Raw genomic sequence first — 42,666 nt, 5'->3', positions numbered from 1 at the left:
CGCCTACTTCACGCAGCCCCGCCGCTGGACCTCAAACCCCACCACCACAGGGGACTCTCCTCTTCATGCAACTGAGCGGCGCATCCCGCCGGGGCGTCGCCGTCGTTCTAGTCGCGCTGGGCCTGACGTTGCTGAGCCTTGTTGTACTCGGCCTCCCCCGGCACGGAACCCACCGCACTGTGCGCGACGACCTCGTCTCGAAGGCGGCTCTCGCCTCGCGGACGGTGGTCGCGGTCGTCAACCACAGCGCCCCAGCCGGGAACTACATCGGGTCGTATCGGTGCGCAGGCGTCCTCGCGGGCCCGAGAACGGTCCTCACTGCGGCCCACTGCGTGACCGGAACGGTTCCCTCAGCGGTGGACGTGGTTGTCAACGCTCGCAATCTCTGCCGAGGCGAGCATGGTGGGGAGCACCGGCTGAGAGCCCGATCCTGGATGCCACTTGGTGGAGCGCACAGCGATCTACTGCGCGTCACGCTGACCTCCACCATCCGCGGAATCCCTCCGGCACACCTGGGCCCTTCAACCGCCCCGATCTGGGCAGCGGTCGGCTGGGGACATGCAGATGGCCCGACACCGTGCGAACGGGTCGTGTCCGCGCTCGGAGCTGTACCGGCGTCGCTGTGCGCTGCGGCTCGCAGTCACGTGAACCCCGCTGCTGCACGCATCGACATCTGCGCGGTGCCGCGATTCGGCCGCAACACCTGCCTCGGAGACTCAGGCGGGCCGCTGTTCGGCATCGGCGCCGATGGGCGAACGTTGACGGTCGTCGGTGTGACCAGCAGCGGTGTCGGCGGCTGCGACCCATCCGACATCGGGCTGTACGCCTCACCGCTACGGGCACGGAACGCGATGCGTCGCATCGCCGAGCACACGCCGAGGGCGGCGCAGCACTGATACGTCTCCCCGGCGGGTGCCGTCAGGTGCCGTTAGTCGGCCGCGTCACCGAGGTCCCTTGCGGCGCACGCGGCGCTTCTTGCCGACGCGGGGCAGCACCGCGAACGGTTCGCGGGCGGAGCGGCCCGCGTCGCGGTGCTGGTAATGGTGCTGGCGCTGGCGCGACTTACGGTGCGGGCAGCCTGTGTGGCGCCGGTGGGGTGAATGAGCCATCGTGGCTCCGTTCCGTGACTACCTCCCGCCACGGAGGGCGGGGTAGCTGGCCGGATCTCATGAGCGTCACCGTACTGCCAAGCGACGAAAGAACAGCCGGGCCATACCCAGACTCACTCCGGCACCAGTCAGGCGCTGCCGCCCTGCTGCCGGGCTTCGCGCGCGGCCCTGACGAGCTCGACGTGATCGAGCCGAAGCCACACACGCCCGTCTTTGCGAATCGCCGGCAGCTGGTCGGCCTCGACAAGCTGCCGGATCCGGCTCGGGTGAACACCGAGGACACGAGCCGCCGATGCCGACCGGATCCACTGGTGACCATCGGCGGGCGGCTCCCGCAGCTGCCGCTCCTGCTCGCGCCGTCGGATCGCCTGCGCCCGCTGCTTCCGCACCTCCTGTGCCCACGCCAGCACCGAAGTACGGGACAGGCTCGGTTGCCAGTTCGCCGCGTCGGGACGCTGCTCGATGAGGCCGAGGCTCGCGGCACGCGCGATCATGGAGATGGTCAGGCCGGTGAGCGCGCTCGCGTCGACCCACGAGATCCAGGCGTCCCGTTCGACGACCAGAGTCACGAGCTCCTCGCGCCGCAACCACAACCGGCCCTGGGACCGCCTCATGGTCAGGCCGGCTTGTCGTGCGATCCGGCTAACTGACTCCGGCTTCCGGTCCAGGATCTCGGCGGCCTCACCGACCCCGATCCACTCCGGACCGGGCGCCACCGCCGGGCGTCGCGGAGCGCGCGGCCGCCGCGGAGGTGGCGGCTCGTTCCGTCGGGCTTCCCGCTCCTCGATGTAGGTGACGAGGGATTCGCGGTCGATGGTGGGGCCGAGGTCACGAGCGCGCGTCCGGATCTTCTTCGACGCCGCCCACCACTCGATCATCGTGACCGGCTGGCCGGTGAGTGCAGCAGCTTGGCCGGCGGTCAGCCAGTTCTCGCCGTCGTCGGGCGCGGCCACCTTCGAGGTGTGCCGCGTCATGAGGACCTCCCGAGACATGAGGACTTACCAGGGTGATTCTGACCCATCTCTACGCGAACGGCGACCCGCCGACGCGGGCACACTGCGGTCAAGCCGGGCCACGCGGCGGCTGCAGCTACAGCCCGCGCCTCTTCGCCTCGCGAGCCAGCTGCGCGACCCGACCTTTCGACAAGCGAGTCGACTCCGCGATGCGCTCGTAGGACCATCCCTCTGCGCGCAACCGAGCGATCGCGCGGAGCCGGGGCACCGAGAGCTCATCCAACACGTCATCGAGCCCGTTGAAGACCTCGCCGACCGCCGCGACTGCGTCCAAGGGCGCCTCGATGGCTCCCAATCGCGCCGCCTCCGCCTCGATCGCCGCCCTCAACTCGGGAGACAGCTCCCCCGGTCGAAAGCCGGCGCGATTGCGACGTGACGGCACGCACCTCACAACATACCGTGTAGAGGTCTACACGATGGGAGGCGCGCCGCCCCACGTAGGAATCCGCGGCGGCCCCCTGACTTCGCCGCCGATCTACCGCGACATTGCCCTGGACTTCCAATCGGCGTCCGCAGCGGCCCGTGAACGGCGGCGTTCAACCGAGCATGCCTATGGTTCCTTTCATGCACCACGCTGGCGACCTGATCTGGCACTACACGACCTCGGTCGGGCTGAAAGGGATCCTCGTCGACCACACCCTGCGCGCGACGAGCGTGTCGTTCGTCAACGATCCGACCGAGCAGCGTTTCGGGATGGATGCCGTCACGACTGCTCTCGAGCGGTTGAAGAAGAGCGAGGAGTCGGGCGTTGCTGCCGCAGCGCGCGCGATGTCGTCCTATCGGGATGTCGGACTGATCAGCCTGTCCGATCGGTTCGGGTTCTCAGAGCGGATGGTTGCGTGCGCATCGCGCGCAAGCGACTCCCTGGACATGTGGCGCGCATACGGCGCGCAGGACGTATCGGGAACCTTTGCGGTGGGCCTGGACCCGTCCGCCCCGCTCGGGCCGCTCTTCACTGACCCACTGGTCCTCGAGCAGTGGACGGCGCACTGGGGCGCCGGCGCCACGGCGCCGGACATGCGTGGAGGCTGGCGGTCCATGAACTACGTGTCGCCGGCCGAACTCGCTGCACATGCATTTGACGTGCTGAGTGAGGGAGTGCAGCAGTTGCCGACGAACGATGCGCCGAGCGATCGCGAGCTGGATTGTTGGCACCTGGTGGATCGGGTGGTCGCCGAGATCGAGGCCAACTACAAGCACCACGCCTACGCGGCAGAGCAAGAGGTTCGGCTCCAAGCGTCGCTCACCTCGCCTCGACAGTTCCAGGTCATGCCGCGGCCGCACGGAATCTCGGCGTACATCGAGTTGACTGCATCCGATTCGTGGGGCCTGCCTGTGTCCGCGGCATCGCGCCTTCCGGTGCGCGAGGTGGTGCTCTGGCCCGGTGCGCCACGGCAAGCGCTAAGCGGCGTCGCTGCAGCGCTCGTTCGAGGCGGACACAACTACTCCTCGCGCCCCCTCGTCGTCGACCAAGAAGAGCCCGGCGTCCGCATCACTCAGTCACAGGTCCCCTTTGTTTAGCTCCCGCGCGCCGCTGCGCAGGCGATGCATCTGGCCGCACCTCCGCCGACCGATCACCCGCAATCGAGGGCCGGCTAGCCTGTCGGGTTTCCCTGCGCATCTCGATCGAACCCAACGGGTCCGCCGCGGCTGAAGTCAACCTCTAGCCTCGGCATTTCACGAGTAGGCCTGCGACACCGGGGCTGAAAGCACGGAAGTGCCTGTCCTGCTGGGGAAACTTGGGATTGCTGAAGTCTCAAGGTCCCTAGCGGAAGGCACTCCGTAGGTGAAGCGTAACCGTGTCCCGAGTCTGGTTCTCGATCCTGTCCGCGAGTCGCTGATCTCGTCCTCGGGCGCGCTGTTGCTGAGCGAAGCGATCCGGGTTGGTGGCCTGGATCGCGGCCTGTCCCGAGCACTCGCGGCGTGGCGACCGACGCGGGCTGCACACGATCCGGGCAAAGTGCTGCTCGATGTGGCGACCGCGGTCGCGCTCGGTGGCGACTGCCTCGCGGACGTCGCCGCCCTGCGTTCCCAACCGCAGGTGTTCGGCACGGTCGCCTCCGACCCGACCATCTCAAGGATCTTCACAACGCTCGCTGCCGACGTCGATGCGGCGGTGAGCGCGATCCGGCAGGCACGAGCCGACGCCCGCGCTGCAGTGTGGTCCCGTCGCCGGCCACTGGCCGGCATCGCAGGTCGCCGTGATGGTGGGCAGGTGATCGTCGACATCGACGCCACGCTGGTGACCGCCCACTCGGACAAGGAAGGCGCTGAGCCGACCTTCAAACGCGGGTTCGGGTTCGCCCCGATGTGCAGCTTCGTCGACCACGGCCAGCACGGCACCGGCGAACCGCTGGCGCTCGACCTGCGGCCGGGGAAAGCCTCACCGTGGAACAAGGACGACCACATCACCACCCTCGAGGCTGCTCTGGCCCAGCTTCCCGAACACGAGCGTGGTCAAGTCCTGGTCCGCGCCGACACCGGCGCCTGCTCGAAGATGTTCCTGGGCCACATCACCGATCTGGGATTGGAGTACTCGATCGGTTTCCAGGCCCACGAGACGGTCAAGACAGCCATCGAAGCGATCCCCGAGCAGGCCTGGCGAGCCGCGGTCGACGGCGACGGCGAACCCCGCGACGGTGCGCAGGTCGCCGAGCTCACCGCATGGATGCCAGCCCCGGTCAAGGTTCAGAACCGGACCGCCCGCCCGGGCCCCAAGGACTGGCCAGCAGGGATGCGAGTGATCGCTCGCCGTGAACGCCCCCACCCCGGCGCCCAACTACGACTGACCGACCACAACGGCTGGCGGATCACCTGCTTTGCTACCAACACCCGCGGGCCGGGCTGGACCCTGCCCGCGCTCGAGGTCCGACACCGCCAACGCGCCCGCTGCGAGGACCGCATCCGATGCCTGAAAGACACCGGTCTGCGGAACCTGCCTTTCGCGTCCTACGCCAAGAACCGGATCTGGCTCGAGGTCGTCGCACTCGCCGCTGACCTGCTCGCCTGGACCCAGACCCTCGCCTTCGACCACACCGAGCCAGCCCGCCGCTGGGAACCCAAACGGCTCCGATTCCGGATCCTCGCCGTCGCCGGACGCATCGTCCGCACCGGCCGGCGAAGACGCCTCCGACTCCCACGCGACTGGCCCTGGAACGAGCTCATCGACATCGGCTGGCACACGCTCCGTACCGCCTGACCCGGCACCACCGCAGACACCGACAACCAAGGACCGGAGAACCGGCGACACCAACGCCGGCAATCAGCCACGCCATACCAGCACCGCAGCGACCGCCATGCAGCCAAACCTTCAATCCCCCAGCCAGACGAAACATCGAGGCTAGAGCTGGTCCCACTGCGTCCGAAATGCTCTCGCCGGCAATGTCGCGCAGGCAGCGTCGCGCCACGTTGAGCAGGTAGCGGTGCTCCGCAGTGAACAGGTGGTCAAACGCAGGCGCCAAGTATGCGGTGCCTCCGAGGAGCGCGTCGAAGAGAGCGAGTTCCGCCGTTTGCAGCAACTGCCGCGCTACCCCGGGGTTCGCGCGCAACCGTTCGACAAGGTCGACATAGCGTGGGACCCAGGTCGGCGCAGTTGTCACGGCGTCGCGCAGTGACGGGAAGGGAACGTCGATTCGCCTGGCGCCGCTACCTTGGTATGCGTCGTGGACGCGCTCAAGCGAATGCGCGATTAGTTGATCGGCGCGGGCCAGGATCGACAGGACCTGGTCGTCATCCGGGTTTCCCGTGACGAGGGCTCGCTCGGTGCGGGCCAGCAGCTCAGACGACACCATCTCGTCAAGCTTGGCCGCATCGGCCAGGGCCGCAGCGATGACGGCAATCAGCGCATGCCCGGCCAGCACGTGACGCGTCGGCTCGGGCAGGACCCCGCCGTAGCCGGCCACCCGCCCCAGCGACCCGACTGCACGAAGAACATGGTGCGGCTCCGAACGAAGGGCCTCGTAGCGCAGGAATGAGACGAGCTCAGCCGGGACATGCCCGAGGCCCTTCAGCTGGGTATCGGTGCGCCGTTCAGCCGCTTCACATTCAGGACCGTCGACATGCGCGAACCGGTCGGGCAGCCAGGCGTGCGTCACCTCTCGTCCGGCCAGAGTCGACCCGTCGATGACCCGCAAGCCGAGCTCACGCGCCAGCCCTCGACCTCGCCTCGAGACCGTCTGGCGCACGAGCACGGCGCGTTCGAACCGCAGGTAGCGCTGGAGTCCGGCAAGCCACAACAACCTGTCAGGCTCCTTCGCCTGCCCCTTGCCGCTCTTGCACTCCAGGATCGAGCGCGACACGCGCAAGCGCCCATCGACGTCAATGGCCATGACATCGATGTCGGTCAGGACGTCGCGTCCCGCATCGGCGTCAATGCGTATCGGAACACGCAGACGGACCAGGGCGCCGTCGTTGAACTCGGTGCGCCCGACCCGCCGCTCGAAGTCAGCACCCGGTGTCGTCGGCATGTTGCTTGCAGCTCGGGACCCTTGGGACGCTCGCAATTCGTCGACCACCGCTCCAGCCCACCCCGGCTGTCGGCCGGTTGGAGTTCCGGTAGGGGCAAGCGGGGAGCCGGCGTCACTGAGCTCGTCGAGCCCGAGGCTCACTGCAGGGTTCGTCTCCGAGTCTGGTGATGAGACGACCTCGTCGGACGCGGCAGACGACGGCTCCGGCCGGACCCCCGGGAGAGGATCCGCCACATCCGCATCCTGAGGACTGGCGACTTCGGCCGCACCAGCGTCGTCGAGCCCGCCAGCGTCCTCGGGCAGATCAGGATCGTCGAACGGAAGCTGCTCATCCGACACCGAAAGTCCCCCCGGACGTGACGTCACGCAAGGCGGCGATCAGCCTGGCCGCCTCCACATCGTCGACTGCGCCCACCGAGGCGACCTTCGCCCTCTCACGCTCGACATGGGAGTACGCCCGCTGGTCGCCAAGATTGTGGAGGATTGTGGAGGCTTCCAACTTCTCCCCGCGCCAGCGCACTGCGGGAATCGATGATCGAGAGTGCTTCCTCGGCCACATCTGACTGGAGGAGGACCATGCGGTAGTTGCCGTTGCCGCGACCCGTGACCACCTGGATCGTTCCCGCGGTCTCGAGCATCGGATAGTCGCTGCCAATGTTCGGCGCATTGCCGGCCTCCCCGTCCTCGATGAGGCGGTAGAGGAAGGCACCTGGATTCTTCAATGGCCAACTGGCGAAGACAGACGCATAGATCATGCTGCCGACGAGCTGTCGGACGTGCCCCGATGGGTCCGTCGGGTTCGTTCCGAACGGGTCCCGCCTGAGGTGTGGGCTGAACAGGAACCCTTCTTCGGCTCCGCCGGCGGTCTGCACAACCGACCGCTCGACCAGACCCTGGGAGACCGCGAAGTCGATCCACCGGGGGCTGGTCGACTTCACGTGCTTGACCGGGATACCAGGGCTCTGTGCCACCTCCTCCAACAGGGCACCGACCTCGGAACTGGCACGGGCGTCTTGAGCGCGCAACGCTGCGCCGGCCGCCTGCGCGTCGTTCGTCCACACCTGCGGGTTGAAGACAACGGGGCGGTCGACTTCGTGTTCGACTCGGCGCACCAGGTTCACCTTCTCCAAGTGGCCCAGCGCCCGCTCAGCCGGCTCCTCGCCCCAGGCAAGCCCAGCCGCGGCGATCGCGTCATCGACCGGTAGTGGCTGCCTGCTGGTCGCCCGAATCAGGTCGAGGGCCGCGCGCTGAACGCCGTCGACCAACAAGACGTCCAGCAGACGCGTCGCATCACCGATAAGGATGTCGTTCGGCGGGATGAGCGCCTCCATACTGCTCAACCCACCCTGCGGGTCGCGGTGGCATTCCACCCAGCCGAGCGACTCCATCGTCGGCAGAACCTCACCGTGCAACTGCCGCACGCCAATGTGAGCCTCGATCGCGATCGCCTTGACACGCTCCGCGCTCGACACCTGGGACTGACGCAATCGCCACGCGAGTTCGTACACCTGACCGGCGAAGTACAGGCCATCGAGCGCAGCATGCGACGTCGACACCTGGTAGGCCGACAGGTGCCGGCTCAGGCCGAGGATCAGTTCAGCGTCGGAAAGCACACGTCCTCCATGCGGCCACGGCGCACGGCGTGCCCGGGGGCGGACGGGTTGCAGTCGCCCCACTCGACTGCAACGCCGCCGTCCCGGACACGAGATTCGTGCACGTCCCCTCCCCCGGTCGCAGCCCCCACGGCTCCCTCGCTTCTGGTCGCCGCCCGCCAGACACAGTCTGACACATTCAGTAAAACGGGCGCTCTATCACCCGACCGCTGAGGGACAGCAAATACACCGAGGCACACGAACCGCTCGCGCGAGCGCGCCTCATTTGCCTCATTCACCCCTCCGGTCACGGATCTGACAGATCGGGTTCCCTCACATCGGACATGGCTTTACAAAACGTGTCAGCACTGACATGTCTGTCTGTGCCTGACACGAAGGGAATCGTCATGCGCACCATCACCCGTTTCATTGCAGCCACGGCCATCGCACTCACCGCCTCGCTCGGGGTGAGCGTCGCAACAGCGCCGGAGATGGGCATCGCTCACGCCAACGTCGGGCCGCGCTGCTGCTGAGACAGCCGTCGACGCACCGAAGCGGCCCATCCCGAACCGGGATGGGCCGCTTCGCGGGACTCGCCGAGCGCTAGACCCGGGTTGCGACGGTGGAGGAGCCCAACCGGAAGCCCGAGGAGGCGCCTGCGCTGCGGAACGCGTCGACCGCCGCCTGAACGTCGCCGGCCTCGGTGAGGAGATTGGCCAGCTCGAACCACAGTTCGGCCGCCTCCCGATCCGCACCCACAGCGGTCAGTTCCAGCGCCGCCTTCCGGAACAGGTCACGAGCCTGTTCGATCCGCCCGTCAGCCATGGCGACCCGTCCCTCAAGGGAGAACGTGACGGCATGCAACATTGGCGCCCGCAACGGCGCTACCTCGCGAGCACGCGCGACGTCGTCGGACACGGCTGCAAAGTCGCCGAGCGCTGCGTGTGCTCGTCCGCGGACGATGTGCAACACGCTGCGGTCCCACGCCGACGCATCCGACCAGTCGAGTTCACGCTCGGCGCCTTCGAGCATCTCGAGGGCGGCCGAGACGTCGGCCGGGTCGGCCTGCAGGTGGAGGTTCGCAACCTGCACCTTCAGCTTGGCGAGGTTCCGATTGTCCTGACCCAGCTCGAACAGAGCGAGCGCCTTCTTGGCCAGATCGATGGTGGCCGGGGTCGCGCCTTCCATCGCGGCCCGAATAGAGCTCGCATTCCAATAGGCCGACGCCTTCGCGATCGGGGAATTGAACTTCTCAGCTTGGCCGAGAGCGCGCATGCAGGTCCGCATCGCCTCATCCATGTTGCCCAGACCCTCGTGAGCGGACGCGATTGTGACGGTGAGCTGAATCGCCTCGGTCAGCCCGCCGATCTCCAGCTCGGCGATCGTCACCTCTGTTCGTTTGCCGACGTCGATCGCCTTCGCGAACTCTCCACTGTCGCGGTAACAGCGCGCGAGAGCGATCAGCGACTTCAGCCATTCGGAGTCCGGGGTCGGGTCGCCAGCCAGCCCTTCGAGCACGAGGATCGCGCCGTTGAGATCGCCGGTGGCTTCCAGAGCACCAGCGCGGACCCGGAGCGCTCGGCGCTGAAGTTCTGGGTCGGGTCGCACCGCGATGCGGGTCAGAAGGGCATCGCTTTGCTCCAATGCCGTGGCGCTGTCTCCCGAGACCAACGCGAGCTCGGCGTAATCGAGGGACAGTTCGATTTCTGCATCGCGGGGGGTTCCGCTGGGCGGAGGGTTGGAGTCGTCCCCCAGCAATTTCTCGAGAGTGGTGCCCATCCGCGCGGCCATCCGCTCGAGGAGGGTCGCCTCGGGGCGACGTTGGCCGTCCTCGATGCGGGACAGATAGGCGGGCGTGACCTCTCCGCCAACGACCTCTGCCTGCGTCATGCCGGCCGCGATCCGTGCATTGCGGATGCGGCGACCAAGTTCCTTGACATCGATCGTGCGGCTCAGTTCAGCGAGGTAAGGCTCCACATTCCCCATTGTTCCTTGCATCTGTTGACGCGGCGAGCATTTCGACAGTTGCCCACCGCGGTAGTCCGGTCAACCAGGACGACGCGAGACACCAAAAAGTCGCCTCGCCGGACCCGCGACGCGAGATGAGACGCAGTGGACGCCGGTCAGCCACCTGTCCTATCCATCTGGCTACATCAGGAAACAGTTACAGAGACGCGGACCTGTTTACCCCAAGTGTCAACCGCCGTTGACACATCGAGTTACACTGCTGTCGTTCGGTCAGACAGAGCCCCGCGGGGTGGTGGGCTTTGAGGTGATCCTCGGTGCCTACTCGCCGCTGTCGATCGCGGCGATGGGTCCAGTATCGCTGTCGGGGTAGAGCAGCGCCATCGATCCTTCGGACAGGTAGCGGCGGTCGCCTGCTTGCCATTCGTCGTGCATGTCGGCCAGGACCGCTCCAACGAGACGGATCACCGCGGCGGGGTTGGGGAAGATCCCGACCACGCGGGCACGGCGCTTGATCTCCTTGTTGACCCGCTCGAGTGGGTTGGTCGACCAGATCTTCTGCCAGTGCGCCCGCGGGAAGACCGCGAAGGCGAGGACTTCCGGCTTGGCCTCATCCATCAACGGACCGATCTTGGGGAACGACTTCGCGAGCTGGTCACGGACCTCGTCCCACGCGGTGGCGACCGCGTCAGCATCGGGCTGGGCGAACGCGGTTCGGAACACCGCGGCGACCATGTCGACGTGCGACTTGGGCACGTGAGCCAGCAGGTTACGGGCGAAGTGCACCCGGCAGCGCTGGTGCCCGGCGCCCTGGAAGGACCGCTTGAGTGCCTTGACCAGCCCGGCGTGCTGATCGCTGATCACGAGCTTCACCCCGTGCAAGCCGCGCTGCTTCAAGGTGGCCAGGAATCCACGCCAGAACGTCTCGTCCTCGCTGTCCCCAACGTCGAGTCCAAGCACTTCGCGTGACCCATCAGCGGCGATCCCGGTCGCGACCACGACCGCCATGGACACCACCTGCGAGGTCTGGTTGCGGACGTTGAGGTAGGTCGCGTCCAGATAGACGTAGGGGAACTCGACGTGGTCCAACGGTCGGGTCCGGAACGCACCGACCTGCTCGTCCAGGCCGGCGCAGATCCGGGAGACCTCGGACTTGGAGATCCCCGAATCGGAGCCCATCGCTTCGACCAGGTCGTCGACGCTGCGGGTGGACACGCCGTGGACGTAGGCCTCCATCACGACCGCGTACAGGGCCTGGTCGATACGCCGGCGGGGTTCGAGGATGACCGGAAGGAACGAGCCCTTGCGCAGCTTGGGGATGCGCAGCTCGACATCGCCGGCCTTGGTGGTCAGCATCCGCGGCCGGTGGCCGTTGCGATCAGTGACCCGATCAGGAGTGCGTTCGTAGGGTGCGGCTCCGATGCGTTCGGTCGCTTCGATCTCGATCAATTCCTGCAGCGCGACGCGGACCGATTCACGGATCAGGTCCACGCCGTCGCCAGTGCGGAAAGCGTCGAGGAGTTCGGACAGGGCAGACTGGGGCAAGGCCATCGGTGGTTCTCCTTCAGTGCGTGCTTAGCCGTTACACACCGAAGATCCCGCCGATGGCCGCCTACGTCAGACAGCCCCGCCGTGGTCCCTCAAACCCCACCACTCCCGGGGACTCTTACTTCGGTTCACGCCGTTCGGCGCAACGGGGCGTGCTCAGGAGGGGATGCGATGTTGGGCGGCATGGAATACGTACCGGTGCTGAAGGCACGAGACGCGGAGATCAAGGCCCTGCTGCGGGCACCTTCGTCTCTGGACGTGATCCCGCTGTTCGAGCTTCAACCCGCGGACCGTGCCCGGCCGAATCCGAAGACCGGGCAGGTGCCACGCAAGAAGGGCACGCTGACAGACGCCGCCTACTTCTTGGACGACATCGCCCGGCTCTGGCTCGATCCCTTCTTCGTCGACATCAGCCGGGTCGCCGACCACGGTGATCGGCCGACGTGGTGGCACCTGTTGGCGTCCCTCAACGCCCTGGCCCCGAGCCCGGCGTCGATGATCCCCGTGCTCACCGACGACAGTTCGCCCGCCGAGGTGAGGGCAGCAGCGCAAGTGGCAGTCCTCAGCCGACGTGCGGCAGTCCGGATCAACATGTCCGTTGCCCGAGCTCACCCCGGTCGCGTAGGCAGGGCCGTCGGATCGCTGACGGCTGGCCTCGGTATGCCACCGGCAGCAATCGACGTCATCCTCGACTGGGCCGACACGCTCGAGCAGCACAACCTCGATACCCTCGTCACCGATACCTTGGCCGTTGCGAACGCATTGCCAGCGCACGGTCGCCTGATCACCTGCGGCACGCCCAACAGTGCAAGCTTCACCCAGGTCGGGGACTGGCACCCTGTCCGCCGCGAATGGTGGCTGTGGCTCCGACTCGCGCATCGCGGCCTCGACGTCGTCTACGGCGACTACGCCCTATACCCGCCCGCAAATCCGGTACCCGTCTCACCGAAGTACGGGCACCTTCGCTATTCGCGAGATGACCGGATGCACGTCCACCGCCGCGCGATGCCTCCAACCGGCGGAGGCCTGGCAGCAGCCTTCGAGGCGTGCTGTTCTCACCTGGTGAGTCAGCCGCACTGCTTACCGCCAAACTTCAGCAAGGCCGATCAACGGCTCCACGCGATCGCGGCAGGCGCCGACAAGGAGAGCAACGCAGGGAAGTGGCGTCAGATCGCCGCGGAACATCATTTCGCCGTCGTGAAGACGCAACTTGCGGCGCCACCGGCCGCGCCGCCGGGCCGGTACGGCCTGAGCGCCTGCAATGTCCCAGGGCAGCGCAGAGGGCACCCGCCGGTCGTGGTTCGCCAGCAGCGCTTCCCGAACACGTTGAACGGTCTGCTTGGAACCAAACTCGCTGGCGAACCTCAGCCGAAGGTCGTCGACAGGGACACCCGACAATCGCCGGTGGCCGCGTTCACGCAACGCGCTGAGGAGGTCCTCGCGCAGGAGGAACGATGTCACTGCCAGCGGGCTGATGGCGGGGTTGAGGCGGCCTCCCCGAACCTGCTGCACCCGCACCTTGTCGCCCGCCCAGCGCGCCGACCAGATGTTCCACCATGGCGGAACGATCTCAGTAGCAGCTGCACGCAGTCGGTCCCCGACGATCAGCGTCGCGCGTTCGACCACCATCCCGTAAGAGGCGACCTGGCGCGGCAGTCGAGACAGGGAGTCCACGTCGCTCTTGATCTCGAACCCGTGGATCCTGCTGGAAAGCAGCAACGCATCGAGACGAGCCGGGATCGACCATCGAACGTCGACCTCGTGCAGCAACACATGTCGCCGGTCGCCCATCTGCCGAGCAATCGCAACTGCCATGGCATCACGCACGTCAGCATCGCGCACGTGTCGCACGCTACCCCGGTTACCTCTGGTTGCTGCGGTGCCGGCCCCTGCTGTAGATCGACTCACGCCTGGGACCGTGCCGGCATCGGACGGCGCAACAATCTCCGACCCAAGGCAGTCCAGGCGACACGACCGGGCGATCAGCGCAACGGCGTTGTTGCCGGTCACGCAGGTGGCGCCTGGGGTTTGTCCGGCGTCGTCGGCGTCGCGACGGGAGCCGGCAACGGCGCTTCGTCCTCCAGGGCATCGGTGCCGATGTCTTCGGGCAATGTCTCGGCGCCTTCCATGCTGTTGTCTCGGAGAGCGTTGAGGCTGTCTTCGGGGACGATGGTGAACTCGCGGTGGTGGGAGTCGGGGAGATAGAGGCGAGAAGGCCAGGCCGGCTCATCGGCGCAGGCCCGGCACAGGTTGACCACGTCAAGCGGCTTCACGGCGCGATCTCGCAGTCGTGACAGCGCGACGTTGACCAGGTCCGCGTGCTGCCGGTCGAGCGCGAACAGGGGATACTCGCGGCCGTTCCACACACCTTTGAACTCACGGGTCTCCAGCAGGAGAAGATCTGTCAGCGGAAACACGGTTTCGTCGGCTCCCGCATCAACAGCGCAGTGAGCGAGCGCCCACGCGACCTCGACCGATAGGGTGAAGTAGCGGTGGCTGCACGCGGAGAACACTCGGAAGCCGGTGTCGATGCTCGGCCCGAAGTAGTCGTAGAGATACTGCTCAGTCCGATTGGCCAGGGCGGAGTCGTTGAGTTCGACCACGCCGGCGTCGGACGTCTCGATGGTCGGGTTGCGAGGGATTGAGCTCTCGCTGTCAGGGCCGGGGAACGTCGCGACGAATGCCCCTCCCTTGGTTGCGAGCGAGACGTCTGCCAGAGCGTCGCGTTCGTACATATCCATGGCCCGGAGCCATATCCTCACGGCCGTGTAGATGTCGGCTTCGCTGCGTACGCGGGTGGTGAAGATGAGTTCGTCGCCGACCGGCTTCCACAGCGTGAATCCGGGCTCGTACTTGTGCTCTCGCGTGAGGTCGCCAAGCATCTGGGGGAAGGCACGATAGAAGGACAGGAACGTTGCCTGCCAGATCTTCTGCTGCTGCTTGTACTTGGTCGAGCCGACGATGTCGCAGGACAGGAAGAGCAGCGATCGGGGATCGGATGCGCTCACAGCAGACGGAGCACCTTGGCACGCACCTCGACAGCTGCCGGGGACACTTCGAATTGTCGTGCGAGCGCGTACACGTCTCCGCTGGACCTTTGCCAACTCTTCCGGAACTCGGCCTCCGGCATCAATAGTGAGGAGGCGAAGACGTTGGCTTGAGTTTCGACCATATTGCGTTGTCCTCGGCCGAAACTCGCAGAATCGTCGAGTTGGGGATGCAGGTAGTGGAGGAAGTAGTGACCGAGTTCATGCGCCATCGTGAACCGGTCGCGGCGAGAGGAGGTAACACGTGGAAGGTAGATCACGAAGTCGCCGACCGCGTTTACATGCAACGACTCGCTGGTGTCACCGTAGGCAAGCCGGCCGCCAAGCTGTGTGACAAGGTCGTGGACGTCGGCTGTGCCGGCCCGGTCGTAGATGCCGTAGTGGTGACCAACGCGTTCGGCGTACTCGCGAATCGCGCTGTTCGACAAGCGCGAAGGCTCGGTGACGACGGTCGACACGCCTCACTTACCCCTTCTGGTCTGCACGCTGTGCCCGTTCCGGATCTGTATGGCCGTCGGCGGCGCCGACTGGCTCCCTTCCTATCGCCGTCAGCCTAACGCGGCAGATGCCGACGCGACTTGACAACCGGCCGTTGTGAAGCGCGCGTCACGGCATGGCAGCGCCCTCACACCGGCGGACAACTCCGCTACTTCACACCGGCGGAACAACGGCGGCGTACACCGACAGGCCAGCTTCGAAGGGTTAGGTGCCTGGTTGTCGGTGTGGGAGCGTGCCGTGCTGGGATCACCCCTGCGGCATCCGAAGCCGGCGGCCTGACGACTCCGCGATTGCTGGTTCCTCGAATGCATTCGAGGAGGTCACATCGGCCAAGCAGCGGTCCCAGTCTGACCAGTCGACCGCCGCTACCCAGCGCTGAGCGAAGTCGAGTACCGACACGAGAGCCTGGGGCCCATTGCCGTTGGTCACACCCGTGAGAGCCGAGAGGTAGTTGTTGCGGAAGGCGGTTGGGATGATGACGCGTTGCTGTCCTGCGCTCACTAGCTCAGCGTTGGTCAGGATCCGCGCAAGGCGGCCGTTACCGTCGTCGAATGGGTGGCATTCGGTGACGACGAACATCGTCATCACTGCCCGCTGAAACGGATCTCGGAGACGCGCGATCTGCTCCCAGCCGACACGCAGGGTCCCTTCCAACTGGGTGGGGGCGACGAAGGCGGTCATGCCTGCGAAGTTCGCCAGCTGCTTGAACTGGCCAGGTCGCTTGTCGAGACGCGCAGCCATAAGGACGCTGTGGCGTTCCTTGAGCAGCCGCACGAAGTCGTCAGCGTCGCGCGGAACTTCGCGCATGAGCTCTGGGTCCTTGGCAATTCGGTAGGTCGCCGTGATGTCGTGTGCGTCCTGAGGCCGGTCGGAGTCCTTGCCGTCGATGGCGATCGCATACGCGTCTTCGACGGAGAATCTGGTCCCCTCGATGTAGTTCGAGAAGTAGGAATCGAAGAATGGGAGCCACTCAAGTTCGCCATCCTTCCGCAGATTCGAACGCACGATAGGGGACTCGTCCTGCAGGAGGGCGGCCGTCTTCTCGAACAGGTCCGCGCGGGCGGCGTCCAGGGGGTTGCCCGCCACCCGCGCGGCGAGGCGTTCGGATTCGATCTTCCCGCCTTGGTAGGTGCCGAGCGCGGCAGCAAGCAGTGCGCGCACTCTCTCGGCCACGCCGGGATCGAAGTACCCGCGAACTGTGTCGAACTGGGCGAACACGGTCGAGAGACGGTGTGCATCGACGTCAGATGCGAGCTGGTCGATGCGGTCTCCCACGGCAGCCATGCCCGCGGCGCGAGGCGGCCGCCCCGTCGGTGGGCGACCGGCCGTGTCAGCGTTTTCCAGCAGCCCGCGCGCTATGCCTGAGAGGGAGAGCCCTTCGGGCATCGGCATGTCTCCCGGGAGCCGTCCAGGGCCAATCCTGCAGGAGATCGTGATGCCGGGAAGCTTCAGGTCCGACCCTCGGGGGGGCTCCGGGTGGCAGACAAACACCCACCCGGAGGCACCAGGAGTCTCGAACGCGGTTCTGTCGCAAAGTACGGCGCCCGGCCAAACGTGAGCGACAATCGCGTACAGGTGGCGCTTGGCCAGGTCGGTCGGAGGGAGGCTGGACCCCACGACGTAGATGCCTGGAGCTAGACGGACCGCCCGGCCAGCCTTCTGTTGCCGTGCCAGCCTGCTCTTGGTCTCCTGGGTGCTGAAACGAAGGTCGCCCGCGGGGTTCGGAGGAGTGCCAGTCACCACCCACACCACCGTTCCGCCGCCGAGCTCCTATGCCACCAATTCAAGGAAACCCTAGCTCCACGACGCCACTTTTTTAGCGAAACCCCGGGCGTGGAGGCTGCTTGAGGGCGATTGCTGGTCACTTTTTTCCCAAAACCCCCGGCCTCTACACGGTTGGTTCCCGCATGGGTAAAGGGCCTGTTCTTCTTCCCGCTGCTGTGATGGCGGCCGGGCCGAAGTCGATCGCTCGCCTGTGCGGCGCTTTGCAAGGTCATCCTCGGAATGGGCAGTGGCGGGGCCTCAGCCAGATGCCGACAGAGCAGGGCTGCCGTACATCCGCAGCGTCCCCGCTCGCGCTGACAGTCGTTCAGGAACGCCCCCCTGCTAATGCACTAGTGCACTGGGTAAACCGACGGCACGGTCGGTCCCGTGCCCACGCGGCGTCGACGCAGAAGTCGGGTCGGACGACCCCTAGGGACCGCCGCCGCCGACGCTGGCCCGGTGCAAGCCCCCGCCTATACCGGCAGCACGAACAGGCCGGCCTCCGCGCGTGTAGCGTCCGGGAATCTCACGCCGCGGGCGGCATGGTGCAGCGGCCGCCAGCAGAGAAGTCCACCCGGATCCGCTCCGCTACCGAGACGTCGGTGTTCTCGGCGTGCGCCAGCAGGCTCGTGAGCGTCACATACTGGCGCGACGACCTTTGCACGACGTCGAGGACACCGGCGCGGGCCAAACGAGGCACCGTGCGCTGATCGCATCTCAGCAGCAGGGCGGCCTGACGCACCGTGACCCGGTCGTCGTGGCCCCGCCTGCCAGCACGCCGTGTGTCGCGGTCGTGCCCGAAGGCCTCGACCGACGACGCGGTGACCCGACGAAACCTATGCTCAGGGGCCGCTTCAACGACGTTGACGTAGCCGTGGTCGATCAGAGTGGTGACGTCGTCGACGCCGATGCCGAGGCGCTCGGATGCCTCGCTGACCGTCATGGATCTCGCCTCGATGCTCTCGCGCGCGTCGACAGCGGCGAGCAGAGTCGCCACGTCCTCGTCGTTGAGGCGCCAGCGCTGGCCGGGAAGGCGGTCGGGCTTCCCGAGGCCAAGCTTGACGGCGAGCGTCCAGATCTCGTGGTAGCTCCAGCCGACGTCGGCCGCGATGTCGCGCAGCTCGGTTCCCTGGCTGTCGAGCCATCTCTGCACGTCCGACTCCCACGCGGCCCACACCAGGCGGGTGTGCCACGGGCGTTGGAACGCGGGAATCTCGCCGGCAGCCATCATGCGGCGCGTGGTCGTGGCCGCGCGGCCCATACGGGCTGCGACCTCCTCGACGGACAGCGCGGACCCCTTGATCGGGTCGTGGTCGCGGACCCGCCAACTGGCCGCGATGAGGCGCTGCTCGATCACGTCGCGGTTCGTGTGATTCCGGGTGCCTCTCCCCCACTGCTCGCGGACTCCGGTCGCGGCGCGCAAGGACGCGGACTCGCCCAATTCGGCGTTGCTAAGTTTAGCAAGGACGTCGGCCGCCTCGATCAGCTTCGCCTTCGAGACGCCGAGGTCGTAGTGCCGTGACTGGATGTCCGTGCCGGACCCGTGTCCGGCGTAGGCGAACCTGATCCTCTCTTCGATCTGGGCTTCCTTGAGGTCGGTGATCAGCGAGCCTCGCAGGGTATGGGGCGTGAACTGGACGTCGGCTCGGGCGCACGCCTCCTTCAGGTAGTTGCGGTAGGTCGATTGGCCGCTGGCGTCGTCCTTGCCGATGCCGGGTATCAGCCGGGCGTCGGTCCGCACCCGTCCGGTGTCGGGGTCGGTGTGGAAGACGGCGATGAGCTGCTCGATCAGGTCGGCCAGCTGGAGCGGCAGTGGGATCACGCGTTCGCCAGCGTCGGTCTTCGTGCCATCGACGTGCTCGACCTTCTCGAGGAGGCCGTCGGGCGCGCGTTGCAGCATGCTGAGGCCGCCCTGCTTGTCGATTGCTAGCCATCCGCGACCGTTCGCGTCGCGGACGTAGTCGGAGACCAACGGGCCGAATCCTTCGCTGATGCGCACGCCGAGGAGTCGCTCGATCCATAGCGTCACCTGCGCGGTGACGGGAAGGTAGGGCATGAGCCGGGCGATGGTGGCGATGGAGACGTAGGTACGCCTGACGCTCCGCGGGCGTTGCCGGTTCGCGGGCAGCGGCTCCAGGGGCTGCATCAGGAAGCAGCCGATCAGGCCCGCGCCGTGCATCCTGGCGCGTTCGAGGCCGGCGTTGAGCTCGCGCAGGACGTTCCGGGCCGTGCCGGCGCTGACACCGTGCGGGTCGGCCGGCTCGACGAGGAGACCTGCGGCACGCAGGTCGTAGGGACGGATCAGACTCGCTCCCGTGCGCAGGTCGGCGTGGGTCCGGATCCGCTCGTCGGCGATGGCCCGTTCGAGGGCATCGGTGCCGCCGGCCGTCGCGGCGGCGGCGTCCTCGAGGCTCAGGTGCAGGCAGCTGACGGCGCGGCGGTCGAGGATGTCGCCGGCGACCGTGGCCGCGGGTAGCGACTGAGTGCCGGCCAGGATCCGCGGCAGCCGTTCGGTGTCGGTGATTCGCAGCGCCGCGGTCCCCCGCGCCTCAGCGGGCTTGGACCAGGCGAGCTCGACCAGGAACGGCACCAGGTAGCGACGCCAGACGTACTCGACTCCGGTAATCCGTTTCCCGCCGGCGTGCATGTTGAGGCCGTAGTGGTTGAGCAGGTGCTCGGTGACGTAGACGGCCGGGGCCGTCTCGTCGCGTTCGGCGACAGGGTCGAGCAGGTAGTCGTAGTCGTTGACGGTGTTGATCAGGGCGACCAGGTCGGTCTCCGCCTCGCTGAGCAGGACCGGGAATCCCTCGCAGGCGGCGAAGACCGCGGGACGGCGCTGCCCGAGACCGCGCAGCGAGAGCAGGTCGCGCCGCATCCGGATCGCGGCCGCGTGCCGGGCGCTCATGCCCGTCCTCCCAGCCGTGCGATGACATCGGCGAGCTTGCCGAGCTGGATCGTCAACTCCGCGAGCTGGCGGTCCTTGGCCTGCAGCTGCTGGCGGGCCGAGCCGAGCTGCCGCTCTGCCGATGCCAGCTGCTCGCGCAGGGTGGCGATGACGGCGTCGCTGCTGACCAGGCGGCCCTGCGTCTCGGCGATCTCAGCCCGGAGGTCGGTGATGGTGCCGCGTGACTTGATGACCTCGGCGGACTCCGCGGCGGTTCCGGCGATGCCGAGGTCGGTGATCTTGATGAGGTCGTGGGCGAGCAGGTCGGCAACACGGTAGGTCGCCTCGCCGGTGAGCGGATCGGGCCTGACCTCGATCTGGTGCCTCTTCTCCGCGCGGCGGATCGTGTCCGGGCTTTTGCGGGCCAGGGCGGCGGCGTCCTTGCGGCTGATCCGGTCCTCGGGGGTGTAGCTCATGACGGTTCTCCGGTGTGGGGCGACCCTTCTGGTCGCGTGCCGGATGACCGGTCCGGGCCCCCCGGAAGCTGCGCAATCGGCGCAACACCGTCGACTCGAACTGCCACCCCCTTGCCACCCTTTGGCGCGCAAAGTCCCAGGTCAGGGGGGGGTAGCACGGGGGTGGCAGGGTCGCATCTGCCATGGCAAATGCCCTGGCAGCAGGCTGTCCGAAGGCGGTTCGCGGACCGTTCGGCGAGGGCTGAAATCACGGAAGGCCTCCCAGTTCAAGCCTGGAAGGCCTTCCGACAATCCTGCAGTCGCAGGTTTGTTTGGTAGCGGGGGCAGGATTTGAACCTGCGACCTCTGGGTTATGAGCCCAGCGAGCTACCGAGCTGCTCCACCCCGCGTCGGTGAACCCAACGTTACGACATGGCGCCAAAGGCGACCAAATCCCCGCGACAATGGGGCATCGGGCCATCCGGACCTCCGAGGAGAACGAACCACCACCGTGCCGCACAACCTCCCCCCACCCCAACCGGGCCTGCGCCCCGGCTTCACCGACGTCTTCGGGCCCGAGCGACCGCGGGCGACCGTGCTCGTGCTGCACGGCGGCGCCGAGCGCAACACTCTGCCTCTCACCGACCGCAGCCTCTCCTGGCGCCGCGCACGACGCCTGGCTCGCGACATCGCCTCGCCACTCGCCCGCGACGAGGTGGCCGTCGCAGTGCTCCGCTACCGGATGATCGGGTGGAACGCCGGCCGCGCGGACGAGCCGAGCCCGGTGACCGACGCCCGCTGGGCGCTGGAGCACCTGGAGCAGGCGATGGGCGTGCCGGTGGTGGTCCTCGGGCACTCCATGGGCGCCCGCACCGCGGCCGCCGTCGCCGACCACCCGAGCGTCCGGGGCGTCGTCGGGCTCGCGCCCTGGCTACCCGCCGACGACCCGGTCGAGCGGCTGCGCGACAAGACACTCCTGGCCGCCCACGGCGCCCGCGACAAGATCACCTCGCCCAAGGCCACCCGGCGGTACGTCGCCCGCGCGGCCGAGGTCGGCACCGCGCGCTTCACCGACATGGGGCCGGTCGGGCACTACCTGCTGCGCGACGTACGGTCGTGGAACCGGTTCGCGCTGCAGGCCTGCCGCGAGATCGCCGCGGTCTGACCTACTTGGCCGGGCGCTCGGCCGCCAGCGAGGCGGCCAGCGCCACCTGCTGCTTGGCGATCGCGAGCTGCTTGGCCCACTCGACGGTCTTGCCCTGGCGCTGCAGGAGGTCGGCCCTGGCGAAGGCCGCGTCGGCCTTCGCGATCGCCGCGTCGATCCGCTCGGTCAGGGTCTGACCCGGCGACCCGCCGGGACCGGGACCGCCGCTCCCCTTCCCGCCGGTGCCGCCGTTCCCTCCATTGCCGCCGGGCACGTTGAGGGCGTCGCGGAGCGCGCTGGCCAGGTCGTTGCCGACCCCGACCTTGCCGTTGTAGGACACGATCACGAACTGCAGGATGCGGAAGCTCGACGTACCTCCGCGGACGCCGTAGACCGGCTGGACGTAGAGGTAGGTGCCGTCCAACGGCACGGTCAGCAGGTTGCCCATGGCGGCCGAGCCCGCAGGGAACAGTCGCAGTCGGGCCTTGACCGCCGCGTTGCCGCTCATCGCGTTGGCGATCGTCCCCGGTCCGTCGACCCCGGCGTTCGACATCTCGGTCAGCTGGATCTTCCCGAAGTCGTTCGACGTCGCGTCCGAGTTCACCGACATGTACGCCGCCAGCGTGTTCTTGCCGCGCGGCACGAAGTCCGACGTGAGCGACCACTGCTGTGTGCCGTCCTGGTCGATGAACATCCGGTACGGCGGCTGCATCTGCGTGTCGACGACCGAGTTCGGGTCCGCCGGCACCGACCACTGGTCGCTCGCAGCGAGGAACTGCGTCGCGTCGGTCACGTGGTACTTCGCGAGCTGGTAGCGCTGCACCTTGAACAGGTCCTCGGGGTAGCGCAGGTGCGCCTTGAGGTCCGGCGGGATCGCATCCTCCGGCTGCACCGTGCCCGGGAAGGCCTTCATCCAGGTCTGCAGGATCGGGTCCTCCTGATCCCACTGGTAGAGGGTGACGGTGCCGTCGTACGCGTCGACGGTGGCCTTGACCGCCGAGCGCATGTAGTTGATCTTGTCGGTCGGCAGGGTGCTGGCGCCGCCGCTCTCCTGCAGGGAGTCGTCGATCATCGAGCGGAACGACTCGCTCTGCGAGTCCGGGTAGCGATCAGTCGTCGTGTAGCCGTCGACGATCCACTCGACGTGCCCGTCGACCACCGCGGGGTAGGGGTCGGAGTCGACCGTCAACCACGGCGCGACCTTCTCCACCCGCTGGGCGGGGTCGCGGTTGTAGAGCACCTTCGACGCCGAGTTGACCCGGCCGGACAGCAGGAAGTTCGGCTCCCCGAACTTGATCGCGTACATCAGCTGGTTGAACGTGCCACCGATCGGCACGCCCCCGCTGCCGGTGTACGTCGTCGTGCGGCCGCCCGCCGATCCCGGGGACAGGCTCAGCTCCACCTCCGGCGCCGAGCTCGACGCCCTGCCGACGATCGAGTAGGCAGGGCTGTCCTCGCCGTAGTAGATCTGGCTCCGGTAGTCGCCGAGGTCGTGGTCGGTCTTGACGCCCTTCGTCGAGTCGTTGAGGCCCTCGGCCCACACGAGCCGGCCGCTGTTGGTGCTGTTGGCGGTGTCGAGCGGGGTCACGTTGTTGGCGTACGCCGCGATGACACCGTCGCCGTGGGTGTAGACGGTGTGCAGGTTCGCCCAGCTCTGGTCCGCCGGCGGGATGCCCGTCTGGTCCAGCTCGCGTACGCCGAGCACGAGCGGCTCCTGCTGGCCCTTGATCTTGTAGTGGTCGACGTCCAGGACGTTGGGGACCTGGTAGTAGTTCGCCGGCAGCTGCAGCTGCTGGAACGTGTCGCTGACCTGCTTCGGGTCGACGACCGGTACGTCGGCGACGTCCTTCTCGAGCGTGGCGGCCGACGCCTTGCCGGTCGCGGTGCCGGTGGAGCGCACGTCGTTCACGCTGTCCAACCGGTACGCCTGCTGGGTGGCGTCGATGTTGGCCTGCATGAAGGGGTTCTCCTTGTCGGCCTCCGACGGCTTGACCTGGAACCCCTGCACGATCGCGGGCCAGATCATCCCGATCAGGATCGCCGACAGCGCGAGCAGCGCCAGCCCGACGGTGGGCAGCTGCCAGGTGCGCCGCCAGATGTTGAGGAAGAACAGCACCGCGCAGATCAGCGCGACCCCGAGCAGGATGTTGCGGGCAGGCAGGACCGCGTTCTGCCCGGTGTAGTTCATGCCGGTGAAGAGCGAGTGGTCGTCGGTGACCAGGTCGTAGCGGCCCAGGAAGTAGTCGGCGGCCTTGGCCAGCACGAACAGCCCGGCCAGCGCCGAGATCTGGACCTGGGCGGCCCCGGAGAGCCGGTCGCTGGGCAGGTGCAGCCGGATCCCGCCGTACACGTAGTGCACGACGGCGGTCGCCAGCACGGCCACGATCGCCACGGCCATGACGTAGTCGGCGAGGCAGTGCCACCAGGGCAGCCGGAAGACGTAGAAGCCGATGTCCTTGTGGAAGTAGGCGTCCTTCTGGTGGAAGGGCGTGGCGTTGCGCCACAGCAGGTAGTTGCGCCACTGCCCGATGCCCGACGTACCGGCGAACGCGCCGACCACGACGCACACCCCGGCCAGCAGCCAGCCGCGGATCGGCGTGACGGCGTCGCGGTAGCGCTCGACGCTCGCGTCGCCGCCCATCCGGAACAGCGGGCGCATCCGGTAGGCCAGCACGATGTTGCCGCCGACCACCGCGGCCATCAGGCCGCCGAAGACGAGGAACAACCCCACCTTGGTCCAGAGCAGGGTGGAGAAGACCTCGCCGTAGTGGACCTCGTGGTACCAGAGCCCGTCGGTGTACAGCGACGCGAACGCGCTGAGCAGGAAGATGAAGACGACCACACCGACGGCGAGCGCGATCAGCCACCGGCCGCGCCGGCGCGGCGGCGCCGGGACGTCCTCGGGCTCGTCGTCGAACAGCTCACTCATCCGAGGCGTCCTCGTCCAGCAGGGTGTCGCGCAGCGCCGCCACGAGGTTCGGTACGACGTCCGCGCCACCCATCACGGCCGCGTCGTCGTCCTCGCTGCGCAGCCGTACGGCGCAGTACGTCGACCCGTCCCGCGTCACGCCGGCGACGATCCGCACCTCCTCGCGGTCGGGGTGCTCGCGGGCGTACTCCTCCGCGGCCGCGGGGTCCTCGGGGACCTGGCCGTCGGCGGCCGGAGGGAGCACGAGCCGCTCGACCACCACCGCGCAGCCGGCCACGCTGGGCGGCCAGCCGATGCTGCCGAGGACGTCCTCGAGCCGGTCGCCGGAAGGCAGCTCGTCCTGCTCGATCGAGGTCAGGGAGCCCCGCTCCCGGCTGTCGTCCAGGCCGAGCGACATCGCAAGTGCGGGCTCGGCCGCGACGAACTGCGCGGTGTCGACGAGCGCGTAGAGCTTGGCTGGCTGGTCCCATCCCATGCCGGCGTGGTGCTTCTCCAGCTCCAGGACCACCGAGGCCAGCGCCGGGTCGACATCCAACTCGTAATCCACCACTGTCTCCTCGCTCGGGTCAGCCGCAGCTGGGCAGGTCGGCGTTGTGGTCGGCGGCCCAGGTCTTGACGGCGGTCAGGGCCTGCTCCGCGGTGGTGACCTTGACCAGCCGCATCCCGGAGGGGTGCAGCCTGGTCACGTCCACGCAGTTGCCGCTGGGCACCAGGAACAGCTGGGCGTGCGCGGCCTGGGAGGCGGCGATCTTCTGCGCGATGCCGCCGATCGGGTCCACCTTGCCGCTCGGCTCCAGCTCGCCGGTGCCGGCGACGATCGCCCCACCGGTCAGGGACCCGGGGGTGAGGGTGTCGTAGATCGCCAGCGAGAACATCAGTCCCGCGCTCGGGCCTCCCACGTTCGGGTCGATGTGCAGCTCGATGTCGAACGGGTAGTGGTAGCCGATGCCCGGCGTGACGCCGATCTTCGGTCCGTCCTTGGTCGCCGCCGGGGTGATCCGGACCTGCTGGGTCTTGCCGTCGCGGCGGATGGTCAGGGTCAGCGGATGCGTCCCGATCCGGGTGATGGTGTCCACGAGCAGCTTGCCGCCCGCCTGCGTGCCGGCGAGACGGGTGCCGTCGATCGCGAGCATCTCGTCACCGGGCTCGAGCTTGCTCGCCGCGGGGGTGCCCGGCGAGACCGCCATGACCTTGAGGACCGACCGGACCTGGTAGCCCAGCTCCCGCAGCGCCACGGCCTTGGCGAAGTCCTGCGAGCTGACCATCTCCTGGGCGCCCTGCTGCTTCTCGTCGACAGCGGTCGAGGCCGCCGGGTGCACGTAGTCGTAGGGCAGCACCGCGTCGTTGTGGTCGAACCAGCGGCCCAGCGCCTCGCCGAGGGAGAGCCGGTCGCCGTCGCTGGTCTCGCGCACGGTCGTGAAGCGCAGCTGCCCGCCGGTGTCGTAGTAGGTCGCGTGGCCGTCCACCTGCACCAGGTGGGCGGCGTTCGAGTCGCGGCCGAGGACGTCGTACGTCGGCCCCGGGCTGAAGCTCGCGAACGGCAGCGGCACCGCCAGCGCCAGCGTGGCGAGGACCAGCACGAGAGGCGCCGCGACGAACGCGGCGATCAGGCGCTGGTGCATGGCGCCTACCCTCTCACCCTGCGGCAAGCAGACCTCAGGAGGCTCGGCTCTCCTTGACGACCACACCCTCGACGTCCGGCGCGGGCTCGACGGCCTCGGCCACCTCGCCCTGCAGCAGAACGGGCCGCTGTCGTGACGGACGCAGGGCCACGCCCGTGCTCCGCTCCGGCGTACGCCGCTCCAGCGCGTAGCCCGGGCTGCGCCGCGGCTCGGCCGACAGCGCCTCTCCCAGAAGCCTCGCGGCGGTCTCGCGGTCGACCTGTCCCCGCTCGTCGCGACCGAGCCAGCCGACGACCAGCATCGCCACGCCGGTCACCACCGCGGCGGGCACGAGCCAGAGCAGGATCTCCACGTCGTCAACGGTAGGCCGGGCACCGCCGGGATCCGGTCAGGGCGCGCCGACCCATTCCTCGGTGCCGTCCTCGAAGCTCTGGTGCTTCCAGATCGGGACGGTCGCCTTGAGCGTGTCGATGAGCGCCTCGCTGGCGTCGAAGGCGCTCCCCCGGTGCGCGGACGCGGTCGCGACGATGACCGCCGCGTCCCCGATCGCCAGGTCGCCGACCCGGTGCACGGCGGCCAGGGCCGTCACGTCGTACTCCTCGGCGACGCGGTCGCACACCTGCTGGAGCTGCTCGAGCGCGGAGGGATGGGCCGAGTAGGACAGCCCGGTCACGCCCTGCCCGTGGTCGTGGTCGCGGACGCGCCCGACGAAGAGGACCACCCCTCCCGACGACGCCTCGTCGAGCGCGGCGAGGACCTCGTCCACGGACAGCGGCTCGTCGCGGATCGCGGCCAGGCGTACGGCGGGATGCGGCATGGCGCCACCCTATAGATTTGGGGCATGAGCAGCGGAGGGCCCGGCGGCCCCGACGACGCCGACAACCCGTTCAAGGGCACGCCCTTCGAGCAGATCTTCGGCGCGCTCGGGGGCGCCTTCGGAGGCCCCGGGGGCGGAGCGGACTTCTTCAGCCAGCTGTCGCGGCAGTTCCAAGAAATGACGCGACCGTACGAGGGCCCGCTGAACTGGGACGTCGCCATCGACCTGGCCCGCCGCGCGGTCGCCGCGGAGCCCGACCCGACCCCGAGCACGCGCGACGCGGGCCGGGTCGCTGACAGCATCCAGCTGGCCGACCACTGGCTCGACACGGCGACAGCCTTCCCGTCCGGTGTCTCGACGACGGCCGCCTGGAGCCGCGCCGACTGGATCGTCGAGACCAGGCCGGTGTGGCAGGTGCTCGTCGAGCCCGTCGCGGAGCGCTCGGTGGGCGGGGTCGGCGGTGTCGTGCCCGAGGAGTTCAAGGTCGCTGCCGGTCCCCTGCTCGGCATCCTCGGCCAGGCCGTGGGCGCGATGCTCGCCAACCAGGTCGGCCAGGGCCTGGGCGGGCTGGCGGGCGAGGTGCTGACGGCCAGCGACGTCGGGCTGCCGCTCGGCGCGCCCGGCAAGGCCGCGCTGGTGATGAGCAACGTGCGCTCCTTCGCGGAGGGGCTCGGGGTCGGCGAGGACGACGTGGTCCTCTACCTCGCCCTGCGGGAGGCCGCGCACCAGCGGCTGTTCGCTCACGTCCCGTGGCTGCGCGAGCACCTGATCGGCGCCGTCACCGACTACGCTCGCGGCCTGGAGCTCAACGCCCAGGAGCTGCAGGAGCGCATGCAGGAGCAGCTGCGCGGCATCGACCCGACCAACATCGAGTCGATGCAGGAGCTGCTCGAGAACGGCATGTTCGAGGCGCCGAAGTCGCCCGCCCAGGAGGCCGCGCTGGCCCGCCTCGAGACGGCGCTCGCGCTGGTCGAGGGCTGGGTGGACGAGGTCGTCGGGCAGGCGGCCGCCGAGCGGATGCCCACCGCCGACAAGCTGCGCGAGGCCGTACGCCGCCGCCGCGCGGCCGGTGGTCCCGCCGAGCAGACCTTCGCGGCGCTGGTCGGCCTGGAGCTGCGGCCCCGCCGGCTGCGCGACGCCTCCACGCTGTGGGGCGGCCTGCGCGCCCGCTCGGGCCCCGAGGCGCGTGACGGCGTCTGGATGCACCCCGACCTGCTGCCGACCGCCGCCGACCTGGACGACCCGCTGTCGTTCCGGGCCGAGGCGACCGCTCCGGACGAGCTGAGCGCGGACGAGTTCGACGCCGAGCTGCGTCGGCTGCTGGAGGGGCCGGGCGACGGCGAGACGCCCGCCGCCGAGTGACGCTGCACGCCGACGCCCTGGCCACGCTGCGCGGCTGGTCCGCGCCGACGCCGGCCCAGGAGCAGCTGCGCCTGCGCTACGTCGAGCACCTGGAATCGAACCCGGACGGCGTGTGGCGCTCGGCGTACCCCGCGCACCTCACCGCCGGCACGCTGGTCATCGACGAGCCCGGCGACCGGGTGCTGCTGAACCTGCACCGCAAGGCGGGCCGCTGGTTCCACTTCGGCGGCCACTGCGAGCCCGGCGACGCAACGCTGAGCGCGGTCGCCGAGCGCGAGGCGCACGAGGAGTCGGGGCTGGCGGTCCTGCGGTTCCATCCCGAGCCGGTGCAGCTCGACGTGCACACGGTGGCGTTCTGCGGGGACCGCGGGGACGTCGACCACCTCGATGTGCGGTACGTCGCCGCCGCTCCCGCCGATGCCCGCCACGCCGTCAGCGAGGAGTCGCTCGCGGTCCGCTGGTGGCCGGTCGACGACCTGCCCGAGCTCGAGCCGGCCATGCACGACCTGATCGCGCGGGCGCGGGAGCTGCTGGCCCCGCGCTAGCCCGGCGGCGGCTCCACCCGCGCCGCATCCGACCACCCCAGCAGGTAGCCCTTCGCCAGCTCGGTCTTCGGGTAGTGCCCCACCCACGCCCAGAACCGCTCGTCGTGCTGCGGCTCGAGCAGGTGGGCCAGCTCGTGCATCAGCACGTAGTCCACGACCCAGTCCGGCATCCGCTGCAGCCGCTCCGAGAGCCGGATCGTCCGGTCCCCCGGCGTGCACGAGCCCCAGCGGGCGCGCTGGTTCGACACCCAGCTGACCGACACCGGCACGGCCAGGCCACCCAGGTAGGTGTCGCTGAGCTCGGTCGCGCGCCGCATCAGGTCCGCGTCCGGCGTACGACGGCGCCGCGGAAGTCGCTTCGGCTTCGGCTCCGGCGGCATGGCCAGAAACCTAGCCGCTCAGACGTGACGCAGCCCACTCCAGCAACCGGTCACGCGGCCAGGTGTTGACGATCCGGTCCGCCTCGATGCCCGCGTCCTCGGCCCGCTCACAGCCCAGCACCGGGAAGTCGAGCTGGCCCGGGGCGTGGGCGTCGGAGTCGATCGAGAACACGCAGCCGATGTCGCGCGCCAGCTCCAGCAGCCTGGTCGGTGGGTCGCGCCGTTCGGGCCGGGAGTTGATCTCGACGGCCACGCCCTCCTCGGCGCACGCCTCGAACACCGCCCGGGCGTCGAACGTCGACTGCTTGCGCGTCCCGCGGCCGCCGGTCACGAGCCGGCCGGTGCAGTGGCCCAGCACGTTGGTGAACGGGTTGCGGACCGCCGCCACCATCCGCCGGGTCATCGCCGGCGCCTCCATCGCGAGCTTGGAGTGGACGCTGGCCACGCGCAGGTCGAGCCGCGCGAGCATCTCGTCGGTCTGGTCGAGAGCGCCGTCGTCCAGGATGTCGACCTCGATCCCCTTCAGCAGCGTGAACCCTCCGCCGAGGTGGGCGTTGACGGCGTCGATCACGCCGAGCTGCTTGGCCAGCCGCTCCGCCGAGAGCCCGTTGGCCACCCGCAGGCGCGGCGAGTGGTCGGTCAGCACCTGGTACTCGTGGCCCAGCTCGATGGCCGTCATCGCCATCTCCTCGATCGGGGAGCCCCCGTCGGACCAGTCCGAGTGCGAGTGCAGGTCCCCGCGCAGGGCCGCCCGCAGCGCGGTGCCGCCGCCGTGGGCGGTCAGCGGACCGCCGTACTCCGCCTCCGCCTCGGCCAGGCGTGCGGGCAGTACGCCGGCCACCGCGTCGGCGATGACCGCCGCCGTGCTCGCACCGACGCCCGGGATCTTCGTCAGCGTGCCGGCCTCGGCGGCCGCGGCCACCTCTTCGGGCGGCAGCGGCAGGATCGCTGCGGCCGCGCCGCGGAACGCCTTGACCTTGTAGCTGTCCGCGCGCCCGCGCTCGAGCAGGAACGCGATCCGGCGCAGCGCCGCGACGGGGCCGCCGTCGTACGACTCCCGATCCTTCATGGCGTGCCTCACATTTTCTCCTCCACAGCCGGTGGACAACGGCGGGGCCTGTGGACCGACGCGTTTGCGCAGGTCATCCCACGGTACGACGCTGCTCTCCGCATCGTTCCCCCACCGCTCTCCACAACCCCTCCCCCTCTATCCACAGCACCCTCCCCCGTGATCCCCAGATGTCCACAGGTTTGTCCCCAGCTCTGTCCACAGGCGACACGCCCACCGCATTGACCCCGACCTGCCGCACTCCTAGCGTCGTCACCAGATGAGGCCTCCGGGCCGCCAGGCGAGGCTCGCAAGGGGAAGGCGAACCACGTCAACGGCGGACCGGGGGCCTTTTCACCTTCCCGTCACCGACCCCGGAACTCCGGCGTCCGCCGCTCCTGCGCGGCCCGGATCCCCTCCTGCAGGTCCTCGGTGGCCAGGGTGACCGGCTGGGCGATCGCCTCCCAGTCCAGGCACGCCTCCAGGCTCGCGTGCCCGCGCGCCAGCGCCGTCTTGGTCAGCCGGGTCGCGATCGGCGCGGTGCCGGCCACCTCGGCCGCGGTCGCCAGCACCTCGTCGAGGAACCGCTCGTCGTCGATCACCCGCGACACCAGCCCGAGCCGCAGCGCCTCGTCGGCGTCGACCAGGCGCCCGGTCAGGAACAGGTCGCGGGCGGCGGCGGGCCCCACCACGTCGGGAAGCAGGTAGGTGCCGGCCATCCCGGGGTGGATGCCCAGCTTGGTGAACGGCAGGCCCATCCGGGCACCCGCCGCGGCGTACCGGATGTCGCAGGCCAGCGCCATGCACAGCCCGGCGCCGATCGCCGCGCCGTTGATGGCGGCGATCGTGGGCACCTCGAGCCGGCGGATGGACAGCCACGCCCGGTAGAACGGCAGCATCTTGGAGCGCAGCCGGTCCACCGAGGCGTCCGGCTCCGCGGCCAGCCAGGACAGGTCGCCGCCCGAGCAGAAGCCCTTGCCCTCGCCCGTCACCGCGACCACCCGGACCGTCGGATCGGCCGCCAGGTGGTCGACCGCGGCCACCCACGAGGCGGTCATCTCATCGCTCATCGCGTTGCGCCGGTCGGGCTGGTCGAGGATCAGCAGAGCCACGCCGGGCGCCGGTCGCTCCAGCCGGAGGTGGGTGAGCGTGGGCGCAGGCGTGGTGAGGCTGTCTCCAGACATGCGGGGGAGGCTACTGGGCCACGCGGACACCGTGCCGTAGGGTCGACCGAGGCCGGAGGCGACGCGTCCGGCTCCGGCGGGCTTCCCCATACCGATTCCCCGCCGCGACGACCACACAAGAAGATGAGCAAGGAGGCCGTCATGGCGGAGACCTGGAGCGGCGAGTTCTACTGCGTGAAGTGCAAGGCGAAGCGCGAGGCGACCGGCGAGGTCAAGGTGAACGACAAGGGCACCCGCATGGCCAAGGCCGTGTGCCCCGAGTGCGGCACCAACCTCAACCGCATCCTCGGCAAGGCCTGAGCGCCCCAGCCTGACGTCACGGGCGGCCCCACCTCCGGGTGGCGCCGCCCGTGCTCGCTTTTCGGGGCTGTGGAGAGAGGCCGACGCGTACGCCGCCGCGATGCGACCCTGCTGCCATGGCACCCACTCTCGGTCAGCTGCCGACCCTGCCGACGCTGCGTGGCGGGCGGCCCGTCCTCCGCCGCGACGACCACACCCTGCAGATCGGCATCGGGGCGCACCCGGTGCTGCTGCGGGACGAGCCCGCCGTCGGCGCGCTCCTCGAGCACCTCGACCCGATCACCACCCCGACCCGGCAGGTCGACCTGGACCACCCGGCCGTCCGCGACGCGCTGGCGCGGCTGCACGCGGCGGGCCACCTGACCAGCGCCGAGGCCCCGCCGCCGCTGCCCGCGGTGGGGGTGTCCGTCCTCGACGCCGCCCTCGCCGACCGCATCGCTCCCCTGCTCGAGGTGGCCGGACTGCGCCGTGACGACATCGACGCGGAGGCCTGGCTGGTCGCGGTCGCCGGGCCGGTCCCCCGCGACATCGCCGACGGCCTGCTCCGGTCGGGCAGCCCGCACCTGCTGGTGAGCCTGCTGGAGGGCGCGTGGCGGATCGGCCCGTTCGTCGTACCCGGTGCGACGGCGTGCCTGTGCTGTGTCGACGCGCACGAGTCGGAGGCCGACCCGCGGCGCGCGCTGCTGCTCACCCAGGCGGCGCGCGCGGCCCGGCGCCATCCCGAGCAGCCCGACCCGCTGCTCGAGCTCGGGGCGCTCACCTGGGCCCTGCGGGACCTGCGCACCTATCTGGCCGGCGGCGAGCCCGGCACCTGGTCGGCCACCGTGGACCTGCCCGCGCCCGACGAGCCCAACGGCGCTCCGCGGATCACCCGCTGGCTGCGCCACCCCGACTGCGGCTGCTCCTGGGACCAGTTGCCGTTCGAGTGAGTGCTTACCACCACTCGCTGTCGAGCTTGGCCTCCATCGAGCGCACGTGGGCGCGGGAGCAGGCCTCGCAGAAGGTACGCCGCCGGCCGTTCTCGACCGCGACGGTCCAGGTCAGCGGCGGGTGGTCGCCCGCCTCGGTCCGCCCGCAGAAGTCACACTGCACCACCACTCCACCGTACGCAGTCCCCGACGGGAGCACCCCGAAAAACGCCGAGACCCGCCGGGATTCCGGCGGGTCTCGGTGTTCGGCCCGGTCACAGGCTGCGAGCAAGGGCGAGACGGGCTCGCGCGGCCGCACGCTGGGCGCGCTGGCTCAGACGAGCCTCACGGGCCAGCTTGGCCTGGCGGGCGTGGGCCGCCCTTGCAGCATGCGCGGCGATCTCCGCGCGGACCAGCTCCTCGTTGAGGTAGCTCATGGTGGTACTCCTATCGATGATGATGTGGTGGTGTCACGCGGCCGCGTCCTTGCGCGGCCGTCCCCGCGGCCGCTTGCGCGCGATCACGGTTCCGGACAGGAACAGCTCCCCGCCCCAGACTCCCCAGGGCTCGCTCCGCTCGAGCGCCCCCGCCAGGCAGTTCTGCCGCACCGGGCAGTCGCCGCAGAGCTCCTTGGCGAACTCCAGGTCGGAGGGGGATTCGGCGAACCAGAGCTCCGCGTCGTTGAGGCGGCAGGGCAGCATCTCGTCCAGCGGGGGCTCGAGAACGTCGATGGTCATGTGTGTCACCTCCTCTGGACCTGTCTCGTCGGGCATGTGGTTGTCGGTGGCTCTCGGGTCCTCGGCCGGAGAAACAGAAAGGCCGCGGATCCCGGTGTCGGGTTCCGCGGCCTGGAGGCTGCCTCTGCGTCTGATCACAGAGGTGGGCTCCAGGCGGGAGAACCCTGGGTGTGGGCCGGCGCGAAACCGTCGCGCTTCATCCCACGGGTGGCGTCGAACCACCGGTTGGCCGTCACGGCACCCGTCAGCTCACGCGCAGCAGCGCCCCGGACCTCGAGGGTCGCGATGGCGGAGGCGGCACAGGGGACGACGGCGATGCCATCGGCGTAGGCGCTGATGTTGGTCATGGTCTCCACGGGAGCCACCTCCTTCCGGTACTGCCTTGGGCGCGAGCATTGATGGTGCTCTGATGCGCGTCGATCAGGTCGTGAGGTAACCGTAATGAGGCTTCATTCCGGTGCGCAAATCATTTATCGCCCTTTTTTCAAGGAATTTCTGCCACGACAGAAAGAACCGTTTCGCCGTACTGCTCCAGCTTGGCCGGACCGACCCCGCTGATCTTGCCCAAGGCGCTCAGATCGGCCGGCTTGAACTCGGCGATCAGCTCCAGCGTCGCATCGGTGAAGACGACGTACGCCGGCTTCTCCTGCTCGGTCGCCTCGGCCCGGCGCCAGGTCTTCAGCCGCTCCAGCAGGTCCTCGTCGAAGCGGACCGGGTGGTGGGCGCAGCGACCGCGCTTCTTCTCCGCGGGAGTGCCGAGCGGCTGGCTGCACTCACGGCAGCGCGGCACCCTGCTCCGGCTGCGGGTGGCCTGCGGCTGCTCGGAGGCGGGCAGCAGCGGGGCGAGGAACGGCGACGGCCGACGGCGGGGCGCCTGACCGGGGTTGCGGGCCGCGGCCCACGACACCCAGAGCTCCTTGCGGGCCCGGGTCACGCCGACGTACAGCAGCCGGCGCTCCTCCTCGACCGCGTCGCGGCGGCCCGCGTCCGAGGCCTGCTGGGCGTAGGTGATCGGGACCGTGCCGTCCTGGACCCCGCAGCAGAACACGGCGTCCCACTCCAGGCCCTTGGCGGCGTGGAAGGTCGCCAGCGTCACGCCGTCGGCCGCCGGGGCGTGCTGCTCGGTCGCGCGCCGGTCCAGGTCGGCGACGAAGCCGCTCAGGCTCGAGGCGGCGCCCTCGTCGGTCGCGTGCTCCTCGGCCTGGTCGACCAGCGCCTGCAGGGACTCCCAGCGGTCGCGGACCTGCCCGCGGTTCGCGGGCGGCTCGGCCGCCCAGCCCATCCCGCCGAGCACCGCCTTGACCGTGTCGGTCCAGTGCCCGCTCGGCTCCTCGGAGCGCGCCGCGCCCCGCAGCCGGGTCACGGCCTCGCGCACTTCGGCCCGGTCGAAGAAGCGCGCGGCGCCGCGCACCAGGTACGGCACCCCGCGGTCGACCAGCGCATCCTCGAAGGACTCCGACTGGGCGTTGATGCGGAACAGGATCGCCATCTCGCCGTACGGCGTGCCGGCGCGGTGCAGCTGCACGACCCGCTCCGCGACGGCGGCGGCCTCGGCGACCTCGTCGGGCTGCCCGGCGTACCGCACCGTCGGGCCGGAGGGCTGCTGGGCGCGCAGCTCCACGCCCGCGCTGGGCGTGCCGGCGAGCAGCCCGTTGGCCGCGGCGACCACCTGCGGCGTGGAGCGGTAGTTGCGCACCAGCTCGACGGAGGTGGCGCCCGGATAGACCAACGTGTAGTCGCGCAGGTACGTCGCATCCGCACCCGCGAAGGAGTAGATCGTCTGGGCGGGGTCACCCACCACGCACAGCTCGTCGCGACCACCCAGCCACTGCTGCAGCAGCGCCCACTGCACCGGCGAGACGTCCTGGAACTCGTCGACGACGAACCACTTGTACTGCCGGCGCACCTGAGCCGCCACCCGCTCGTCGGAGTCGAGCATCGCGACGGTGTAGAGGAGCACGTCCTCCATGTCCATGCGCCCCTGGTCGCGCTTGACCTCCTCGTACGCCGCGAGCAGGCGGGCCACCGCCTCGGGGGGCTGGTTGGCGACCGAGCGGCCGTGGGCGGCCGCCATCTCGACGTACCGCTCCTCGGTGACGTTGCTGACCTTGGCCCACTCGATCTCGGAGGCGAGGTCGCGCAGCAGCGCCTGGTCCGACGAGATCCGCAGGTTGCGACAGGCCCCGGCGACCAGGGCCAGCTTGGACTCGATGAGCTGCGGCGGCTCCTGGCTGCCGGTGACGTGCGGCCAGAAGTAGCGCAGCTGGCGCAGCGCGGCGCTGTGGAAGGTGCGCGCCTGGACACCCGGGGCGCCGAGCTGGCGCAGCCGCTGGCGCAGCTCCCCCGCGGCGCGGGTCGTGAAGGTCAGGGCGAGCACCTCGGCCGGCGCGTACACCCCGGTGGCGACGCCGTGCGCGATCCGGTGGGTGATCGCACGGGTCTTTCCGGTGCCCGCTCCAGCGAGCACCCGCACCGGCCCGCGCAGGGCCTCCGCGACGGCCCTCTGCTCGGGGTCGAGCGCGGCCAGCAGGGAGTCCGGATCGTTCACGACGACGACCCTAGACGGGCCCGACGACAGTTCCGCGCTCAGCCACCGAGGGCTGTGGACAAGCTCTCACCCGGCGCCGCGGGGAACATCAGCCGCGACCCCGAGCCGCCCCCGATCGTCACCGTGTTCAGCGACGGCACGGTCGGCATCGACAGCGTGGACTGGCCGACGATCGAGAGCTGGATGCGGTGCCCGGCCTCGAACCGGTTCGAGATCGGCCAGAACTCGACGTGGTACATCCGCGACAGCAGCGGCAGCGCCGGCGACGGGGTCGCGTAGTCGCCGTACGGCTGCACCAGCCGGCCCTGGGAGTACAGCGACTTCGACGCCACGACGCCCGGGAAGGAGGTGTTCAGCCGGCCCACCGCCATCGGGTGCGCGTGCCCGTCCGGCGAGACGTCGGAGATGACCGCCCAGATGTTGGTCGACCCGAGCAGGCTGGAGAGCCGGAGGTCGAGGTCGGCAGGCCCAGCCGCCGTGATCGGTGTCCGCAACGGAGGGCTGGTGTAGGTCAGCCCGGTCAGGTTCGAGAGATCCATGTCGCTCAGCGCCGGGACGTACGACGCCAGCTCGTTGAACCAGCCTCCGTCGCCACCGGCCACCGTGGCGATCGTGTTCGGGTCGGTGTTCGTCGGCAGCGAGGTGAGCGCCGGGTAGCTCTGGCTGCGGGCGATCGCGTCCGGCGACAGCGCCAGGCTGCCCTGGTTGAGCGAGATCGTGCCCGGTGCCTTGGCGGCTGACAGCGAGAGCGGGGTCCAGGTGGTGCCGGGCGCCGGATAGTCGGCCGCGTCGTACCGCACGAACCTGCCGGCCAGCATGTCCTCGCGGTCGCCGTCGGCCAGCAGCATCTGGACCGCAGGCTCTCCGTCCACGCCGTTGTCGACCCCGCGCAGGTAGTGGTCGAGCCACGCATCGATCTCGGCGACGCCGTTGTCGGTGCCCGCGGGCGCGCCGTCGTGGCCGCCGACGACCAGCAGGTGGGCCGGCACGCCCTCGCGGCGGAGCTCCTCGAAGCCCTGGTAGTCACCGCGCGGCTCGACGTCGAAGGCACCGTCGACGAACAGGGTCGGGATCGCGTTGGCGTTGCCGCGGAAGCCACGCTCGGTCCAGAAGGAGTCGAGCGCGGGGTGCAGCAGCCCCGCGTCGAGGCCCGCGGTGGTCAGGCCGAGGATCGTGGTCAGACCGGACAGGGCGTCGCGCTGCAGCCGCTCCGGCCCCTCCTCCAGCGCCGGTGCACCGATCAGGCCCAGCACGCCGATGCCGGGAGCGGTGTTCGGGATGCCGCCAGGGACGAGCAGGTCGCGGTAGAGCTCGAAGGTGCCTGACCGCAGGACAGCCGCCCTGACGCAGGGCAGCTGCAGGTGGAGCGAGTTGAAGATCATGATCGCGCTCGCCGAGAAGCCCGCGAGGGCGAGCGAGCCGTTGCTCCAGTCCTGCGCGCAGGCCCACGTCAGCACGTCACGGACGTCCTGCTGCGACTGCGGTCCGAGCGCGTCGAACTCCCCGTCGCTGTCGCCGGTCCCCCGGATCTCGACCAGCAGGTAGTTGTAGTCCGGCCCGACGGCGTACGACGCCCCGCCGCTGCCGTAGGGCGTGAACTCGACGACGGTCGGCCGCGCCGCCATCGGGGCCGCACCGGTCAGGACGGTCTTGATCGACGTACCGTCCGGCGCGGTGTAGCGCACCGTGTCGGTGACCATCGGGCTGGTGTCCGCGTGGGCCGGCGGCGCAGCGAGCGCGAGGAACCCCAGGCACAGCGCGAGCAGGGAGGCCAGCGGGCGGACGGGACGACCGGGAGCGGATCGCATCCGCCCATTCAAGGCCAGGACCGTCGTCCCGTCACCCGATCCGATGTATCTTGATGTCAAGACATATCGGAGGTGACCGGATTGATCCTCGGCCTCGACCACGTCCAGGTCGCGATCCCGCCGGGCGGCGAGGACGCCGCCCGTGCCTTCTACGGCGCTCTGCTCACGATGGAGGAGATCCCGAAGCCGCCGGCCCTGGCCGTGCGCGGCGGCTGCTGGTTCGCCTCCGGCACGGCGGTCCTGCATCTCGGCGTCGAGGATCCGTTCCAGCCCGCACGGAAGGCCCACCCGGCGTTCCTGGTCGATGATCTCGACGGCCTGGCCGCCCGCCTCGAGCACGCCGGCCACGCCTGCGTCCGCTCCAACGGCGAGATCCCCGGCGTACGCCGCTTCCACACCACCGATCCCTTCGGCAACCGGGTCGAGTTCCAGCAGGCCTGACCCGGTCGGGAATGCGGAAGCCGTCCCGGCGGGTTCTAGTCTCGGATCGACCACCTCAGGAGGACCACCCGATGTCGAGCACGACCTTCACGATGTACAGCACCCCGTGGTGCGGCTACTGCCACCGACTGAAGTCGCAGCTGGACCGCGAAGGGATCCGCTACGAGGTCGTCGACATCGAGCAGCAGCCGGAGGCGGCTGCCATCGTGGAGAAGGTCAACAACGGCAACCAGACCGTGCCGACGCTGGTCTACAGCGACGGGACGGCCCAGACGAACCCCTCGCTCAAGCAGGTCCAGGCCAAGCTCGCCAGCCTCGCCTGAGCGATTCGCACCGCCGTCGGGTCTAGCCTCGACGACGTGCAGGTCCTGGGCGCGATCGACGAGACGGTCGTGCGCGACCTGTGCTCACGGCACGAGTTCTTCTGGCTCGACCTCATCGCGCCCACCGACGACGACGTACGCCGGCTCGGCGACCTGATCGGGCTGCACCCCCTCGCCGTCCAGGACACGCTGGCGTTCGGGCAGCGTCCCAAGCTGGACGTCTACGAGAACCAGGCGCTGCTCGTCCTCGAGGGCGGCGTGGCGGCCGACCCGGAGGAGGACAACCCACACCCGCTGGAGGAGATCCACTGCTACGTCAGCGGTGACTTCGTCGTCACGGTCCGGCGCAACGAGTTCGGCGACCTCGACCGACTCAAGCAGCAGCTCGCGGCGGCGACCATCGCGCGCTCCGAGCAGTACTACGTCTACCGGATCATCGACACCGTGGTCGACAGCTTCTTCCCGGTGCTCTCCGGCCTCGACGACGAGATCAACGACCTCGAGGACGCGATCATCGAGCGCCCCAGCAAGTCCGAGCTGGTGAAGATCTTCAAGCTCAAGCGGCTGCTGCTGAAGCTGCGCAAGGCGGTGACGCCGATGCGAGACCTTTTCGCGCGGGAGATCGAGACGATCGCCGAGCTGGCCGGGCTGGATCACGACAGCCACGACTACTTCCGCGACGTCTACGACCACCTCCTGCGGATCAGCGACCTCCTCGACTCCTACCACGACCTCGTCAGCGGCTGCACCGATCTCTACCTGTCCAACGTCGCCAACCGGCAAGGCGAGATCAGCAAGCAGCTCACCATCGTGGCGAGCATCTTCCTGCCGCTGAGCTTCTTGACCGGGTTCTTCGGGATGAACTTCGACTGGTTCACCGGGCACGTCCTGCACGGCCTCGCGACGTTCCTCGTCCTCGGCCTCGGGTCGATGCTGTTCTCCGCTGCCGCGATGCGGTTCTGGTTCCAGCACAAGGGCTGGATCGGCGACGACTGACAGGCCGCGCCCAGCCGCTCACCAGGAGCCGGGCAGGCTCCCGCCGTACCAGCGGTCGACCAGCGAGCGGCTGATCGAGACGCCGCCCGGCAGCACCAGCTCCCCGGACTCCGCGCCGGCCCTCATCTCCTCGCGCGTCACCCAGATCGCCTCCTCCACGTCAGCGTCCTCCAGCACCAGGTCGGTCGTCTCGGCGCGACCGAAGAAGCCGAGCATCAGGCTGGACGGCAGCGGCCACGGCTGGTTGCCGAAGTAGGTCACCTCGTCGACGACGACGCCGGTCTCCTCGAGCACCTCGCGGCGTACCGAGTCCTCCAGGGTCTCCCCCGGCTCGCAGAAACCCGCCAACGTCGAGAAGCGGCCCCGGGGCCACGCCTTGTTGCGGCCCAACAGCGCCCGCTCCTCCGCCGAGCCCGGCTCACCCGCGGTGATGAGCATGATCACGGCCGGGTCGGTGCGCGGGAACTGCGGCTTGCCGCACGCCGTGCAGACCTGCTCGTGCCCGGCCGCGCGCGAGACCAGCGCACCGCCGCAGTGCGGGCAGAACCGCATCGCCCAGTGCCACTCGGCCAGCCCCAGCGCGTGGAACACCAACGGCGCCTCGGCGGCCCCGTCCCCGGCCAGCACCGGCAGCAGGCCACGCAGCGGGAGCCACGCGCCCGGCTCCGCCTTCGCTGCCTCCGGACCGGTGATCACCGCCCAGGACGTGACGCCGTCGCGCTCCCCCAGCAGCAGTCGTACGCCGTCGGGTGCGTCCGCGCTCGGCACCCACTCCAGCGCCCGGTCCACGGGCCGAACGCGCGTCCCGGACACGACCAGCACCCGGCTGCTCGGCTCCGCCCACCGGGCGGCCAGCCATGCCTCGTCGGTGCGGTGCAGGCCGAGCCGCTCGTGCGGGTTCCGGGTCATGGCGAGGTGGGGGTGGCTCACGGGCTCCAGCGTAGAGACCGACGAGAGACAGGGCGGGCCGGCCTGGGCGATGATCAGGCATGGACGCCGACACGCTGCGTGCCCGCCAGGCACCGCTCAAGGACCGCTACCGCGAGGACCCCGCGAGCGCGCGGGTGACCTCCGGCGCCCGGGGCGACTTCCTCGATCCCGGCATCACCGCGACCATCGAGGGGTGGGCGGGACCGATCCGGGCCGGCCAGCACCCCGCGACCGGAGGGGACGGCAGCGACGCCTGCTCCGCCGACCTGCTGATGGAGGCCCTGCTGGGCTGCGTCGGCGTCACCTTCCGAGCGGTGACCACCGCGATGGGCGTCGCGGTCGGCGACGTCGAGCTGGCCGCGACCTGCACCTGGGACGCGCGCGGCACCCTCGGCATCGACCGGGACGTGCCGGTCGGGATCAGCGACGTGGCCGTCACCATCACGGTCGACACCGACACCGACCGGGCACGCCTGGACCGGATCGCCGCCTCGACCGAGCGCTACTGCGTGGTCGGCCAGAGCCTCGCCACCCCGCCGCGCATCACGGTCGTGCGTCGGGGCTGAGGATCGCCTCCAGCTCGGCCCGGCCCGCCAGCTCGTCCGGTACGACGAGGTGGCCGGTCCGCACGTAGTAGAACCCCGCGCGCACCTGCTCGACCGGTACGCCGCGCAGCTCGGCCCACGCCAGCCGGTAGACGGCGAGCTGCAGCGGATCGGCGTTCGCGCGGGCGTTGGTCTTCCAGTCGACCAGCAGGAAGCCTGCGGGGTCGTCCGGATCGGCGTACACGGCATCGATGCGGCCGCGCACGACCTGGCCCCCGAGGACCAACGCGAACGGCGCCTCCACCGCGATCGGCACCCGGTCGGCGAACTCGCCGTCCTCGAAGCGGGCGATCAGCTGGTCGAGCTCCGCCTCGTCGGCGCGCGACACCTCGCTGTCGGCGCGGCCGCTCAGCCGGTCCACGTCGAGCAGGCTCTGCTGGCCGAACCGCGCCTCGACCCAGGCGTGGAACCGCGATCCGAAGCGAGCGGCCGGTGAGGGCCGGCGCGGCATCGGGCGGGCCAGGTCGCGCCCGAAGGCGTCGGGGTCCTCACGCAGGCGACCCAGCGAGGTGGCCGAGAGGGCGGCGGGCAGGGCGATCTCGCCGAGACCCGCCCCCCGCGCCTCGACCTCGGCGAGCAGGCGCTCGATCTCGGCGTCCCAGGTCGCGACCAGCCCGGCGTGCGGCCCGAGATCGCCGTCGGGTGCGCCCAGGTCGACGCCGGCCACCAGCTCGGCGGCGGCGATCCGGCGCAGCGCCTCGGCGGAGCGCTCGGTCACCGGCCAGAGCACCGTCTCGCCCTGCCCGAACATCGGGTTGTCCGTGCCCTTCGGCGGCTGCTCGAGCCACTGCTCGGGCTCGGCGCCCCACCGCGCGATGGCGTCGCGCACCTGCTCCTGGAAGGGCGAGGGTCCGACGGGTGTCTTGCGCGACTCGTGCCAGAGGTACGACGACACCCACAGCGTGTGCCGCGCGCGGGTCAGGGCGACGTACGCCAGGCGGAGCTCCTCCTGGTGCTGGTGGGCCCGCGCCTCGCCCTCGAAGGCGGTCAGCCCCTTCGCACTGATGTCGGTCCACGCCGGGAGGTCGGCCCAGTCGCCCCGCAGCGCGATCGGCAGCACGGCCTGGCCCTTGGGCCACTGGGTCCGCAGCGTCTTGTGCGGGAACTTCTCCACGCACCAGCCGGGCAGGAAGACCGCGTCGTACTCCAGGCCCTTGGCGCGGTGCACCGTGAGCAGCTTGACCGAGTCGCTCTCGGACGGGGTGGCGACGTCGAGGCCCTCGCCGTGCTCGTCCTCGGCCTGCAGCCAGGCCAGCAGCGCGGGCAGGCTCTGCGCACCGTCGATGGAGGTGAAGTCGGCGATCGCGCGGACGAAGTGGTCGAGGTTGTCGCGGCGGGCGGCCGCCGCCGGCGAGACCGAGGACGCCAGCTCGATGTCGATGCCCGTCGCGTCGATGATCCGGCGCACCAGGTCGAGCAGTGGCTCGCCGACGTGCACGCGCAGCCGGCGCAGCTCGGCGTCCAACAGCGCGAACCGCTCGCGCGCCTGCGGAGAGTAGGGGAACTCCTCGGGCTCCCCCGGATCGGCGAGCGCGTCGCTCAGCGCCGGCAGGTCGACCGGGTCGGAGCCCTCGACGGCGTCGCCGAGCGCCTGGTCGACCGAGCGCTCGGCCTGGTCGCGCCCGCCCGTGGGCCGGCCGACCAACGCCTTGGCCCGGCGCCCCAGCAGCGCGAGGTCGCGCGGACCGATCGCCCAGC

The 42,666-nt window shown here is 69.6% G+C and carries 40 protein-coding genes, 1 tRNA gene and 1 pseudogene (1 of these 42 running past the window's edge); 14 read left to right on the top strand and 28 right to left on the bottom strand.

What is annotated here, in order from left to right; all coding sequences use genetic code 11:
- Nucleotides 1-65: 65 nt before the first annotated feature.
- A complete protein-coding gene (locus ACYU8V_RS17975; RefSeq protein WP_460792911.1) occupies nt 66-896 on the top strand; it encodes a trypsin-like serine protease in 831 nt (276 codons plus the stop codon).
- Between the two features lie 341 nt (nt 897-1,237).
- Here ACYU8V_RS17975 and ACYU8V_RS17970 read toward each other — a convergent pair whose 3' ends face one another.
- Nucleotides 1,238-2,083 (bottom strand): hypothetical protein, encoded by an 846-nt coding sequence (locus ACYU8V_RS17970; protein WP_460792910.1) that lies wholly within the window; start codon nt 2,081-2,083, stop codon nt 1,238-1,240.
- 603 nt (nt 2,084-2,686) lie between these two features.
- On the opposite strand from ACYU8V_RS17970, the gene ACYU8V_RS17965 reads away from it, so the two are divergent.
- Nucleotides 2,687-3,643 (top strand): hypothetical protein, encoded by a 957-nt coding sequence (locus tag ACYU8V_RS17965; RefSeq protein WP_460849272.1) that lies wholly within the window; start codon nt 2,687-2,689, stop codon nt 3,641-3,643.
- A gap of 265 nt (nt 3,644-3,908) precedes the next feature.
- Nucleotides 3,909-5,321 carry an IS1380 family transposase gene (locus tag ACYU8V_RS17960; RefSeq protein WP_460849271.1) on the top strand — a complete coding sequence of 471 codons (1,413 nt, stop codon included), beginning with the start codon at nt 3,909-3,911 and terminating at the stop codon, nt 5,319-5,321.
- On the opposite strand, the gene ACYU8V_RS17955 is transcribed toward ACYU8V_RS17960, so the two are convergent.
- Both ACYU8V_RS17955 and ACYU8V_RS17950 read right to left on the bottom strand, forming a co-directional pair.
- Nucleotides 5,284-6,636, bottom strand: coding sequence for a hypothetical protein (locus tag ACYU8V_RS17955; RefSeq protein WP_460849270.1), 1,353 nt, complete (start codon nt 6,634-6,636; stop codon nt 5,284-5,286). The two genes, ACYU8V_RS17960 and ACYU8V_RS17955, sit on opposite strands and share 38 nt — an antisense overlap.
- 386 nt (nt 6,637-7,022) lie before the next feature.
- Nucleotides 7,023-8,201, bottom strand: coding sequence for a hypothetical protein (locus tag ACYU8V_RS17950; protein ID WP_460792687.1), 1,179 nt, complete (start codon nt 8,199-8,201; stop codon nt 7,023-7,025).
- Nucleotides 8,202-8,587: 386 nt separating this feature from the next.
- Between ACYU8V_RS17950 and ACYU8V_RS17945 the strand changes: the two genes are divergently transcribed.
- Entirely contained in the window at nt 8,588-8,713 is a 126-nt protein-coding gene (locus ACYU8V_RS17945) for a hypothetical protein (RefSeq protein WP_460792688.1), read from the top strand.
- Nucleotides 8,714-8,783: 70 nt separating this feature from the next.
- Here ACYU8V_RS17945 and ACYU8V_RS17940 read toward each other — a convergent pair whose 3' ends face one another.
- The gene (locus tag ACYU8V_RS17940; RefSeq protein WP_460792690.1) at nt 8,784-10,157 is read right to left on the bottom strand and encodes a helix-turn-helix domain-containing protein; all 1,374 of its coding nucleotides are present in this window, start codon (nt 10,155-10,157) and stop codon (nt 8,784-8,786) included.
- Between the two features lie 309 nt (nt 10,158-10,466).
- Nucleotides 10,467-11,696 (bottom strand): IS256 family transposase, encoded by a 1,230-nt coding sequence (locus ACYU8V_RS17935; RefSeq protein ID WP_460792692.1) that lies wholly within the window; start codon nt 11,694-11,696, stop codon nt 10,467-10,469.
- 168 nt (nt 11,697-11,864) lie between these two features.
- Between ACYU8V_RS17935 and ACYU8V_RS17930 the strand changes: the two are divergent.
- Nucleotides 11,865-12,827: pseudogene (locus tag ACYU8V_RS17930) on the top strand (beta family protein); the annotation flags it as partial.
- Here ACYU8V_RS17930 and ACYU8V_RS17925 read toward each other — a convergent pair.
- From ACYU8V_RS17925 to ACYU8V_RS17895, 7 genes are all read right to left on the bottom strand, one after another.
- On the bottom strand, nt 12,774-13,520 hold the full coding sequence (locus ACYU8V_RS17925; RefSeq protein WP_460849279.1) for a sce7726 family protein: 747 nt from the start codon (nt 13,518-13,520) through the stop codon (nt 12,774-12,776). The pseudogene ACYU8V_RS17930 and the gene ACYU8V_RS17925 sit on opposite strands and share 54 nt — an antisense overlap.
- A gap of 179 nt (nt 13,521-13,699) precedes the next feature.
- Nucleotides 13,700-14,701, bottom strand: a complete 1,002-nt coding sequence (locus tag ACYU8V_RS17920) for a hypothetical protein (RefSeq protein WP_460792695.1) — start codon at nt 14,699-14,701, stop codon at nt 13,700-13,702.
- Entirely contained in the window at nt 14,698-15,198 is a 501-nt protein-coding gene (locus tag ACYU8V_RS17915; RefSeq protein WP_460792696.1) for an ImmA/IrrE family metallo-endopeptidase, read from the bottom strand. The genes ACYU8V_RS17920 and ACYU8V_RS17915 overlap by 4 nt, the downstream gene beginning before the upstream one ends.
- A gap of 286 nt (nt 15,199-15,484) precedes the next feature.
- Nucleotides 15,485-16,624 carry a Fic family protein gene (locus ACYU8V_RS17910; RefSeq protein ID WP_460792697.1) on the bottom strand — a complete coding sequence of 380 codons (1,140 nt, stop codon included), beginning with the start codon at nt 16,622-16,624 and terminating at the stop codon, nt 15,485-15,487.
- A gap of 904 nt (nt 16,625-17,528) precedes the next feature.
- Nucleotides 17,529-19,907 carry a hypothetical protein gene (locus ACYU8V_RS17905; protein WP_460849269.1) on the bottom strand — a complete coding sequence of 793 codons (2,379 nt, stop codon included), beginning with the start codon at nt 19,905-19,907 and terminating at the stop codon, nt 17,529-17,531.
- The gene (locus tag ACYU8V_RS17900; protein WP_460792699.1) at nt 19,904-20,362 is read right to left on the bottom strand and encodes a hypothetical protein; all 459 of its coding nucleotides are present in this window, start codon (nt 20,360-20,362) and stop codon (nt 19,904-19,906) included. Before ACYU8V_RS17900 ends, ACYU8V_RS17905 begins: the two co-directional genes overlap by 4 nt.
- A 312-nt stretch (nt 20,363-20,674) precedes the next feature.
- Nucleotides 20,675-20,751: transfer RNA gene (locus tag ACYU8V_RS17895), tRNA-Met, on the bottom strand.
- A gap of 101 nt (nt 20,752-20,852) precedes the next feature.
- Between ACYU8V_RS17895 and ACYU8V_RS17890 the strand changes: the two genes are divergently transcribed.
- Complete coding sequence (locus ACYU8V_RS17890; RefSeq protein ID WP_460849267.1) at nt 20,853-21,506, top strand: alpha/beta hydrolase; 654 nt, start codon at nt 20,853-20,855, stop codon at nt 21,504-21,506.
- 1 nt (nt 21,507) lies between these two features.
- On the opposite strand, the gene ACYU8V_RS17885 is transcribed toward ACYU8V_RS17890, so the two are convergent.
- From ACYU8V_RS17885 to ACYU8V_RS17865, 5 genes are read right to left on the bottom strand one after another with little or no spacing between them, the layout of a single operon-like run.
- Nucleotides 21,508-24,414: a UPF0182 family membrane protein gene (locus ACYU8V_RS17885; RefSeq protein ID WP_460849266.1), complete on the bottom strand. Its 2,907-nt coding sequence runs from the start codon at nt 24,412-24,414 to the stop codon at nt 21,508-21,510.
- Nucleotides 24,407-24,961: a PPA1309 family protein gene (locus ACYU8V_RS17880; protein ID WP_460849265.1), complete on the bottom strand. Its 555-nt coding sequence runs from the start codon at nt 24,959-24,961 to the stop codon at nt 24,407-24,409. Before ACYU8V_RS17880 ends, ACYU8V_RS17885 begins: the two co-directional genes overlap by 8 nt.
- A gap of 19 nt (nt 24,962-24,980) precedes the next feature.
- Entirely contained in the window at nt 24,981-26,036 is a 1,056-nt protein-coding gene (locus ACYU8V_RS17875) for a YlbL family protein (protein WP_460849264.1), read from the bottom strand.
- 34 nt (nt 26,037-26,070) lie between these two features.
- The gene (locus ACYU8V_RS17870; protein ID WP_460849262.1) at nt 26,071-26,388 is read right to left on the bottom strand and encodes a hypothetical protein; all 318 of its coding nucleotides are present in this window, start codon (nt 26,386-26,388) and stop codon (nt 26,071-26,073) included.
- A gap of 36 nt (nt 26,389-26,424) precedes the next feature.
- A complete protein-coding gene (locus tag ACYU8V_RS17865) occupies nt 26,425-26,853 on the bottom strand; it encodes a molybdenum cofactor biosynthesis protein MoaE (RefSeq protein WP_460849261.1) in 429 nt (142 codons plus the stop codon).
- A gap of 24 nt (nt 26,854-26,877) precedes the next feature.
- Here ACYU8V_RS17865 and ACYU8V_RS17860 point away from each other — a divergent pair, with 24 nt between their 5' ends.
- Both ACYU8V_RS17860 and ACYU8V_RS17855 read left to right on the top strand, forming a co-directional pair.
- Entirely contained in the window at nt 26,878-28,215 is a 1,338-nt protein-coding gene (locus tag ACYU8V_RS17860; RefSeq protein ID WP_460849259.1) for a zinc-dependent metalloprotease, read from the top strand.
- Nucleotides 28,212-28,760 carry an NUDIX hydrolase gene (locus tag ACYU8V_RS17855; RefSeq protein WP_460849258.1) on the top strand — a complete coding sequence of 183 codons (549 nt, stop codon included), beginning with the start codon at nt 28,212-28,214 and terminating at the stop codon, nt 28,758-28,760. Before ACYU8V_RS17860 ends, ACYU8V_RS17855 begins: the two co-directional genes overlap by 4 nt.
- Here ACYU8V_RS17855 and ACYU8V_RS17850 read toward each other — a convergent pair.
- From ACYU8V_RS17850 to ACYU8V_RS17840, 3 genes are all read right to left on the bottom strand, one after another.
- Nucleotides 28,757-29,140, bottom strand: a complete 384-nt coding sequence (locus ACYU8V_RS17850; protein ID WP_460849257.1) for a M48 metallopeptidase family protein — start codon at nt 29,138-29,140, stop codon at nt 28,757-28,759. The genes ACYU8V_RS17855 and ACYU8V_RS17850 overlap by 4 nt on opposite strands.
- A 10-nt stretch (nt 29,141-29,150) precedes the next feature.
- Complete coding sequence (locus tag ACYU8V_RS17845; RefSeq protein ID WP_460849256.1) at nt 29,151-30,221, bottom strand: PHP domain-containing protein; 1,071 nt, start codon at nt 30,219-30,221, stop codon at nt 29,151-29,153.
- 332 nt (nt 30,222-30,553) lie between these two features.
- Nucleotides 30,554-31,372 carry an enoyl-CoA hydratase/isomerase family protein gene (locus ACYU8V_RS17840; protein WP_460849254.1) on the bottom strand — a complete coding sequence of 273 codons (819 nt, stop codon included), beginning with the start codon at nt 31,370-31,372 and terminating at the stop codon, nt 30,554-30,556.
- 141 nt (nt 31,373-31,513) lie between these two features.
- Here ACYU8V_RS17840 and ACYU8V_RS17835 point away from each other — a divergent pair, with 141 nt between their 5' ends.
- Nucleotides 31,514-31,672, top strand: a complete 159-nt coding sequence (locus ACYU8V_RS17835; RefSeq protein WP_181407747.1) for a DUF5679 domain-containing protein — start codon at nt 31,514-31,516, stop codon at nt 31,670-31,672.
- A 116-nt stretch (nt 31,673-31,788) separates the two neighbouring features.
- Entirely contained in the window at nt 31,789-32,601 is an 813-nt protein-coding gene (locus ACYU8V_RS17830; protein ID WP_460849252.1) for a hypothetical protein, read from the top strand.
- 4 nt (nt 32,602-32,605) lie between these two features.
- On the opposite strand, the gene ACYU8V_RS17825 is transcribed toward ACYU8V_RS17830, so the two are convergent.
- From ACYU8V_RS17825 to ACYU8V_RS17800, 6 genes are all read right to left on the bottom strand, one after another.
- Nucleotides 32,606-32,767: a hypothetical protein gene (locus ACYU8V_RS17825; RefSeq protein WP_460849250.1), complete on the bottom strand. Its 162-nt coding sequence runs from the start codon at nt 32,765-32,767 to the stop codon at nt 32,606-32,608.
- Between the two features lie 88 nt (nt 32,768-32,855).
- Complete coding sequence (locus tag ACYU8V_RS17820; protein ID WP_460849248.1) at nt 32,856-33,017, bottom strand: hypothetical protein; 162 nt, start codon at nt 33,015-33,017, stop codon at nt 32,856-32,858.
- 33 nt (nt 33,018-33,050) lie between these two features.
- Complete coding sequence (locus ACYU8V_RS17815) at nt 33,051-33,317, bottom strand: WhiB family transcriptional regulator (protein ID WP_460849247.1); 267 nt, start codon at nt 33,315-33,317, stop codon at nt 33,051-33,053.
- 134 nt (nt 33,318-33,451) lie between these two features.
- Nucleotides 33,452-33,673 (bottom strand): hypothetical protein, encoded by a 222-nt coding sequence (locus ACYU8V_RS17810; RefSeq protein WP_460849246.1) that lies wholly within the window; start codon nt 33,671-33,673, stop codon nt 33,452-33,454.
- A 128-nt stretch (nt 33,674-33,801) separates the two neighbouring features.
- Nucleotides 33,802-35,865: an ATP-dependent helicase gene (locus ACYU8V_RS17805; protein WP_460849245.1), complete on the bottom strand. Its 2,064-nt coding sequence runs from the start codon at nt 35,863-35,865 to the stop codon at nt 33,802-33,804.
- Nucleotides 35,866-35,903: 38 nt separating this feature from the next.
- Entirely contained in the window at nt 35,904-37,673 is a 1,770-nt protein-coding gene (locus ACYU8V_RS17800) for a CocE/NonD family hydrolase (protein ID WP_460849243.1), read from the bottom strand.
- Nucleotides 37,674-37,745: 72 nt separating this feature from the next.
- Between ACYU8V_RS17800 and ACYU8V_RS17795 the strand changes: the two genes are divergently transcribed.
- The 3 genes from ACYU8V_RS17795 (at nt 37,746) to corA (ending at nt 39,433) form a co-directional block, all read left to right on the top strand.
- Entirely contained in the window at nt 37,746-38,114 is a 369-nt protein-coding gene (locus ACYU8V_RS17795; RefSeq protein WP_460849241.1) for a VOC family protein, read from the top strand.
- A gap of 71 nt (nt 38,115-38,185) precedes the next feature.
- On the top strand, nt 38,186-38,437 hold the full coding sequence (locus ACYU8V_RS17790; protein WP_460849240.1) for a mycoredoxin: 252 nt from the start codon (nt 38,186-38,188) through the stop codon (nt 38,435-38,437).
- A 36-nt stretch (nt 38,438-38,473) separates the two neighbouring features.
- Complete coding sequence (gene corA / locus ACYU8V_RS17785; RefSeq protein ID WP_460849239.1) at nt 38,474-39,433, top strand: magnesium/cobalt transporter CorA; 960 nt, start codon at nt 38,474-38,476, stop codon at nt 39,431-39,433.
- 18 nt (nt 39,434-39,451) lie between these two features.
- Here corA and nudC read toward each other — a convergent pair whose 3' ends face one another.
- Nucleotides 39,452-40,363, bottom strand: a complete 912-nt coding sequence (gene nudC, locus ACYU8V_RS17780) for an NAD(+) diphosphatase (protein WP_460849238.1) — start codon at nt 40,361-40,363, stop codon at nt 39,452-39,454.
- A 59-nt stretch (nt 40,364-40,422) separates the two neighbouring features.
- On the opposite strand from nudC, the gene ACYU8V_RS17775 reads away from it, so the two are divergent.
- Nucleotides 40,423-40,929 (top strand): OsmC family protein, encoded by a 507-nt coding sequence (locus ACYU8V_RS17775; protein ID WP_460849237.1) that lies wholly within the window; start codon nt 40,423-40,425, stop codon nt 40,927-40,929.
- On the opposite strand, the gene ACYU8V_RS17770 is transcribed toward ACYU8V_RS17775, so the two are convergent.
- A protein-coding gene (locus tag ACYU8V_RS17770; RefSeq protein WP_460849235.1) for a UvrD-helicase domain-containing protein crosses the window boundary here: on the bottom strand, nt 40,907-42,666 show its 3' portion. 1,390 nt of this gene lie beyond the right edge of the window; 1,760 of the gene's 3,150 nt are visible here — the last part of the coding sequence; its start codon lies off the right edge, out of view; it ends in the stop codon at nt 40,907-40,909. The two genes, ACYU8V_RS17775 and ACYU8V_RS17770, sit on opposite strands and share 23 nt — an antisense overlap.

It is taken from the genome of Nocardioides ultimimeridianus (genome assembly GCF_054777895.1).
The sequence above is the reverse complement of the archived record's forward strand: the minus strand, read 5'-3'. Positions and strand labels throughout refer to the sequence as shown.

Excerpts from the sequence above, each read along its gene's own strand:
- ACYU8V_RS17975 (WP_460792911.1), top strand. The coding sequence starts at position 66 with ATGCAACTGAGCGGCGCATCCCGCCGGGGCGTCGCCGTCGTTCTAGTC.
- ACYU8V_RS17970 (WP_460792910.1), bottom strand. The coding sequence starts at position 2,083 with ATGACGCGGCACACCTCGAAGGTGGCCGCGCCCGACGACGGCGAGAAC.
- ACYU8V_RS17965 (WP_460849272.1), top strand. The coding sequence starts at position 2,687 with ATGCACCACGCTGGCGACCTGATCTGGCACTACACGACCTCGGTCGGG.
- ACYU8V_RS17945 (WP_460792688.1), top strand. The coding sequence starts at position 8,588 with ATGCGCACCATCACCCGTTTCATTGCAGCCACGGCCATCGCACTCACC.
- ACYU8V_RS17935 (WP_460792692.1), bottom strand. The coding sequence starts at position 11,696 with ATGGCCTTGCCCCAGTCTGCCCTGTCCGAACTCCTCGACGCTTTCCGC.
- ACYU8V_RS17910 (WP_460792697.1), bottom strand. The coding sequence starts at position 16,624 with ATGCCCGAAGGGCTCTCCCTCTCAGGCATAGCGCGCGGGCTGCTGGAA.
- ACYU8V_RS17905 (WP_460849269.1), bottom strand. The coding sequence starts at position 19,907 with ATGAGCGCCCGGCACGCGGCCGCGATCCGGATGCGGCGCGACCTGCTC.
- ACYU8V_RS17900 (WP_460792699.1), bottom strand. The coding sequence starts at position 20,362 with ATGAGCTACACCCCCGAGGACCGGATCAGCCGCAAGGACGCCGCCGCC.
- ACYU8V_RS17885 (WP_460849266.1), bottom strand. The coding sequence starts at position 24,414 with ATGAGTGAGCTGTTCGACGACGAGCCCGAGGACGTCCCGGCGCCGCCG.
- ACYU8V_RS17875 (WP_460849264.1), bottom strand. The coding sequence starts at position 26,036 with ATGCACCAGCGCCTGATCGCCGCGTTCGTCGCGGCGCCTCTCGTGCTG.
- ACYU8V_RS17865 (WP_460849261.1), bottom strand. The coding sequence starts at position 26,853 with ATGCCGCATCCCGCCGTACGCCTGGCCGCGATCCGCGACGAGCCGCTG.
- ACYU8V_RS17860 (WP_460849259.1), top strand. The coding sequence starts at position 26,878 with ATGAGCAGCGGAGGGCCCGGCGGCCCCGACGACGCCGACAACCCGTTC.
- ACYU8V_RS17850 (WP_460849257.1), bottom strand. The coding sequence starts at position 29,140 with ATGCCGCCGGAGCCGAAGCCGAAGCGACTTCCGCGGCGCCGTCGTACG.
- ACYU8V_RS17840 (WP_460849254.1), bottom strand. The coding sequence starts at position 31,372 with ATGTCTGGAGACAGCCTCACCACGCCTGCGCCCACGCTCACCCACCTC.
- ACYU8V_RS17835 (WP_181407747.1), top strand. The coding sequence starts at position 31,514 with ATGGCGGAGACCTGGAGCGGCGAGTTCTACTGCGTGAAGTGCAAGGCG.
- ACYU8V_RS17830 (WP_460849252.1), top strand. The coding sequence starts at position 31,789 with ATGGCACCCACTCTCGGTCAGCTGCCGACCCTGCCGACGCTGCGTGGC.
- ACYU8V_RS17820 (WP_460849248.1), bottom strand. The coding sequence starts at position 33,017 with ATGAGCTACCTCAACGAGGAGCTGGTCCGCGCGGAGATCGCCGCGCAT.
- ACYU8V_RS17815 (WP_460849247.1), bottom strand. The coding sequence starts at position 33,317 with ATGACCATCGACGTTCTCGAGCCCCCGCTGGACGAGATGCTGCCCTGC.
- ACYU8V_RS17800 (WP_460849243.1), bottom strand. The coding sequence starts at position 37,673 with ATGCGATCCGCTCCCGGTCGTCCCGTCCGCCCGCTGGCCTCCCTGCTC.
- ACYU8V_RS17790 (WP_460849240.1), top strand. The coding sequence starts at position 38,186 with ATGTCGAGCACGACCTTCACGATGTACAGCACCCCGTGGTGCGGCTAC.
- ACYU8V_RS17775 (WP_460849237.1), top strand. The coding sequence starts at position 40,423 with ATGGACGCCGACACGCTGCGTGCCCGCCAGGCACCGCTCAAGGACCGC.